Here is a 55,565-nt window from a genome sequence, read left to right as displayed (position 1 = left end):
ACGCCGGGGCCCGCGTCTTCAAGGTGCACCTCCAGGTCGGAGGGTTCGATCCGAACGACGACCGGATCGACGGCGTGTGGGGCAGCCTCGCGGACAGCGGCACTCCCGTCGTCGTCCACTGCGGCTCCGGGCCGACCCCGGGGAACTTCACCGGCCCCGGCCCCATGGGACGTCTCCTCGCCCGCCACCCCCGGCTGCGGGTGATCGTCGCGCACATGGGGATGCCCGAGTACGGCGAATTCCTCTCCCTGGCCGAGCGGTACGAGGGGGTCCACCTCGACACCACCATGGCGTTCACCGACTTCAGCGAGCGGCTCGCGCCCTTCCCCGAGGAGGAGCGTAAACGGCTGATCGACCTCGGCGACCGGATCCTCCTCGGCTCCGACTTCCCCAACATCCCCTATCCGTACGCCCATCAGCTCCACGCCCTCAAGCGGCTCGGGCTCGGGGACGACTGGCTCCGGAAGGTGCTGTATGAGAACGGCGCCGCGATGTTTCACGTGAAACCGGCTCGTTGAGCCACAGAGCGTGCTGTTTCACGTGAAACGGACCCCTGTGGGCGCCCGGCCGTCGGCGGCTGTTTCTCAGGGAATTCACAGGAAAGCGAAAGAGGCCTTTCAGCGGCGGCGGCCAGCCTGGGGTCCATGACCGTCACCCCGCACCGCACGAGCAACCGCCCCGGCACCCGCGCCGACATGCTCCGCGCCGACGGAACCGCCGTCCGGGTCCTCGTCGTCGATGACGAGGCCTCGCTCACCGAGCTGCTCTCCATGGCCCTGCGCTACGAGGGCTGGCAGGTCATGAGCGCTGGGGACGGGGCCGCCGCCCTGCGTTCCGCGCGCGAGTTCCGGCCCGATGCCGTGATCCTCGACATGATGCTGCCCGATGTCGACGGGCTGAGCCTGCTCGGCTCGATCCGGCGCGAACTGCCCGATGTACCGGTGCTCTTCCTGACGGCGAAGGACGCCGTGGAGGACCGGATCGCCGGGCTCACGGCGGGTGGCGACGACTACGTGACCAAGCCCTTCAGCCTGGAGGAGGTGGTGGCCCGGCTGCGCGGTCTCATCCGCAGGTCCGGGGCCGCCCAGGCGCGCAGCGAATCGCTGCTGACCGTCGGGGACCTGACCCTCGACGAGGACAGTCACGAGGTCACCCGGGGCGGCACCTCGATCCACCTCACGGCGACCGAGTTCGAGCTGCTGCGCTACCTCATGCGCAATCCGCGCCGGGTGCTCAGCAAGGCGCAGATCCTCGACCGGGTCTGGTCGTACGACTTCGGCGGCCAGGCCAATGTGGTCGAGCTCTACATCTCCTATCTGCGCCGGAAGATCGACGCGGGACGCTCCCCGATGATCCACACCCGGCGCGGGGCCGGCTACCTCATCAAGCCGGGGGAGTAGCCGCCGGTGACACGAGGCACGCCACCGGGCCGGGGCGCGCGGCGGCCCTGGTCGCTGCGCACCCGGCTCGTCGTGTCGGCGGTCGCGCTGATCGCGGTCGTCGCGGCCGTCATCGGCACGGTCACGACGATCGCGTTCCGCTCGTACCTGTACGACCAGGCCGACGAGCAGGTCCGGGGGCTCTCCCATCGGGCCGCCGGGCCACCGGTCGTGATGTCCGCGCCCGACCCCGGACGCGACCGGGAGCCGTTCGCCTTCCTCGGCGGACCGGGCGCCCCGATAGGGACCCTCGGCGCGGTCCTGACCGACGGGGAGATCACCTCCGCCGGATACTCGACGGAGGTGGCCGGGAACAGCGGTGCGGACGGACCGAGGTTCCCCGTCGAGGAGCTGGACGCGGAGCAGCGGGCCGCCCTCGCCGCCGTCCCGCGCGACGGCGAGCCGCACACCGTGGAGCTGCCCGGCGGCCTCGGCTCGTACCGGGTCGCGTACGCGGAGGGCAGCCGGGGCGCCTTCCTCACCGGCATCCCGCTCACCGAGGTCGACGGAGCCCTCTCCACCCTCGTCCTGGTGGAGCTGAGCGTCACCGGCGCCGGGCTCGTCGCGGCCTCGATCGCCGGGACCGTGCTCGTCCGGGTGGCCCTGCGCCCGCTGCGGCGGGTCGCCGCCACCGCGTCCCAGGTCGCCCGGCTCCCGCTGCACAGCGGCGAGGTGGCGCTCCACCAGCGGGTCCCGGAGACGGAGGCCGATCCGCGCACGGAGGTCGGCCAGGTCGGCGCGGCCCTCAACCGGATGCTCGACCACGTCCACTCGGCCCTCGACGCGCGCCAGCGGAGCGAGACCCGGGTCCGGCAGTTCGTCGCGGACGCCAGCCACGAACTGCGCACCCCGCTCGCCTCGATCCGGGGGTACGCGGAGCTGACCCGACGGGGCCGCGAGGAGTGCGGTCCCGACACCCGCCACGCGCTCGGCCGGATCGAGTCGGAGGCGACCCGGATGACGGGCCTGGTGGAGGACCTGCTGCTGCTCGCCCGGCTCGACGCCGGGCGCCCCCTCGCGGACGAGCCCGTCGACCTCGTCGCCCTCGTCCTGGACTCGGTGAGCGACGCCCGCGCCGCCGGGCCCGGCCACCACTGGAGCCTCGAACTCCCCGGGGAGGGGGCGGAGGTGCGGGGGGACGGCGCCCGGATCCGGCAGGTGCTCCTCAACCTCCTCGCCAACGCCCGTACCCATACCCCGCCCGGCACGAAGGTCACCGCCCGCGTCCGTGCGGAGGGGACGGACGCGCTCGTGGAGGTCGAGGACGACGGGCCCGGCATCCCGGAGGCGCTCCTGCCCTCCGTCTTCGAGCGGTTCGCGCGCGGCGACGCCTCCCGCTCCCGCACCGCCGGCTCCACCGGCCTCGGCCTCGCGATCGTCCGCGCGGTCGTCCTCGCCCACGGCGGCGAGGTGACGGTGGAGAGCGCCCCCGGCCGGACCGTCTTCGGCGTCCGGCTGCCCCTGGAGGGTGTCTCGCCGGGCTAGCGGTGTCCCGCACCGCTCCCTGATCCGGCCTGATCGACAAGACGCCCCCCTGGGACCCGTCCGGCGGATCAGCGTCGGACAGGCCCCGGACGACGGTCCGCGCGGAGACTCACAGGCGGGGCACAGGCACAGCACACAGCCGTGACAGCCGCCCCGGCGAGTGTCTGGGACATGCGAACCCCAACGATCGCGCGGCCCGTGCCCGGCGCCCTGCCCGCCCGGGAACACCTGCCCGTGGACGTCGCCGGACGGCCCGTCCTGGACGTGGTGATCCCCGTCTACAACGAGGAGAAGGACCTGGAGCCGTGCGTCCGCCGGCTCCACGCGCACCTCTCCCGGACCTTCCCGTACGGCTTCCGCATCACCGTCGCCGACAACGCCTCCACCGACACGACGCCCGCCGTCGCCGCGGCCCTCGCCCGCGAGGTGCCCGGGGTGCGCTCCGTGCGCCTCGAACAGAAGGGGCGCGGGCGGGCCCTGCGCGCGGTGTGGTCGGCGTCGGACGCGCCCGTCCTCGCCTACATGGACGTGGACCTGTCCACCGACCTGAACGCGCTGCTCCCGCTGGTCGCGCCGCTCATCTCCGGCCACTCGGACCTGGCGATCGGCTCCCGGCTCTCCCGCTCCTCGCGGGTGGTGCGCGGCCCGAAACGCGAGTTCATCTCCCGCGCGTACAACCTGATCCTGCGCTCCTCGCTCGCGGCCCGGTTCTCGGACGCGCAGTGCGGGTTCAAGGCCATACGGCGCGAGGTCGCCGAGCGGCTGCTCCCGATGGTCGAGGACACCGGCTGGTTCTTCGACACCGAGATGCTGGTCCTCGCCGAGCGGGCCGGCCTGCGCATCCACGAGGTGCCGGTCGACTGGGTCGACGACCCCGACTCGACCGTGCACATCGTGAGGACGGCGACGGACGACCTGAAGGGCGTCTGGCGGGTGGGGCGGGCCCTGGCGACCGGCTCGCTGCCGCTCGACCGGCTCGCCCGGCCCTTCGGGGACGACCCCCGGGACCGCGACCTCAGCGGCGTGCCGGGCGGTCTCGCCCGCCAGCTCGTCGGCTTCTGCGCGGTCGGGGTCCTGTCCACGCTCCTCTACCTGGCGCTGTACTCGGCCTTCCGGCTCGGCCTCGGCCCGCAGCTCGCCAACGCCGCCGCGCTCCTCGTCTCGGCCGTCGCCAACACGGCGGCCAACCGGCGCCTCACCTTCGGGGTGCGGGGCCGGGACCGGGCCGTCCGCCACCAGGCGCAGGGGCTCGTGGTCTTCGCCATCGGCCTGGCCCTGACCAGCGGTTCGCTCGCCGCCCTCGGCGCGGCGACCGGCGACCCCGCGCACTCCACCGAGCTCGCCGTCCTGATCGTCGCCAACCTCGCCGCGACCGTCCTGCGCTTCCTCCTCTTCCGGCTCTGGGTCTTCCCCGAGCGGGCCCCCGCGCCTACCGCGTCCACCGCAAGGAACGAACGATGACCACCCCGAACCCCGCGGCCCCCGCTCTCCCGGAGGGCGGCCGGTTCGCCCGGCTCCGGCGCGGACGCGCCGAGGACGCCCCCTGGGTCCGCCCCGCCTTCCTCGGCCTGCTGGCCCTGACCGGCGTGCTCTACCTGTGGAACCTGAGCGCCTCCGGCTACGCCAACTCCTTCTACTCCGCGGCCGTCCAGGCCGGCGGCGAGAGCTGGAAGGCCTTCTTCTTCGGCTCCCTCGACGCGGCCAACGCCATCACCGTCGACAAGCCGCCGGCCGCGCTCTGGCCGATGGCCCTCTCCGTCCGCCTCTTCGGCCTGGGCTCCTGGCAGATCCTCGTGCCCGAGGTGCTCATGGGCGTGGCCACGGTCGGCGTCCTGTACGGGGCCGTCCGGCGCCGGTTCGGCGCGGGCGCGGGTCTGATCGCGGGCCTGGTCCTCGCGCTGACCCCGGTCGCCGCCCTGATGTTCCGCTTCAACAACCCGGACGCGCTGCTCGCGCTGCTCATGACGGTCGCCGTGTACGGGGTGCTGCGCGCCCTGGAGGGCGGGCCGGGCGCGGCGAAGTGGCTGGTGGGGGCGGGAGCGGCCTTCGGCTTCGCGTTCCTGGCGAAGACCCTCCAGGCCTTCCTGATCCTGCCGCCGCTCGCGCTCGTGTACGCGGTGTGCGCGCCGGGCGGGATCGGGCGCCGGATCCGCGACCTGGCCCTCGCCGGGCTCGCGATGCTCGTCTCGGCGGGCTGGTGGGTGGCCCTGGTCGAACTGTGGCCTGCGTCCTCCCGTCCGTACGTCGGGGGCTCGCAGAACAACAGCTTCCTGGAGCTGACCTTCGGCTACAACGGCCTCGGCCGGATCAACGGCGACGAGACCGGCAGCGTGGGAGGCGGAGGCGGCCCCGGCGGCGGCATGGGCGGCGGTGGCCGGTGGGGCGAGACCGGGATCGGCCGGATGTTCAACGACTCGGTCGGCGGCCAGATCTCCTGGCTGCTCCCGGCCGCGCTGCTCCTGCTCGTCGCGGGGCTCGTCGTCACCCGGCGGGCACCCCGCACGGACACCGCGCGCTCGGCGTTCCTGGTGTGGGGCGGCGCGCTGCTGATGACCCTCGCGGTCTTCAGCTTCATGGCCGGCATCTTCCACGAGTACTACACGATTGCCCTGGCCCCGTACGTCGCGGCGCTCGTCGGCATGGGCGCCTCCGTGCTGTGGGAGGAGCGGACCCGGTTCGCGGCCTCGGCGGCGCTCGCGGTGACGGCGGCGGCGACGGCCTGGTGGGCCTGGACGCTGCTCGGCCGTACGCCGGACTGGCTGCCGTGGCTGCGCTGGGCGGTCCTGGTGGCGGGCCTCGCGGCGGCCCTCGGGCTGCTGTTGGCGGGCCGGGTCGACCGGCGCCTCGGGCTCACGGCGGCGGGCCTCGGCCTGGCGGCGGGCCTCGCGGGCCCCTTCGCGTACACCCTGGCGACGGTGGACACCGGCCACCAGGGCTCCATCGTGACGGCGGGCCCGGCGGGCGGCCGGGGCCCGGGCGGCTTCGGCGGACGCATGCCGGGCGGCCAGAACGGCCAGAACGGCCAGGGCGGGTTCGGCGGCCAGATGCCCGGCGGCCCCGGCGGACAGGGCCAGGGTCAGGGTCAGATGCCCGGCGGCACCCCGCCCCAGGGCATGCCGCAGGGAGCACCCCAGGGAGCACCCCAGGGCAACGTCCAGGGTGCGCGCGGCGAGCGCCCCGGCTTCGGCGGCGGTGGCGGCGGCATGGGCGGGCTCCTCAACGGCGCGAACGTCGGCGCGGAGGCCGAGGCGGCGCTCCTGAAGGACGCCGGCTCCTACACCTGGGTCGCGGCCACGGTCGGCGCGCAGAACGCGGCCAGCTACCAGCTCGCCACGGAGAAGCCGGTCATGGCGATCGGCGGCTTCAACGGCAGCGACCCGTCCCCGACCCTCGCGCAGTTCAAGCAGTACGTCGCCGAAGGGAAGATCCACTACTTCATCGGAAGCGGCGGCGAGGACACGGGCGAGAACGGCGGGCGCACCGGCGGCAGGGGCGGCATGGGAGGCGGCATGGGCGGCAACTCCGAGATCTCCACCTGGGTCTCGAAGACCTTCGAGAAGGTCACGGTCGGCGGTGCCACCTTCTACGACCTGACCAAGAAGACCTGACCAAGAAGACCTGACCAAGAAGACCTGACCAAGAAGACCTGACCAAGAAGACCTGACCAAGAAGAAGTGACCGGAAATCATGGCCGGAAATAACCGCTATACAGCGTAAGAGAGCCCTTGTACGGTGTACGAGCCCTGGTCCCGTACACCGTACAAGGAGTTCTGCCCATGACGGCGACGACCGCCGCGAACGAACCGTCCGCCACCACCGGCGGCCACCCGCAGCGCTGGCTGATCCTCGGCGTCATCTGCCTGGCCCAGCTCACCGTGCTGCTCGACAACACCGTGCTCGGCGTCGCCATCCCCTCGCTGACCTCGGAGCTCCACGCCTCCACCGCCGACATCCAGTGGATGATCAACGCGTACTCGCTCGTCCAGTCCGGCCTGCTCCTGACCGCCGGCAACGCCGCCGACCGCTACGGCCGCAAAAAACTCCTCGCCGCCGGACTCGCGCTCTTCGGCCTCGGCTCGCTCGCCGCCGGACTCGCCGGGTCCACCGCCCAGCTGATCGCCGCCCGCGCGGGCATGGGCGTCGGCGGCGCGCTGCTCATGACCACCACGCTCGCCGTCGTCATGCAGATCTTCGACGACTCCGAGCGGGTCAAGGCCATCGCGCTGTGGGCCACCGTCAGCTCGCTCGGCTTCGCCGCCGGGCCGCTGATCGGCGGCGCCATCCTCAACCACTTCTGGTGGGGCATGATCTTCCTGATCAACATCCCGGTCGCGCTCATCGGCCTGGTCGCCGTGGTCAAGCTGGTCCCCGAGTCCAAGAACCCCCAGGGCGAACGGCCCGACCTGGTCGGCGCGCTGCTCTCCACCGTGGGCATGACCGCCGCCGTGTACGCCATCATCACCGGCCCCGAGCACGGCTGGACCTCCGCCGAGGTGCTGGTCCCGGCGGCCGTCGGCGTCGCCGTCCTCGCCGCCTTCGCCCGGTGGGAGCTGCACGTCCCGTACCCGATGCTCGACATGCACTTCTTCCGCAACCAGAAGTTCGTCGGCGCGGTCGCGGGCGCGATCCTCGTCATGTTCGGCATGGGCGGCTCGCTCTTCCTGCTCACCCAGCACCTGCAGTTCGTCCTCGGCTACGAGCCGCTGGAGGCCGGTCTGCGGATGGCGCCGCTCGCCCTGACCGTGGTCGCGCTCAACCTGACCGGCGTCGGCCCGCGGATCGTGATGAAGCTCGGCACCGCGCCCACCGTGGCCGTCGGCATGACCCTCGTCGCGGCCGGTCTCGCCTCGATCGCCCTGATCGGCGGCGGGACGAACAGCAGTTACTGGGGGATGCTCCTGGGCCTGGTCCTGATGGGCGTCGGCCTCGCGGTCTCCAACCCGGCCATGGCCAACGCCATCATGAGCGCGATCCCGCCGGAGAAGGCCGGTGTGGGCGCGGGCGTCAACGGCACCCTCGCCGAGTTCGGCAACGGCCTGGGCGTCGCCGTCCTCGGAGCCGTGCTCAACGCGCGCTTCGCCGCCCTCGTCACCGTCACCGCGACCTCGCTGCCCGCGGCCCTCGCGGCGGCCGGCGACGACGCCGAACGGGCCCGGGTCTCCGACGCGTTCGCCTCCGGCCTCCAGACCAGCCAGCTCGTCGGCGCGATCGCCGTCCTCGCGGGCGGCCTGCTCGCCGCGGTCCTGCTCCAGCGGGCCGAACGGGCGGAGAAGGGCGCGGTCCCGGATCCGGCGGCGGCTGCCTAGCATGGTCACGGACCGCTGACAGACGGAGGAACGCGATGGTCAAGGCAGCCGATCGGGCCGGGAACCCGGCGCGTTCCAGCGTTTGGCTGGAGAAGCGGACCCCGCGCGCCGGGGGCGGTCCGGCCGGGCTCGACCGGGACCGGATCGTGGCCGCCGCGATCCGGATGCTCGACGAGGAGGGCCTCGGCGGCCTCTCGATGCGCAAGCTCGCGACCGAGCTCGGCGTCACGGCGATGTCGCTCTACTGGTACGTGGACACCAAGGACGACATCATCGAGTACGCCGTCGACTCCGCCTACGGGGAGGTCGACCTCGCCGCGGTCGACACCGCCGGCGACTGGCGGGGCCGGTTGCGGACGCTCGCCCTGGACTACCGGCGGATGCTGGTCCGCCACCCGTGGATGTCGCCGTGCGCCGGCCAGTACCTGAACATCGGGCCGCACGCGGTCGCCGTCGGCACCAAGATCCAGGAGGCGGTCGGGGACACCGGCCTGCCGATGCACCGCCTGCCGGGCGCGATGTCGGCGGTCTTCCAGTTCGTGTACGGCTACGGGACGATCGAGTCGCAGTTCCAGCGGCGTGCGGCGGAGGCCGGAATGTCGCAGGACGACTTCTACGGGGAGTCGATCAAGGCCTTCCGCGAGGACCCGCAGTTCGTGGAGGCGCTCGAACCGATGACGGAGCTCCTCGACGAGCGGGCCTCGCACGGCACCGTCAGCGAGATCTGGGACCGGGACTTCGCGTACGCCCTCGACGTCCTGGTCGCCGGCATCGAGGTGATGGTGGCCCGGGAGCGGGAATGAGAACGACGGAGCGGCGGGCCGTCCCCTGCCCGCCGCTCCGTACCCGACCCGGCCGCGCCTCCGCTCGAAGCGCGGCCGGGAGCCTTTCCTACCGGGCGTCCGCCGTCGCCCTGGCGTCCGCCGGGGCCTTCGCGGCGTCGACGCCGTCCGTCTTCTCGTCCGCCTTCGCCGTGCCGCTCTTGAGGGCGACCTCCTTGATGAACAGCGTCACCAGGAAGGCGAGCAGCGCGAACGGCGCCGAGTAGAGGAAGACGTCCGCGACGCCGTGGCCGTACGCGTCCTCCATGACCGTGCGGATCGGGGCCGGCAGCTTGTCCATGTCGGGGATGGCGCCGCCCGTGCCGCCCTGGCCCATCGCGGCCGCGGCCTTCGGGCCGAGCTCGGTCAGACCCTCCTTGACGTAGTCCGTGACCCGGTGGGCCATGACCGCGCCGAGCGCCGAGACGCCGACCGCACCGCCCAGGGAGCGGAAGAAGGTGACGACGGAGGAGGCGGCGCCGAGGTCGGCGGGGGCCACCTGGTTCTGGGTGCAGAGCACCAGGTTCTGCATCATCATGCCGAGGCCGAGGCCGAGCAGCGCCATGAAGAGCGCGATGTGCCAGTACTCCGTGTCGTAGCGGATCGTGCCGAGCAGGCCGAGGCCGCCGGCGGCCAGGGCGCCGCCGCTGACCAGCCACGCCTTCCAGCGGCCGGTCTTGGTGATGACCAGACCGGAGACCGTGGAGGAGACGAACAGGCCCGCGATCATCGGGATGGTGAGGACGCCGGACATCGTCGGCGACTCGTTGCGCGCCAGCTGGAAGTACTGGCTGAAGAAGACCGTGCCGGCGAACATCGCGACGCCCACGAAGAGCGAGGCGAGCGAGGCCAGGGTGATCGTGCGGTTGCGGAAGAGGCGGAGCGGGATGATCGGCTCGCTCGCCCTCGACTCGATCAGGACGAAGACCGCGCCGAGCGCGACGGCGCCGAGGACCATGGCGACCGTCTGCCAGGACATCCAGTCGTACTTGTCGCCCGCGAAGGTGACCCAGATGAGGAGCAGGGAGACGGCGGCGCTGATGAAGAGGGCGCCGGCCCAGTCGACCTTGACCTCGCGCTTCACGACGGGGAGCTTCAGGGTCTTCTGCAGGACGAGCAGGGCGATGATCGCGAAGGGCACGCCGACGTAGAAGCACCAGCGCCAGCCGAGCCAGTCGGTGTCGGTGATGACGCCGCCGAGCAGCGGGCCGCCGACGGTGGCGACGGCGAAGGTCGCGCCGAGGTAGCCGCTGTACCGGCCGCGCTCGCGCGGGGCGATCATGGCGGCCAGGATGATCTGGGAGAGGGCGGTCAGACCGCCGACGCCGACGCCCTGGACGACGCGGCAGACGATGAGCATGCCGGTGCTCTGCGAGAGGCCGGCGACGACCGAGCCCGCGACGTAGATGACCAGGGCTATCTGGACGAGCAGCTTCTTGGAGAAGAGGTCCGCGAGCTTGCCCCAGAGGGGGGTGGTCGCGGTCATCGCCAGGAGGGCCGCGGTCACGACCCAGGTGTAGGCGGACTGGCCGCCGCCCAGGTCGGTGATGATCTGCGGCAGGGCGTTGGAGACGATCGTCGAGGACAGGATGGCGACGAACATGCCGAGCAGCAGCCCGGAGAGCGCCTCCATGATCTGCTTGTGCGTCATCGGGGCGCCGCCGGAGGCGATGTCCCCCTCCTTCGCGCTCCCGCCGCGCACACCGGTCTCTGGTGTGGTGCTAGCCATGGACTTCCTTCGTTCTCAAGCGTGGTGGGCCCGGCAGTCCCCGAAGGAATCGCGGAGGCGGGCGAGCAGGGTGGTGAGCAGTTCGACGTCTTCGTCGGACCACTCCACGAGGGTGCGGGCGAGCATGTCGGTCAGCCGTCGGTCGAGGACGGCGAGCATGGACTCGCCCGCCGGGGTCAGGTGGAGGATGCGGGAGCGCCGGTCGGCGGGGTCGGGCAGGCGCTCGACCCATCCGCGGTCCACGGTGTGGGCCACGTGACGGCTGCTGACCGACACGTCGACGGCCATCAGCTCGGAGACGCGGCCCATCCGCATGTCCCCGTGGTGGTTCAGCAGTGCGAGGACGATCGCGGAGCCGCCGGGGCACTCGGCGGGCAGGGTCCGCGCGAGTCCGCGCTTCACCGCTCCGATGGCGCTCACCTGGCGGGCGAGGTTCTCGTACCGATTGCCTCTGTCCATTGCGTACTCCACCGCGTGTTCCACCGCGTGCTCCACATATCTTGTTGCTTAGGGCAACCATAGAGATGGATGGTTGCTCCAGGCAAACTAAATCGGTCAAACGGCGCTAAAGAATCGGCAAAGGGGGGCCCGGGGAACCGTGCGCGGCCCCTCGCGCGGGCCCCGGGACGGCCGGGGTTGGGCGGCCCGGCCGACTTCGCTAGGGTCCTGGCCCATGGCACACAACCCCCAAGCACCGTACGGCCAGGGCCAGGGCCCTGAGGGCTCCTACGACCCCGCCGGCAGCACCCAGATGTTCCGCGCCTTCGTCGACGAGGGCGCCCCGCAGCAGCAGCCGCAGGCCGTCGCCGCCGCCTCCTCCTCGGGCCCTCGGGTCGGCCTGATCGTGGGCGTGGTCGCGGCCGTCGTGATCCTGGCGGCCGTCGCCTGGCTCGCGCTCAGCTGACCGTTCCGTACGTCCCGCACGCCCAGGGTGGGCCGGTTCCGCACCGCGCGGACCGGCCCGCTCTTCTTTTTGCCGACCTGCCCCCACGGCGCCCTCTGCGACACCCTCTACGGCGTCCTCTGCGCCGTCACGGAGTCCAGCGACGGCGCGAGCACCTCGAAGGCCCGCTCGATCAGCGTGCCCGGATCCTCCGCGCCCTCGCCCCCGCTCCACCGGCGCAGCACGGCGTCGAAGGCGGCCAGCGCCATGCCCGCGGCGAGCCGGGGACAGAGGTCGGTCCCGGGATCGCGCCGGACCTGCTCGACGTGCGCCCGCTCGACCTCGCCGACCTCGACTCGGTGCGGGCCTTCGCCGGGCGGATGCGGGAGGAGCGCTCCCGCCCGGACGTGCTCGTCAACAACGCGGGCGTGATGGCCCCGCCCCGTACGGCTCGGCCCCCAGGGGGGTGTCTTGTCGACCTGCCGGCCGCCGGGCGGGGCCCCCGGGGGGTCACCGTCAGCTCGATCAACCGCCGCCGGGGCGGGACGCGCTTCGACGACCCGGACGGCGAGCGCGGCTACGCGCCCATGGCCTTCTGCAACCGGTCGAAGTTCGCGAACGCCGTCTTCGGGCGGGAGCTGCACCGGCGCCTGACGGAGGCGGGCAGCCCGGTCCGGAGCGTCCTCGCCCACCCCGGCCACACCGCCACGGGCCTCCAGACCAAGGCGTCCGGCCCGGCCAAGGTGGTCTTCGGGTACATCGGCAATCCGCTGTTCGCCCAGTGCCCAGTGCCCAGCGCCCGGAGCGCGGCGCGCTGTCCCAGCTGTACGCGGCGACCGATCCGGCGGTGGAGGGCGGCGGGTTCGTCGGCCCCGGCGGGCCGGCCGAACTGCGGCGCGGCGACCCGACCCGCGTACGGCTCTCCGACGCGGCGGCCGATCCGGAGACGGGCCGCCGGCTGTGGGAGCTCTCGGAGCGCCTGACCGGGGTGCGGTTCCCGGTGGCCGCGGCCGGACAGCGGTCGCCGCCGGACGGCGACCGGCCCCCTCGTCGGCACACCGCCGTCCGAGGGGGCCGGTCGACGGCCGTCCGAAGAGGTCGGGTCCGAGGGGGGCCGGTCGAGGGCCGTCCTGAGGGGGTCAGTCGGAGATGAGGCCGTCCCGGAGCTGGGCCAGGGTGCGGGTGAGCAGGCGCGAGACGTGCATCTGGGAGATGCCGACCTCCTCGCCGATCTGCGACTGGGTCATGTTGGCGAAGAAGCGCAGCATGATGATCTGCCGCTCGCGGGGCGGGAGCTTCGCGAGCAGCGGCTTGAGCGACTCGCGGTACTCGACGCCTTCGAGGGCGGTGTCCTCGTAGCCGAGGCGGTCCGCGAGGGAGCCCTCGCCGCCGTCGTCCTCGGGCGAGGGGGAGTCGAGCGAGGAGGCGGTGTACGCGTTGCCGACGGCGAGGCCGTCGACCACGTCCTCCTCCGACACCCCGAGCACGGCGGCGAGTTCGGGGACGGTGGGGGAGCGGTCGAGCTTCTGGGCGAGCTCGTCGCCGGCCTTGGTGAGGGCGAGGCGCAGCTCCTGGAGGCGGCGCGGGACCCGCACCGACCACGAGGTGTCGCGGAAGAAGCGCTTGATCTCGCCGACGACGGTCGGCATCGCGAACGTCGGGAACTCCACGCCCCGTTCGCAGTCGAAGCGGTCGATCGCCTTGATCAGGCCGATGGTGCCGACCTGGACGATGTCCTCCATGGGCTCGTTGCGGGAGCGGAAGCGGGCGGCCGCGTACCGGACGAGGGGGAGGTTGAGCTCGATGAGGGTGTCGCGGACGTAGGTCCGCTCCGGGCTGTCGGCCGCGGCGCCCTCCGTGTCCAGGGCGCGCAGCCGCAGGAAGAGGGAGCGGGAGAGGGTGCGGGTGTCGAGGGCGCCGGTCGTGACGGGCATCGGCGGCGGCGCGGGCTCCGTGCTCTCGGGCGCCGTCGGCGCCGTCGTCTGCATGGGCACGGGAACGACGGGAACGGGCGTGAGCGTGAGCACCTTGGAGCTGTCCAGTTCTGTGGACATGCCACCCCCTTGAGGTCGCGGACGGTCGCGGTGCCGCGACCATCTGAGGAACGCAGCCACCACCTGAATACCGGCGGCGGGGCTGCGGCAAACGCGGTTCCAGCAGAATGTCACATGTCGGCAACACGCTGTAGTGACTTGTCGACACAATGCCCGCGCGAATCCGCAGGAAACAAGGGGTGTTCGGCATGTGGTGCGTGCAGAACTGCTCCGGACCGGTCTACCCGTTCCGGTTACGCTTCGATCCTGTTTGCGGATCTCAATCGCGCGAAGCTGCGCGCGAGGAGCCTTGACACGTGCATCTGGGAGACGCCGAGTTCCTGGCTGATCTGAGACTGGGTCAAGTTGCTGTAGTAGCGCAGCATCAGGATCCGCTGTTCCCGTTCGGGCAGTTGTACGAGAAGGTGCCGGACCAGGTCCCGGTGTTCCACCCCGGCGAGTGCGGGGTCCTCGTAACCGAGCCGGTCGAGCAGCCCCGGCAGCCCGTCGCCCTCCTGCGCCGCCTCCAGGGAGGTGGCGTGGTACGAGCGTCCGGCCTCGATGCAGGCGAGCACCTCGTCCTCCCCGATCCGCAGCCGCTCGGCGATCTCGGCGGTGGTGGGGGAGCGCCCGTGAGCGGTCGTCAGGTCCTCCGTGGCGCCGTTGACCTGGACCCACAGCTCGTGCAGCCGGCGGGGCACGTGCACGGTCCGCACGTTGTCCCGGAAGTAGCGTTTGATCTCGCCGACGACGGTCGGCATCGCGAACGTCGGGAACTGCACGCCCCGGTCCGGGTCGAAGCGGTCGATGGCGTTGATCAGGCCGATGGTGCCGACCTGGACGACGTCCTCCATGGGCTCGTTGCGGGAGCGGAAGCGGGCGGCCGCGTAGCGGACGAGCGGCAGGTTGGCCTCGATGAGGGCCCCGCGCACCCGGTCGTGCTCGGGGGTGCCCGGCTCAAGGCCCTTGAGCTGCCCGAAGAGGACCTGGGTGAGGGCGCGGGTGTCGGCGCCGCGGGTGCTCTGGGGGCGCGTGCGCGGGGCCTCCGGGCCGCCTGCCTCGTGCTGGGGCGGTACTTGAGGTGCTGTACTGGCCGGCACGTTCACGCCACCTCTTTTGGCTGGTCCTGCTGGTCGACTGGTGTCAACTACGGTCAACTCATCCGTCAAAAGCGGTCATAGCATCACAAGACATGTCCACTGTGTGCAAGCACCCCATAACCACGTGTTGAGGGCGTGGAGGGAGGGAAGAGAGGGCCGGATGGGGGTCGGCGCGGAACCGGCGCGGTACGGGCGGGGGCGGGTGAGGGGCCGGAAAACGCCGAGGCCCCCCGCCGTGAGGGCGGGGGGCCTCGGCCGTGACCGGGGGTCAGAAGGCGTAGTCGGCGATCACCCAGGTGGCGAACTCCCGCCACTGGGCGACACCCGCCTGGTGGGCCGGGTGCTCCAGATAGCGCTGGAGGGCGTCGGTGTCCTCGACGGCCGAATTGATGGCGAAGTCGTACGCGATCGGCCGGTCCGTGATGTTCCAGTCGCACTCCCAGAACCGCAGCTCCGGAATCTGCTCGCCGAGCGCCCGGAAGGCCTCGGCACCCGCGACGACGCGCGGCTCGTCACGGGCGACGCCGTCATTGAGCTTGAACAGGACCAGATGGCGGATCACGGAGGGCTCCTAATTGATGAGTTCGGTCATGAACTCGCCGACACCCTGGGCGGCGCTGGAAATGCCCTCGAACCCTACCTGGACCAGATCCGCCGCCCTCGCCGGGGACGTGACGATCGTGTACAGCACAAAGACCACGACCGCGTACAGCGCGACCTTCTTCGCCTGCGCCATTTCCAGCCCTCCCCTGTTCCCCCGCCGTACGACCGCGCCACTCTAACCGAGCCTTTACGGACCAAGGGCCCGGAGAACGAGGACTTTTGCCGCCCGCCGGAAGGGTGCCGGGCGCGCAGTATGGATGTCGGGCCCGGAGGACCAGGCAGGAATCCGAGGGCCCCGGAACCGGCCCGCACTGCAGGGTCCGCGCCGCGAGGCTTCCCCCGACGGCGGCACGGACCGGAGGGCCCGGTTCTCACCGGGGGGAGCGGCTTGTCCCCCCGATGCCGCTCCCCCCGACCGACGTCACCCTGCCGGAAGGCCCCGGCCCGCGGACGAACGCGGGCCGGGGCCCTTCCCGTACGGGGAGCCCCCACGGGGCCCGCACATGCCGAAGGGCCCGGCGCTGATGCGCCGGGCCCTTCGATCGAAGCGGTAGCGGAGGGATTTGAACCCTCGGTGAGTTTCCCCACACTCGCTTTCGAGGCGAGCTCCTTCGGCCGCTCGGACACGCTACCGAGAGAGAGCTTAGCCGAAACTGGCGCTGCGATGAAATCCGTATCCCGGCGCAGGTCGGAGCGGGGCCGGCGGGGGTGTCGGCAGGGGCTTCAACAGGGCTTCAGCAGGCGCGTCAGCGGGTGCTTCAGCGGGTGCGGAAGAAGGCCGTGAGCCGCCGGGCGCACTCCTCGCCGAGCACGCCGTGGATCACCTCGGGGCGGTGGTTGAGCCGCCGGTCCCGCACGAGGTCCCAGAGCGAGCCCGCCGCGCCCGCCTTCTCGTCCGGGGCGCCGAACACCACCCGCTCCACCCGGGACTGGACCAGGGCGCCCGCGCACATCACGCACGGCTCCAGGGTCACGACCAGCGTGCAGCCCGTCAGGCGCCACTCCCCGGTCACCGCGGCCGCCCGCCGCAGGGCGAGCACCTCGGCGTGCGCGGTGGGGTCGCCGACCGCCTCCCGCTCGTTGTGCGCCCGCGAGAGGACCTTCCCGTCCGGGCCGAGCACGACCGCGCCGACCGGCACGTCGCCGGCCGGCCCGGCGGCCTCCGCCTCGTCGAGCGCGAGCAGCATGGCGTCCCGCCAGGGATCCCGCAGGGGATCCGGTGCGGGACCGGCCGTGGAGCCGGTCCCGGCGTCGGGAACAGGTGCCGCGGGAACCACTAGCGGACGGCCTCCAGGACCTCGCCCGCGCCCAGCGCGTCCGCGATCTCCGAGAGCGCGTCGGTCTCCAGGGCGAGCAGATCGGCCGGCGGCAGGCCGAGGTCCGCCAGGATCAGCCGGTCGCCCACCGGAGCGGCCGGGACGGCCTCGGCGGCCACGGAGCCCGCCTCGTCGTCCTCGTCCCCGTCGGCGTCGAGCGGTTCCCCGTCCTCCGTGCCGTCCAGGTCCAGCGACTCCAGCTCGTCGGCCAGGTCGTCCAGAGCGTCACCGAGGATCTCCCGGGTGAGCATCTCCCCGTACGAGGAACGGGCCGCGGCCGCCCCGTCCGAGACGTAGATGCGGGGGTCCTCCTCCCCTTCGATCCGGACGATCCCGAACCACGCGTCCTCCTGCTCGATGAAGACGATCACCGTGTCGTCGTCCGAGGCGTCGCGGGCCAGCTCGACCAGATCCGACAGGGTCTCCACGTCGTCGAGCTCCGTGTCGCTCGCTTCCCACCCGTCTTCGGTGCGCGCGAGCAGTGCGGCGAAGTACACCTGACTCTCTCCCACTGATCAGAGGTGTGACGTTCCGGTGGCGCGGTCCTGAGCCCCGCCCCCTCGGCATCGTGACAGAAACGGCGCCCGCAGGAGAGGTCTTCGGCTCTTGCGTCGTGCATCAGTCTGAACGTCCCCGCTATCGGGCGGGCGCGCGACCCCGGCGCACTCGGGGGGCGCGCGGCCGGTCCCGGCCGGTCGTCGCTGGTCCGGGCCCGTTTCCACCGGTCACACCGCGCCCGGCGGTACGCACGCGTTCCGGGGCTCCCCGCCGGCCGGGCGCGCCGGGACCCGCCCGTAACGCCCGTACCACCCGCACGGCCCGTACCGCCGCCGCTTCACCAGCGGAAGGTCCGCATCCGCATCGCCTGCCGCATCCGGGCCGCCCGGGCGCGCCGGGGCTGCACGCGTTCGCGCAGCGCCTTCGCCTCGTGCAGCTCGCGGAGGAACTGGGCACGGCGCCTGCGCCGCTCCGCGTCGGTCTCCGTCACCGGCGTCCGGGCCGCCCCCTCGGCGGGCCCCTCGGCCGGTCCTTCCAGGTCGGACATCTGCCACACCACCCCATCACCGGGTCCGTGTGCCCCCACCTTCCCCCAGTGGCGCGGATCGACGCCAGTGCGGGGCGGGCTACTGTTGAGGCATGCGTCTCCACGTCGTCGACCACCCCCTGGTCGCCCACAAGCTCACCACCCTGCGCGACAAGCGCACGGACTCCGCGACCTTCCGGCGTCTCGCCGACGAGCTGGTCACCCTGCTCGCCTACGAGGCCACCCGGGACGTGCGGACCGAGCAGGTCGACATCGAGACCCCGGTCACGACCACGACCGGTGTGAAGCTGTCGCACCCGCGCCCGCTGGTGGTGCCGATCCTGCGCGCCGGTCTCGGCATGCTCGACGGCATGGTCCGGCTGCTCCCGACCGCCGAGGTCGGCTTCCTGGGCATGATCCGCAACGAGGAGACGCTGGAGGCGTCGACCTACGCCACGCGGATGCCGGAGGACCTCTCGGGCCGCCAGGTGTACGTCCTGGACCCGATGCTGGCGACCGGCGGCACGCTGGTCGCGGCGATCCAGGAGCTGATCAAGCGCGGCGCGGACGACGTGACCGCGGTCGTGCTCCTCGCCGCCCCGGAGGGCGTCGAGATCATGGAGCGCGAGCTCGCGGGCACCCCCGTCACCGTCGTGACGGCCTCGGTCGACGAGCGCCTCAACGAGAACGGCTACATCGTCCCGGGCCTCGGCGACGCGGGCGACCGCATGTACGGCTCGGCCGAATAGGCCTCCTGGCCGTAAGGGCCGTAAGGGTTGTAGGAGCTGTAGGGGCTGTAGGGGCCCGTACGGGCCCCCGGGCCGGTCACGGCGGTCCTCAGCACTTCCCGGTCGGAGCGGGCGCGGGCTTGGTCAGGGCGACCAGGGCCGCGTCCGCCGTCGTTTTCGGGGACAGGTTCTTGAAGGCGGTCCCGATGATCAGGTCCACGTCCGCCGTGGCCCGGGTGTCCGTCCTGGTCGTGGCGCCCGCGAGCTGGGTGCCGAGGACCGGGAAGGCTCCCTTGGCGGCGGCGGGCGCGCCGAGGAGCAGTCCGGCGCCCGGGACCTTCTTGTCGTAGGCGGCGGGCGCGTTCCCGACCTTGCCGACCTTGAAGCCGCGCTTCTTGAGCTCGTCGGCCGTCGTCTTGGCGAGTCCGCTGCGCGGGGTCGCGTTGTAGACGTTGACCGTGATCTGCGCGGGCTTGGGCAGGGCTGCGGCCGGTGCGGCGGTCGGCGTGGGCGCGGGCTTGCAGTCGGCCGTCTTTCCGGCCACCGTCTTCGCGCCCGCGTCGCCGGAGAACACGTCGACGAGCTGGAGCGTGCCCCAGCCGGCCGCGCCGAGCACGACCACGGCGGCGGTGGCCGCGAGGACGATCCTGCGCCGACGGTGGGGGCGGCGCATGCGCGGGTAGACATCCCCCGTGATGCGGTACTTTCCGCCCATGCCGGGGGGAGTGAGCATGCTCATGAGCGCAGCGTAATGCCGCTCGTGGGCGATGCCTACTTGATGATCATGTGATCGCGTCCGGATGGGGTGGAACTGACCCCGAAAGGGTCAGCGGCCACCCTTCCGGGCGACCGTCAGTCCAGTTCGAGGACGCGGGCGTGCAGCACCTGGCGCTGCTGGAGCGCCGCGCGGACGGCCCGGTGCAGTCCGTCCTCGAGGTAGAGGTCGCCCTGCCACTTCACGACGTGCGCGAAGAGGTCGCCGTAGAAGGTGGAGTCCTCCGCGAGCAGGGTCTCCAGGTCCAGCTGGCCCTTGGTGGTGACCAGCTGGTCGAGGCGGACCGGGCGCGGGGCGACGTCCGCCCACTGCCGGGTGCTTTCCCGGCCGTGGTCGGGATACGGCTTTCCGTTTCCGATGCGCTTGAAGATCACACGGAAAGCCTACCGGGCGAGCGGCTCCCGGCGCAGCCACGCCCGCCCGCTGGGATGCCGGTGCAAACCGGGACGAACCGGGATCCGGGTGCCGTCACGCGCGCGAGCGGGCCGTCACCGCCCCGGGACGAGGGGCCCGGAGGACCCGGAACGGAGGGCCCGCACCCGCTCCCGGCCCTCCGCTCCGGGCCCCGCTCCCGGGCGGCGCCCGTCACCCGGACGAGCGGCCGGGAACGGGCCAGGGGCTCCCCTCCGGCGGCGGTCCGCCGGAGGGGAGCCCCTACGGGCCGACCCGTCGGTGCTTGCTGGGCTTACTCGGTGACCTCGTGGTGGTCGTCGTGCAGGCCGCCGCCGCTGCCCGCGTCACCGGTGGTCGGGACGGAGACGACCGGCTTGCGGAGCGAGGAGATGTCGTGGGCGTAGGTGCCCACGGCGTTGGCGATGACGTCGATGTTGACGTCGAACGCCTTCAGGTTGACGTTGCTGAGGTTGTCGCCCTTGGCGTGGTAGTTCACGTCGTACGCGACGCCCGCCTGGCCGCCGAACTTGGCCGCCTGGCCCGCGGTCTTGATGCCCTCGGCGCCGGTGAAGGTGCCGCCGGAGGGGATGCCGACCTCGATGAACGGGCCGTAGTCGGAGCGGCCGGTGAAGTCGGTGCCCTCGTGCGGGTGCCCGTTCTTGTCGAGGAACTCGTTGATGTCGCGCTCCAGCTGGGCCGAGCCCGCGGGGCCCGCGCCGGCGCCGACGCCGTCCGAGTCGTCGCCGTCGTACACGAACAGGCCGTAGTTCGGCGAGGCGATCATGTCGAAGTTGAGGTAGAGCTTGATCTCCTTCTTGTCGAGCGCCGTGAGGTTCTGCACGTAGTGCTCGGAGCCGAGGAGGCCGTTCTCCTCCGCCGACCACCAGGCGAAGCGGACCTTGTTGCGGACCTTGTCCTTCGACTCGGCCAGCTTCAGGGCGGCCTGGAGGAGGCCCGCGGAGCCGGAGCCGTTGTCGTTGATGCCGGGGCCCGCGGTGACGGAGTCGAGGTGGGAGCCGAGCACCACGGTGTTGGCGGCGTTGCCGGCCTTGGTCTCCGCGATGACGTTGTTGGTGGAACGTATCTGCTGGAGCTGGCGGATCTCCACGGAGAGGGTGACCGGGCCCTTGGCGAGGTCGGCGGCGAGCGCCGTTCCCTCGGCCAGGGTGATGCCGCCGGTGGGGATCTTCCCGGAGGCCGCGTCCCCGAGGGTGCCGGAGAGGACGCCGTCGGCGTTGTTGTAGATGACGGCGGCGACGGCGCCGGCGTCGGCGGCGTTCTGCTGCTTCACCGCGAAGGCGCAGCCGCCGCGCTTGATGAGCGCGATCTTGCCGGTGAAGGCGCCGGCGGCGAAGTCGCCCGGCTCGCAGCCGGTGGTGGCGTCGGCGTCGACCGGCACGGCCACGAGCTCGGCCTTGACGCCGCCGACCGGGGTGGACTTGGTGTAGGTCATGGCCTTGATGTCGAACGCGCGGGGCGCGGGGGTGACGACGGAGGCCTTCTCGGCGAGCGTCTCCGTGTACTCGAAGTCGAACTTCTGGTACCAGACGTTGTAGCCGGCCTTCTTGAGCTGCGTGTACACGTACGCGGCCGAGGCGTCGTGCCCGAGCGAACCGGCCGCGCGGTGGCCGCCGGCCGAGTCGGCTATCGCCTGGAACTTCTGCAGGTGCTTGTAGGCGTCCTTGGCGGTGGTGTCGCGGACCAGCTTCTTCGCCAGCTTGGCGGCATCACGGGCGGGTGCGGCCGTGGGGTCCTGTCCCGCGGTGGCGGGGGATGAGAGGACCAGCGGGGCGGCGAGGGCGGCGGCGGCGAGGATGGCCGCGGCTCGGCGCTGGGATGCGTTCACAGAAGTCCTTCCCGGTACGGACGAGGTTGAGGGGAAGTTAGCGATCTCGGAGGCCTTCTGTGAACAGATTCGCCACAATTCCTGCCGGGTCGAACAGGATTGAAATCTGGAATTCTCAATTCCCTTACAGATTCCGACCGTTCAGGGCTTTTGTCGGATACGTTCCCGGCGGGTTCCGGTCACGTCCTCGCGAAGCGGTCGAGGGCCGAGAGCACCAGTCGCCCGGTCTCCTCGCCGCCCAGGTGTCCGGCCCGCTCGACCACGTGCAGCTCGGCGTCCGGCCAGGCGCGGAGCAGCTCCCAGGCGGTGGTGAGCGGCCCGCCCAGGTCGAGCCGGCCGTGGACCAGGACGCCCGGGATCCCGGCGAGCCGGTGCGCGTCGCGGATCAGGGCGCCCTCCTCCAGCCAGGCGCCGTGCGCGAAGTAGTGCGAGCAGATCCGGACGAAGCCGAGCCGGGCGTCGTCGACGCGGTCGGTGTACGGGGTGCCCATGCCCTCCATCGAGAGGACGGCGTCCTCCCAGGCGCACCAGTCGGCCGCGGCCCTCTCCCGTACGGCCCGGTCGGGGTGGTTCATCAGGGCGGCGTACGCCCCGACGAGCTCTTCCGCCCCGGCCCCGTCGGCGGCCCCGGCCCCGGCCCGGAAGCGCTCGTGGGCCTCGGGGAAGAAGCGCCCGACGCCCTCGTACAGCCAGGCGGTCTCGGAGCGGCGGGTGGTGGTGACGGAGGCGATCACGATCTCGGTGACGCGCTCGGGGTGGGCCTCCGCGTACGCCAGGATCAGGGTGGAGCCCCAGGAACCCCCGTGGAGCAGCCACTTCTCGACCCCGAGGTGTTCGCGCAGCCGCTCCATGTCCGCGACCAGGTGCGCGGTGGTGTTGACGGAGAGGTCGGCGGCCGGGTCGCTCGCGTGCGGGACGGAGCGGCCGCAGCCGCGCTGGTCGAAGAGGACGACCCGGTACACCTCCGGGTCGAAGAGGCGCCGGGAGCGCGGGGAGGAGCCGGAGCCCGGCCCGCCGTGGACGACGAGCGCGGGCTTGCCCTCCGGGTTCCCGGAGACCTCCCAGTGGACGCGGTTGCCGTCGCCCACGTCGAGCAGGCCCTGGTCGTACGGTGCGGTCTCCGGGTGCATCCGGCCGACCCTACGGGGACCGCGGTGGCCCCGTCCGGGATTTCCGGCAGCCCTTACGGGATCTCGGGCCCTTGAGGGACTTCGCCGGTCCCTACGGGATCTCGGGCCCCTGAGGGACTTCGCCAGCCCCTACGGGATCTCGGGCCCCTGAGGGGCTTCACCGGCCCCTACGGGACCTCGGCGCCCTACCGGCCCCGCACCCGCACCGACGGGTCCTCGCACCACTCCAGGACCGAGGGCCAGTCCCCGTACCCGTTGGCCGGGTTGAGGTGCTCGCCGCCCGGTACGTGGTCGAGGTCGAGGCCGAGCGGACGGCCGTAGTGCAGGTCGGCGCCCTCGGGGCAGTACGGGTCGCCGTCCCCGTACACGAGGCGCGCCGCGAGGCCCGTCTCCGCGAGGTCGAGGCCGTCGGCGAAGGCGGCGATCTCGGGGATCGAGGCGGTCACCGGCGGCGAGGGCGGGGCGACGAGCAGCACCCGGTCGGCGTCCGGCCTGCGGGCCCCGGCCCGCAGCCACAGCAGGACGGACAGGCTGTGCGCGAGGACCACGAACTCGCCCCGGGCGGGCCGCTTCCCGTGCTCCTCCAGGGCGTCGAGCCACTCCGCGAGCACGGGCGCGTCCGGCGAGGGGAGCTGCGGATAGCGGACCTCGTGCCCGCGCTCCCGCAGCCGCCCGGCGAGCCAGTGCTGCCAGTGGCCGACCGGCCGGTGGTTCTGGAATCCGTGCAGGATCAGGAAGGTCTTGGCGGTGGCGTCGTTCTCGGTCGTCATGGCGTGATCGTGCGGTCCGGGGGGCCCGGAGGTCCAGACGGCTTCCGGGGTGTGGACACGGCGGTCGTGCGGAGGACGCGTACCGGTCTCGACCCCGTGGAGGACGGGCCCCGGGACCTCAGGGGCCTTCCCGCAGGGTGAGGAGCTCCCGTACGCCCGCCTTGAGGCGCTCGCCCGAGAGTTCCTGTTCGACGGCCAGGTGGTGCATGACGTCGGGGGAGAAGGGCGCGAGCAGCAGGTGGGCGAGGAGCGCGCCGTCCGATCCCGGCCTGAGCCGTCCGACGAGCAGGGCGACGTGCGTGTGCATCACCCGGTACGCGCCGCTGTGGTACCGGGCGCGGGGCGCGGCGGAGTGCGCGGCGAGCAGGATCTCGCGCTGCTCGGCGACCCGGTCGACGAGCGCGTCGAGGAAGGCGTCGAGCCGTTCGGCGGTCGGGGCGCCGGGGCCGAGCGGCGGCGGGCCGCTCATGTACGCCTCCTGGAACTGGCGCTCGCGGTCGTCGAGGAGCGCCCACAGGAGCTGGGAGACGTCGCCGAAGCGGCGGTAGACGGTGCCGACGCCGATGCCGCTGGCGTGGGCGACCTGGTTCATGGTGACGGCGTCGGGGCCCTGCTCGGCGACGATCCGGGCGGCCGCGTCGAGGATCCTGCGCCGGTTGCGGGCCGCGTCGGCGCGCTCGGGGGCGGGGGCGTCGAGCGTCGGGAGCAGGCCGAACGCGGGCGCCGCCGCCCGCTCGCCGTCCCGCGGGTTCTCGGTGCTCATCTCTGCGGACTCCTGCCCTTCTGTCCTGCGTCCCTGCCCCTCGGATCGAGCATACCCGCCCCCCTTGCAAAACGGATAGAGATCCGCTTAGCTTCGATCAGGAAAGCGGATAGCAATCCACTTCTGCGGGTCGATCCGGCCCCGATCGCGAAGGCATCGTCGCGAAGACATCGAGGAGAGTTCGTCATGTCCGTCAAGGTCGCCGTCATTTACTACTCGGCCACGGGTAGCGTCCACCACCTCGCCCGGGCCGTCGCCGAGGGCGCGGAGAAGGCGGGTGCCGAGGTGCGCCTGCGCCGGGTGCCCGAGCTCGCCCCGGACGCCGCGATCGACGCGAACCCGGCCTGGCGCGCCCACGTGGACGCCACCGGTGACGTGGAGGTCGCCGCCCTCGACGACCTGGAGTGGGCGGACGCGTACGCCTTCGGCTCCCCGACCCGCTTCGGGAACGTGGCCGCGCAGCTCAAGCAGTACATCGACACGTCGGGCGGCCTGTGGCAGCGCGGCGTCATGGCGGACAAGCCCGCGACCGCCTTCACCAGCGCCCACAACGTCCACGGCGGCAACGAGTCGACGCTGCTCGCCCTCTACAACACCTTCCACCACTGGGGCTCGGTCATCGTCTCGCCCGGCTTCACCGACCCGTCGGTGTACGCGGCGGGCGGCAACCCCTACGGGACCGCCCACCCGGGCGCCCACGGCGTCCCCGGCGAGGACGTCCTGGCCGCCGCCCGCTACCAGGGCGAGCGCCTCACCCGGATCGCGAAGCGCCTGAAGGGCCTCGCGGACGCCTGAGGCCCCGCGGCGCCCCGCCGTCGGTCACGCCAGGGACAGGAACAGCTTCTCCAGGCGGGCCCGCATGGCGTCGCGGTCCTCGCCGTCCTTGCGGCCGTCCTCGATGTCGGTCAGACACTGCTGGAGCCCGGTCGCGATGATCGCGAAGCCGGCCCGGTCGAGGGCGCGGGAGGCGGCGGCGAGCTGGGTCACGACCTCCTCGCAGTCCCGGCCCTCCTCGATCATCCGGATCACCCCGGAGATCTGGCCCTGCGCCCGGCGCAGCCGGTTCAGTACGGCCTTGAGCTCCGCGCCCGCGAGATCGAGTTCCACAACGTCTCCTCCACAGATACCCCAGGGGGTAATTTACTCCCCGGCCCGGGGCTCCGTCGTAGTCCAAGGATGACACCTGGACGGACACCTGGAGAGGACGCCGACGGGTGGCGGCCGACGGCCGGGAGCGGGAGCGGGAGCCGGAGCGGGCTTCCGGCCGGCCGACCGGCCGACCGGCCGACCGGTCCCGGGACGCTCAGCCGGTGCCGGCCCGGAACGCTCGGCCCGTTCCGCCCGTCGAGCAGGATCTCCACGTGCAGGCCGGCCAGATGGCCCGGCCCGGGTTCAGTCACGTGACCCGGCCCGACCTCGGCCAGGCGGCCCGGCCCGGGTCCGGTCCGGGCTCACCCCAGGTCCGGACCCGCCTCGTCCACCGGCCGGACGACCACCGGGTACACCGGGGAACCGGCCGGGGCCGGGCAGCGGGCCACCCGGGCGGCGATTTCGGTCACGCGCTCCAGGGAGGCGCACTCCAGGAGCCAGTAGCCGGCGACGACCCCCTCGGCCGCCGCGTACGGGTCGTCCGTGACGACCGCGTTCCCGTCGTCGTCCACCGTCACGAAGCGGGCCGTGGACGGGGCGGCGAGGCCCTGGGCGTCGAGCAGCTCGCCGTTCGCGGCGAGTTCTTCGTTGACCGCGTTCATGTGGTCGAACATCGCCTGCATCCCCGCCCGGTCCCAGGCGGGACTGCCGGCGGAGCCGCGCCCCGCCATCGCCTCGTAGTCGGCCTGCGATCCCTGGACCGTCACCAGGTACTTCATGGCGCTCTCCTTCTTGCCCGGCGCGCACGCGCCCGTCCCCCGCAGCACAGCCGGAGCCGGGCCGCCGTGCCCGACACCGCGCGGACGCGAACCCGAAAAACGGGATAAATCACTCGGCCGCCCCATGATGCAGACGTGAACGCATTCACCTTCTCCGCCGCCTTCATCACCTTCTTCTCCGTCGTCGGCCCGCCGAAGGTGCTCCTCTCCTTCGCCGGCCTCGCCCAGGTCCACCCCGCCAAGCAACTGCGGACCATCGCCCTCATCTCCTCGGGCGCGGCCGTCCTCGTGGGCCTCCTCGCCGGCATCACGGCCCCCTGGCTGCTCGACCTCTTCCACATCAGCACCCCCGCCCTCCAGCTCGCGGGCGGCGCCATCTTCTTCCTCTACGCCGTCGGCCTCGTCCTCGGCATGCACCTCGGCTCCGACCGCGCCCACCAGGACGCCCCGGACCTGGTCAGCGGGGTGCGCGAACTGCTGATGCCGTACGTGGTGAGTCCGCTGGCCCTGACGGCGGTCCTCATCGAGGCGGCGGCCCGCTCCGGCTTCAGCTGGCGCTCGACGGTCGTCGGGGCGTACGTGGCGGTCATCGCCCTCGACCTGGTCTGCGTCCTGCTCCTCACCCGGGTCCTGCTCCACACCCACCACGCCACGATCGAACTCCTCGGCCGCCTCCTGGGCCTCCTGCTCGCCGCCGTCGGCGTCGACCTGATCCTCGACGGCCTCTCCGACCTGGGGGTACCGGGCCTGGACGCACGGAAGTAGACGGCCGGGAGGCGGGGCACCGGAGCCGCGGGCGGGGACTCCCCTAGGGGTTGAGGAGCTGATCGGCGACGGAGGTGCGGGCGTAGAGGACGGAGCGTCCGCTGCGGTGGGCGGTGACGAGGCCGGCGTTCCGCAGGGCGATGAGGTGCTGGGAGACGCCGGCGGCGGAGAGCCCGGAGTGGGTGGCGAGCTGGGTGGTGGAGGCCGGGGTGTCGAGCGAGGTGAGGAGCAGGGTCCGGGAACGGCCGAGGACGGCGGCGACGGCGTCCGTGGAGGCGGTGGTACGGGGTTCCCATACGGCCCCGAACCCGCGCGCCGGATAGGCGAGTTGGGGCGGGTCGGGGTGGACGGAGCGGGTGAGGACCCGGGGCCAGACGAAGACGGAGGGCACGAGCAGCAGCCCGGAGCCGGTCTGTTCGCGGGTGAGCGCGCAGTGACGCCGTACGAGGCGCAGGGTGCCGTCGTCCCACCGTACGGTCTCGTGGAGTTCGCTCAGGACGCGGGCGGAACCGTGCTCGGCGACCTGCCGGGCCCGGTGGAAGACGTCGGCCTCCAGGACCTTCTGGATGCGGGCCCAGTAGGGGGCGAGGGCGAGTTCCCAGTAGGTCTCGATCTCGTCGGCGACCTTCGGCAGGACGGCCTCGGGGTCGTCGTGCAGGGACTGGAGCCGCCCGCCGTCACCCCCTTCCACGACCAGCTTCCGCAGGTCCTCGCGCACCTGCCCGGCGGGGGTGCGGCGGACGGCGTCGAGCTCGGCGCCGAGGGTGGGGAAGGGTCCGTCGGGGGTGGGGTTGAGGAAGTCCGCGAGGTACCCGTGGGCGGGCACGAGGGCGGCGAGCCGTCCGCGGTCGAGCCCGGCGCGGACGATCCGGGGCCGTACCTGGGCGGCCCAGCGCTGGTGAGGGGCGGAGTCGGACCGCTGGGCGAGGACCCGGAAGCTGGTGACGACCTCCCAGAGGGGGGAGACGGCGAACCGGGTCTGGGCGAGGTCGGCGGCGGAGAAACTGAGCTCGGATTCCATGCGTGCGTGCTCCCGGAGCGACGAAGTGGCGACCGAACCCCGAATGGATTCGCTCCCACCTTAATCATTGGAGGCCCCACCGAAGGAAGAAGCAATCTCCCTCCATGCCCTCCATGCCCTCGGCCTTCCGCGACCTCCCGCCCGTCGTCTGGACGCTCTTCGCCGGAACGATCGTCAACCGCCTCGGTTACCTCGTCACCCCGTTCCTGGTCTTCTTCCTCGCGTCGCGGGGAGTGACCGGCTCCGACACCTCGTACGTCCTCGGCGCCCTGGGGGCGGGCCACCTCCTCGGCCCCGTCGTCGGCGGCGTCCTCGCCGACCGCATCGGCCGCCGCCCCACCATGCTGATCGGCCTGATCGGCGCGTCGGCGGCGCAGGGGGCCCTGTTCCTCGCCCCCGGCGTCTGGACGATGGCGGCGGCCGCGCTGCTGATCAGCGCGGCGGGCAGCACCGTCTCGCCGGCCGTGTACGCGCTCCTCGCGGACGCGGTCGACAGCGAACGGCGCCGGCGCGCGTACGCCCTCTTCGGCTGGGGCGTGAACATCGGGACGGCGGTCGGGGGAGTGCTGGGCGGCTACCTCGCGGCCCACGGCTACTGGCTGCTGTTCGCGGTGGACGCGGGCTCGATGCTCCTGTACGCGCTGGTGGTGACGTTCCGCCTGAAGGAGCCGAAGCGCCCCACGAGGAACGACCGGAAGGCGGAGGACGGAATCGGCTACGGAGTGGTCCTCCGGGACCGCCTGGCCCTCCTGACCCTCCCCCTCTTCGGCATCCAGCTCTTCGTCTACTCGCTCACCGAGGTCGCGCTGCCGCTCGCGATCCGCGACAGCGGTCTCTCCCCGGTGGTGTACGGGGCGATGGCGGCGGTCAACGCGGTCCTGGTGGTGGCGCTCCAGCCGTTCGTGACGGCGTGGCTGGCGAGGCTTCCGCAGCTGGCGGTGCAGAGCGCGGGCAGCGCGCTGATCGCGGTGGGCGTGGCGCTCACCGGCCTCGCGGACGGGGTGGCCGGCTACACGGTGTCGGTCGCGGTCTGGTCGCTCGGCGAGGTGGTGGTGGCCGGCATCGCGGCGAGCGTCGTCGCGAACCTGGCCCCGGCGCACGCCCGCGGCCGCTACCAGGGCGCCTTCGGCTGGACGTGGGGCACGGCCCGCTTCGCGGCCCTGACCCTGGGCGTCACCGTGTACACGACCCTGGGCCCGGCGGTGCTGTGGTGGACGGCCCTGGTGGCGGGCACGGCCGCGGCGGCGGGGACCCTGGCCCTGGCGAAGAGGATCGAACGCCGCACGACGCACGCGCTGGCGGCGTGAGTCCCTACCCCTTGGCGGAGGCCCGGACATGGGCCACGAGCGCGTTGGCGTGCCCGTGGCCCAGGCCGTGCTCGGCCTTCAGCCAGGAGACCAGCTCCATGTGCTTGTCGAGCGGCGAGGAGCGGACGATCTCCAACCACTCGCCGATCGGCCGCCCGTACTTCTTCTCGATGGAGGGGAAGTAGCTGGCGGGACCCTTGACGACGTTCTCGGCCACGGTGATCTCCTGTACTGGCTCGGGCGGTTGCCACAGAGAAGACCGCCGTCCCGCCGGAAACTCATCGCTCCCTTCCCGGTCAATCCCGCCGGATGTGCTCGGGATCGATGTGCCGCCGCACCATGGGCACGGAGGCGAGCGCGGCCGCGAGCACGACGCCGAGCGCGCAGGCGAAGAGCAGGGGAAGCCCCTCCCAGTCCCAGTGCACCGCGCCGCCCCCGGTGATCAGATAACTGGACTCGGCAAGCCACCCGGCCACGATCGCCGCCCCCAGCCCCACGACCAACGGCAGCACCACCTGCACGACCTGCACCACCCGCAACGTCCCGGCCCGCGCCCCCAACAACGCGAGCGCGGTCACCTGCCCCCGCCGCTCCATGGCCCGATCGGCCACGGACACGACGAACGCGGCCACCCCGATGACCAGCCCGAGCACCATCCCGACGACGAGCAGACTCCGAATCACGGTCAACTGCGCGAGCGAGTCGATCACGATGCCGACGGGTTCCACGGATGCGGTGGGGGCGATGGCTCCGATGCCGTCCAGGACGGAGCGGATGGTGGCGGGGTCGGAAGAGCTGACCAGTACGAGACGGGAGTTTTCGATATGGGTACCTCGGAGGAACAGTGAGGGTGGGATGAGGAGACTTGGACCGTTGACTTCGGAAGGGTCGTAAAATTGGGCGATGATGGTAGTTTTAGGTACTGAGATTTCTTTCTTTTTCCCATCGCTCAACAGAAACGGGAAAATTTTTCCAGGTTGAGCATCCTCGTCGAAGAGGTAATTCGGGTCCTTGAGGGTCATTACTTTATTGTCGACGCATCCATGAATGGACTTACCGAAAGCAGCCAGCTGGGCGCACGTGGCGACAACTCCCCCTACGCGAGGTCGGTCCTCTTCGAGGTTCCCTTCCCATGAATTCACAGCCAATGCGTGAGAATCCACGCCATCCAGCTTGATCATTTGAGATCGCTGTTGGGTATTAAGCTCGGAAAGGGGAATGCTGTACTCCTGTACGGGAGCCGTGCGGCGGCTTACCTGATCCAGCTCGATGAGAATGCCCTGGGTGAGCGAGGCGCCGAATACGAGTAGTACGAGCCCCGTGACCACTCGCAGCGAACTTCCCGGGTCAACTTCTGTTCGGCGCATGGCCAGCGTCAACGTAAGGGATTTCGACGTTGAGGCAAGGCGTTGTGAGAGCCATGCCGTGATCGGCGCCAGACCGAGTGCGAGACCTGTTCCAGTCAGCAGGACAGCGCCAGGAACCAGCACGGCGCTGGCAGAGCCACCCGACGGATCTCGCCCCATCGCACTGAGGGCGCAGTAGCCACCGATGACCCCGAGCCCTGGCACCAGCAACAACGTCCCGTACTTCTTAGGAGGTTTGCGCTCCCCGGTCCGCCGCACACTGATGGGCGACAGCGCAGCCTGCCGTGCACCGATTCGGCTCACGATCGCAGCGAGGGCCGGACAACCCAACAGGCAGGCGATCAATGTGGTCGTCTCGGGTCGTCCGTCCGCCGGGTACCAGCGCAGCCCAGGCAGACCGATGCGCGCCATGACTTCGTTCACGCCGAGGTACCCCAGAAGCCCCAGGACAGACCCGAAGAAAACTGCCGCCACACTCTCGCCGGCGTTGACTCGCAGTGTGTCCTTCACGCTGAGGCCGACAAGCCGGAGGGCGGCGAGTCGGCGTGCACGGGACTCGCCGGACAGGCGTGCGCAGACGGACAAGAAGATGATGAGGGGAAGCAGCACGATGCACCCGAGGGTGAATCGCAGGATGTCGACGGTCGAGGGGTCGATGAGTTCGTGCTGTGTGTATGTGGACCCGAAGTAGCCCAGCGGTCTTGCTTCGCTGAGTTCGGCGGGAGGCACACCGACGTAGGCGTACAGGTCGTCGGGCCCACTCAGCCCTGCCGGCGCGATGGTGCCGATCACACGCCCGGGCACAAGCCCCGCGGCGCGAGGGTTGGCCGCCAAGACCTCTGCCAACTTTGGGGAGATGACCGCTTCGCCCGTGTGAGGGAGTTCCTTCACACCGGGAGGAGTGGGCACGGGGCCGGTTCCCGTGCGCCCGATGAAAACCCGGTGCAGGCGCTGCGAGCCGTACGGGTCCAGGAACTCTTGGTAGACGGCGTTCTTGTTGTTTCCCGGATACACCGCTCGACTTGTCACACGGGCGTCATTGGCAGCGATGATCGTAGGAATGGTGAGGGTGGCGGCAAGACAAGCCACCCCGAGCGCCGACCCAAGCGACATCAACAGAAAACGGATCCGCCCCCTGCGCCCACTGCCCCACAGCAGGCGCATCCCAAGGAGGAACGGGTTCACACCGCCACCCGCTGCGCCAGAACGCCGTCCGTCATCGTGTACTGCGTATCGGCCTTCGCCGCGACGTCCGCATCGTGGGTGACGATGACCACCGCAGTCTTCTGCCGCCGCGCAAGCTGAAGAAACTCGTCCAGCACGGCAGCCGCGTTGACGCTGTCGAGCGCCCCAGTCGGCTCATCCGCGAACACCACGTCCGGCCGGTGCACCAGAGCCCGGGCAACCGCCACGCGCTGACTCTGGCCACCCGACAGCTTCGAGGTCCTGCGACGCGCCAGGTCACTCATACCAAGCCGCTTCAACACCTGGCCGGCCATGACGTGGGCATGGTCCTTGCTGATTCCGGCGAGCCGGAGCGGAAGCGCCGCGTTCTCCTCGACGGTCAGCTCCGGCAGTAACTCCCCGTACTGGAAGACGAAGCCCAACCGTGTACGCCGCAGCGCGCTGAGCTCCCCGTCGGGAAGGCAGGACAGCCGCTCCCCGTCGAAGGTCACCGCCCCGTTGGTGGGCGGCAGAACCCCGGCGAGGCAGTACAGCAGGGACGACTTGCCCGACCCACTGCTGCCCATGATGGCGGCCACCTCGCCGCGCTTGAGGGTGAAGTCGACACCGAAGACGGCCTGCTGGGTGCCGTAGAAGAGGTCTACGCCTTCGGCGCGAAGGATGACATCCATCGTTATGCGTACTCCTATGGAGGTGGGAGCTGCTGGAATGCAGCTCCCATAGAGGCCAGTTGACTTCTCAGGGACGTTCGAAAGGCCTAGTGAAGGAGCAGTTGTCAGGACGGAGAGAGCCACGGTTCTGGCACACGCGAACTTCTGCGGTCCTCGTGTAACGAGTGGCTCCGTCGTAGACGATCTTGTCGATCCAGACGCTCTTCTTCTGGGTGCCGTTGAAGCGGTTCCAGCCGTACCCGTGGACCTTTACCTGCAGATAGACGTTGTGGCTGTCCCTGAAGCCGATGTCGGAAAGCTGTCCCTTGATGTGGAACGCGCCGTGCATCTGCCCCGGGGCCTCCCACTTGTACTTTGCCTCTTCGAATCGGGCTCCACCCGTCTTGAAGTCCTCCGTGCGGTGCCATGCGGAGTCGGCTACTGCCGCCCCCACTCCTCCGAAGAAAAGCCCTGTAGTGATCACCGCTGCGGTAAACTTCCTCATGAATAACCCCTGTTAGTCGTGTGCCGACCGGTCGTCACAGAACGTAGCGGACTGACTGCATAGCGAATGCCGCAGGAACGTCCCTTCCGGTCACGACCCCTCGATCCAGTGAATGGGGACTTCCGGCTACTGCTCACCCCTTAAGGGGATGGCTGATAGGTCTGAGCGCGGGAGAGCGGGAGTTTTCCAGCAGGCGGAGGGTCGGGGTTGACGGGTTTCAGGTCAACACGGTGCCGTCCTGGCGGCCGGGCGGTGCCTCGGGTGCCATGGGCTTGCGGCCAGGGTCAGTGGTCCCGCAACGCCGAAGGGCCCCACCGCGAACGGTGGGGCCCTTCGACATCGTGCCCGGTGAGGCACTGGCGGAGGATACGAGATTCGAACTCGTGAGGGGTTGCCCCCAACACGCTTTCCAAGCGTGCGCCCTAGGCCTCTAGGCGAATCCTCCGCCGGGAACATTACATGACCGAGGGGGGTGCTCGCGAACTCGATCGCAGGTGGGGTCGGCGGGAGGTCCCGGACGGGAGGTGTGGGGTCCGATGCCGTCGGCATCGGGTAGTCTGGGCGGAGCCCCTCACGCGGCGCTATCTGACTGAACTCCCCCAGGGCCGGAAGGCAGCAAGGGTAGGTCGGCTCTGGCGGGTGCGTGGGGGGCGCTTGCGTTCCCAGGGCCAGGGTCAGTCAGGGGTCACCAGGGGCCAGGGGAGCCAGTGGAGCAAGGGTCAGAGGGCATGGGCCGGACCGCCAGGGCCAGGAGCCGGGGCCGGGGCCGGCAAGGCCCGTCGGCCGGGCCCCGCAGGCCCGAGCCCCCGCACCCCGCGATTTTCCCGAGTTGTCGGTGCGCGCCTATAACCTCGTACACGTGTCGTCTCTCGCGCTCTACCGCCGCTATCGCCCCGAGTCCTTCGCCGAGGTCATCGGTCAGGAGCATGTCACCGACCCGCTGCAGCAGGCCCTGCGGAACAACCGGGTCAATCACGCGTACCTGTTCAGCGGACCCCGCGGCTGCGGCAAGACGACCAGCGCGCGCATCCTCGCCCGCTGCCTGAACTGCGAGCAGGGTCCGACGCCCACGCCCTGCGGCGAGTGCCAGTCCTGTCAGGACCTCGCGCGGAACGGGCCGGGGTCGATCGACGTCATCGAGATCGACGCCGCCTCGCACGGCGGCGTGGACGACGCCCGCGACCTGCGCGAGAAGGCCTTCTTCGGGCCCGCCTCCAGCCGGTACAAGATCTACATCATCGACGAGGCCCACATGGTCACCTCGGCGGGCTTCAACGCCCTCCTGAAGGTGGTCGAGGAGCCCCCGGAGCACCTGAAGTTCATCTTCGCCACCACGGAGCCCGAGAAGGTCATCGGGACCATCCGCTCGCGGACCCACCACTACCCCTTCCGGCTCGTGCCGCCCGGCACCCTCCGGGACTACCTGGGCGACGTCTGCGGACGCGAGGGCATCCCCGTCGCGGACGGCGTGCTGCCCCTCGTCGTGCGCGCCGGCGCCGGTTCCGTGCGTGACTCGATGTCCGTCATGGACCAGCTCCTCGCCGGCGCCGCCGACGCCGGTGTGACCTACGCCATGGCCACCTCGCTCCTCGGCTACACGGACGGTTCGCTGCTCGACTCCGTCGTCGACGCCTTCGCCGCCGGCGACGGCGCCGCCGCCTTCGAGGTCGTCGACCGGGTCATCGAGGGCGGCAACGACCCCCGCCGCTTCGTCGCCGACCTCCTGGAGCGGCTGCGCGACCTGGTGATCCTGGCCGCCGTGCCGGACGCCGCCGAGAAGGGGCTCATCGACGCCCCGGTCGACGTCGTCGAGCGCATGCAGGCGCAGGCGTCCGTCTTCGGGGCCGCCGAGCTCAGCCGGGCCGCCGACCTGGTGAACACCGGCCTCACCGAGATGCGCGGCGCCACCTCCCCCCGGCTCCAGCTGGAGCTGATCTGCGCGCGCGTCCTGCTGCCCGCCGCCTACGACGACGAGCGCTCCGTCCAGGCGCGCCTGGACCGGCTGGAGCGCGGCGCCACGACCGCCGCCGCGTCCGCCCCCGCGCCCGTCTTCACCCCCGGGCCCCCCGTGTCCCCCGCGTCCGCCGCGCCCGCCATGGGGTACGTCCCCGGGCCCGACGCCCACACCCCCATGGCCCCGCCCCCGCCTCCGCCCGCACCCGTGCAAGCGCCGTCGCAGCCGCAGGCCCCCGCGCCCGCCGCGTCAGCCGGGCCCCGGCCCGGTGCCTGGCCCGGAGCAGCCGCGCCCGGCGGCAGCACCCCCGGCGGCAGCGCCCCCGGCGCCTGGCCCGGAGCCTCCGCCCCGGCCCCGCAGGTCCCCGCACCCGCCGCTCCGCCCGCGCCTGCGCCCGCCTCCGCCCCCACCGGCGGCGACACCGCCCAGGTGCGGAACCTGTGGCCGCAGATCCTCGACGCCGTCAAGAACCGGCGCCGTTTCACGTGGATCCTGCTCAGCCAGAACGCGCAGGTCGCCGGGTTCGACGGCACCACCCTCCAGCTCGGCTTCCTCAACGCCGGCGCCCGGGACAACTTCGCGAGCAGCGGCAGCGAGGACGTCCTGAAGCAGGCCCTCGCCGAGCAGTTCAACGTGAACTGGAAGATCGAGGCGATCGTCGACCCCTCGGGCGGTGCCGCGCCGCCGCCCGCCGCCGCCAACTTCGGCGGCCGTCCGGCGGCACCTGCCCCGGCTCCCGCCCCGGCGCCCTCCTTCCAGCAGGCCCCGCCGCCCCCGCCCGTACAGGCGGCCCCCGCTCCCGCCCGGACGCAGCAGCTCGCGCCCGCCAAGGACCCGTCCCCGCCCGCGTACACCCCGCCCGCGCCGCAGCCCGTGGCGCCGGAGGACGACGTTCCGGAGGAGGACGATCCCGACCTCGTCGACTCGGCCCTCTCCGGGCACGACCTGATCGTGCGCGAGCTCGGCGCCACGGTCGTGGAGGAATACACGAACGAGTAGGGGCGTCTCGCTCGGTGGCCCGTACGAAGGGCATCCCGTCCCGCGGGCTACCCTGGCTGGCGTGAAGGTCCTCGTCATCGGCGGCGGCGCCCGCGAACACGCCCTGTGCCGCTCTCTCTCCCTCGATCCCGACGTCACCGCTCTGCACTGCGCGCCCGGCAACGCCGGAATCGCGGAGCTCGCCGAGCTGCACGCCGTCGACCAGCTGGACGGCGACGCCGTCGCGCGCCTCGCCACCGAGCTCGGCGCCGGTCTCGTCGTCGTCGGCCCGGAGGCCCCGCTCGTCGCCGGCGTCGCCGACGCCGTGCGTGCGGCCGGCATCCCCGTCTTCGGCCCCTCGCGGGAGGCGGCGGAGCTGGAGGGCTCCAAGGCCTTCGCCAAGGACGTCATGGCCGGCGCCGGCGTGCCCACCGCCCGCAGCTACGTCTGCACCACCCCCGAGGAGATCGACGAGGCGCTCGACGCCTTCGGCGCCCCGTACGTGGTGAAGGACGACGGCCTCGCCGCCGGCAAGGGCGTCGTCGTCACCGACGACCTCGAACAGGCCCGGGCCCACGCGCTCGCGTGCGACCGCGTGGTCATCGAGGAGTACCTCGACGGCCCCGAGGTCTCCCTCTTCGCCATCACCGACGGCACCACCGTCCTGCCGCTCCAGCCCGCGCAGGACTTCAAGCGCGCGCTCGACGGCGACGAGGGCCCGAACACCGGCGGCATGGGCGCCTACTCCCCGCTGCCCTGGGCCGACCCGAAGCTGGTCGACGAGGTCCTGGAGACGGTCCTCCAGCCGACCGTGGACGAGCTGCGCCGCCGCGGCACCCCCTTCTCCGGCCTGCTGTACGCCGGCCTGGCGATCACGAGCCGCGGCGTCCGGGTCATCGAGTTCAACGCCCGCTTCGGCGACCCCGAGACCCAGGTCGTCCTGGCCCGGCTCGCCACCCCGCTCGCCGGCGTCCTGCTGAACGCCGCCAACGGCACGCTCGCCGACCAGGCGCCGCTCCGCTGGCGGGACGACGCCGCCGTCACCGTGGTCGTCGCCTCCCACAACTACCCGGACACCCCGCGCACCGGCGACCGGATCACGGGCCTGGAGGAGATCGCGGAGCTGGACGCCCCGCACGCGTACGTGCTGCACGCCGGTACGAAGCGGGACGGCGACGCCGTGGTGAGCGCGGGCGGCCGCGTCCTCTCGGTCACCGCCACCGGAACGGACCTGGCGCGGGCCCGCGAGCGCGCCTACGCGGCGGTCGGCCGCATCCGGCTCGACGGTTCCCAGCACCGTACGGACATCGCGCGCAAGGCCGCCGAGGCCTGATTCCCGCATGACCGCTTCGTGCGGCCGTGCGGCGCACCGCACGGCCGCACGAGCGCCATCACCTTTGCCCAAAGCCATTCCATCGAGTGACGGATGAGCCATCCGGATGACGCCCGCCACCGCCCCAACTAGGGTGCGGCGCAGGCGTTCCGGCACTTGGCCCACCGGCATTGCGATGTCAGTGGCGGGTGCCACAGTGGGGGAGTGACCAACACCGCCACAGGCAGTCCCGACCAGGGCAGGAGGGGATGATGAGCGGCGTGTCCGGCACCGGTTCCGCCGTCGGCGAGGAGTGGGGTGCGCGCGCCGCGCGCTCCCGGGCCCTCGCCGTCCTCCGCGTCCGCGGCAGGGCGCTGGGCCTCGCGGTGCTCCCCGCCGCGGTGGCCGTCGTGCTGTACGCGGGCGAGGTCACCGGCCACTTCTCGGGTACGGGGTGGGGCACGGCCCGCTGGATCGTGACCGTCCTCGCGGTCGTCGTCCTCCTTGCCGCCACGGCGGTCGCCCTCGTCGTCGCCCGGGCCCGCCCGGCCGCCACGCCGACGGTGGAGCTGGCCGAGACCGCCGCTCCCGACCTGTACCGGCTCGTGCGGGACCTGGCCGACCGGCTCGGCGTCCCGGCGCCCGCAGCGATAGCCCTGACCCCGGACTGCGACAGCTGGCTGGAGGACCGTACGCACCGGGCCCACCGGACGCACCGCGCGGGCGGCGGAACCGGTGCCGCTCCCGTTCTGGTCATAGGCTCGCCCTTCCTCTGGTGGATGCGCGTCGGCGAACTGCGGGCGGTCCTCGCCCCCGTCGTCGCCGGTACGGGGCCGGCCGCCCATCCCGACATAGCCGCCGCCCGCCGCTTCGTCCGCGGCCTGGACGCCGCGATCGCCGTGCCCCGGGACCCCGGCCTCGACCCGGTCCGCCGCCTCGGCGCCCACGGCGTCGGGCAGGTCGCCCGCGTCCTGCTGCGCGCCTGTCGCGGGCACGCCGCCGAGATGGAGCGCGGGGTCGCCGCCGCGGGCTCGGAGCGCGCCCAGGAGGTCGACTACGGCGTACGGATCGTGGCGCAGGAGCAGGTCGGCCTGGCCTACGCGGGCTGGGACCGGCTCCTGACCCGGGTCGCGCTGCCCGCCTGGCGGATGGGCCGCTGGCCCGCCAAGCTCGACGCGGGCGTGGTCTCCGCCCTGACCGAGCTGTCCCGCCGCGACCGGCTCGCGGACGGCTTCTCCTCCCGGCTCGGCGAGCGCCCGGCCTGCGACCTCCTGGAGGAGCCGGGCGCGGTCGACGAGGCCGCCTCGCTGCTCGCCGCCCGCCTCTTCCACGGCGGCCCGGCCGAGCCAGGCCCCGACTGGTCGCCGGTGGAGTGGAGCCAGTATCCGGAAGAGGTCGTCGACCGGAAGTGGCGTACGGACGCGGCCCGTCTCCACCGGGTCCTCGACGGCATCGACGCGGCCGCCGCCACCCCCGGTGCCCCGCCCCCGGCCGACGGCCCGACCCTGACCCGCGTGATCGACCGCCTGACGACGACGGCGGTTACGGCCACGGCCACGGCGCCCGAATCGGTCCCGGGAGCGCATACCGAGACCGTCATCGAAGTCGCCCCCGAAACCGCCCCCGAAGCCTCCGCCGGCCCGGACGCCCGCGGCGGTCGCGACAGCCGCGACGACCTCGCCGACCTCACCGATCTCGACGGTCTCGACGACCTCGACGACGACCCCCCGGTCAATCCCGCCGCCGACGCGCTCGCCGGGGCCCTCAGCGCCCTGCTCGCCCGTGAGGAGGCCGCGCGGGAGGCCCGGTTCGCCGCCGAGAGCGCCCGGGGCCGGACGGCGGGCGCCACCGCCCCGGCGGCGGACCGGGCCACCGCGTACGAGGGCGTCAGCGGCCCCGACGGCCCCCTGCCGCTCTTCCCGCTCCAGCCGCCCCGCAGCGGCCGCGACCTGCTCGCCGACCACGTCACCGCGATGGTCTGCTGCGCGGCCGTGGACACCGCCGAGGCGACCCCCGGGCTCGACTGGCTCGACGGGCCCGCCCTGCTCCTCGACGGCGAGCGGACGACGGACCTCGGCCCCCGTGTCCTCTCCCTCGTCGAGGACGGCGATCCCGAGCCCCTGCGGGACTGGCTGGCGCGCACCGGCGTACGTCCCGAGAAGCCCGTACGGCTCGTCTGACCCACCGTCGGCCCCGCGCCCGTCCGACTCCGCTACCCGACTCCGCTGCTCGATTCCGCCGCCCGACCCACCGTCGGCCCCGCCCGCCCGGCTCCGCCGTCCGACCCGCCGTCGCCTCCGTGGTCCGGAGCGCCCCGGACAGGGACCCGTCGTGGGCCCCCGGCATAGACCGGCGGCACATGCGGAACCTCGTCTTCCACTCTCGTCAATTCACGACGAACGGTGACGGAGTGCGTGCGTTATGTGATGTGCTGGAGGCCATCACTGACAGAAGCACGAATCCACGGGCACTGACCGGCCGACCGGGGGAGTCGAGGGAGGGGCGCAGCATGGGGGCGGATCAGATCAGGCGGTGGGAGTCGGGTGCGCTCGCGCACGCCGTCTCCGATCCCTTCGGCCAGGGCCCGCTGCCCTGGCTGCGCGGCTCGGACAACTACTTCGACGACACCGGCCAGATGGTGCCCTGGTACGCGGACGAGGTGCTGGCCCGGGGCGGCACCGGCGGCCCCCGCACGGCCGACGACGTCCGGCGCCAGATCAAGGGCTTCGCGTCCGGCGGCGCCGTCGCGCCGGGCGATTCGATCGACTTCCACATCACCGTGGACCCGCCGCAGCAGTTCTCGGTCGACATCTATCGGATCGGTCACTACGGCGGTCACGGCGCGGCGAAGATCATCACCAGCCCGCGCCTCTCCGGGATCGTCCAGCCCGCCCCGCTCATCGTCGACCGCACGGTCTCCTGCCACCACTGGTGGCAGTCCTGGCGGCTCCAGGTCCCCAGCTACTGGGCGATCGGCGCGTACGTTGCCGTCCTCACCACCGCCGACGGGCACCGTTCCCACATCCCCTTCACGGTCCGCGACGACCACCCGGCGGACCTGCTCCTCGTCCTCCCGGACGTGACCTGGCAGGCGTACAACCTCTATCCGGAGGACGGACACACCGGCGCCAGCCTCTACCACGCCTGGGACGAGGACGGCCGGCTGCTCGGCGAGGAGGACGCGGCCGTCACCGTCTCCTTCGACCGCCCCTACGCGGGCGCGGGGCTGCCGCTGCACGTCGGGCACGCCTACGACTTCATCCGCTGGGCCGAGCGCTACGGCTACGACCTGGCGTACGCCGAGACCCGCGACCTGCACGCGGGCCGCGTCGACCCGGGCCGCTACCGGGGCCTGGTCTTCCCCGGCCACGACGAGTACTGGTCGGCGCCGATGCGCCAGGCCGCCGAACGCGCCCGCGACCAGGGCACCTCGCTCGTCTTCCTCTCCGCCAACACCATGTACTGGCAGGTGGAGCTGGGCCCCTCGGCCTCCGGCGCGCCCGACCGCCTCCTCACCTGCCGCAAGCGCCAGGGCCCCGGCCGCCCCGCGCTCTGGCGCGAGGTCGACCGACCCGAGCAGCAGCTCCTCGGCATCCAGTACGCGGGCCGGGTACCCGAACCGCACCCGCTGATCGTGCGGAACGCCGAGCACTGGCTCTGGGAGGCCACCGGCGCCGGGGACGGCGACGAGATCCCCGGTCTGGTCGCGGGCGAGGCCGACCGGTACTTCCCGCGCACCGCGCTCCCCGAGCACGAGAGCCGCATCCTGCTCGCCCACTCGCCCTACCGGGACGGCGACGGGGTGCTGCGCCACCAGGAGACCTCGCTCTACCGGGCCCCGTCCGGCGCCTGGGTCTTCGCCTCCGGCACCTTCGCCTGGTCGCCCGCCCTCGACCGGCCCGGCCACGTCGACTCCAGGATCCAGCGCGCCACGGCGAACCTCCTCGACCGCATCTGCAAGAGGGACTGACCGGGTACGGGGAGAGACCGGGAGGTCCGTACGGAGAGGCCGCCCACCGGTGGTCCACGTGGGTGCGAGAGAATCGAAGCGCTCCTGGATCAACCTACGCGGAGGAACCGTGTCCGGATTCGTAGAAAAGCCCGAGCCCGTCCAGGTCCCGGGCCTCACCCATCTCCACACGGGCAAGGTGCGCGACCTGTACCGGAACGAGGCCGGTGACCTCGTGATGGTGGCGAGCGACCGCATGTCCGCGTACGACTGGGTCCTGCCCACCGAGATTCCCGACAAGGGCCGGGTCCTCACCCAGCTCTCCCTGTGGTGGTTCGACCGGCTCTCCGACCTGGTCCCGCACCACGTCCTCTCCACCGAGCTGCCCGCCGGCGCCCCCGCCGACTGGGCGGGCCGCACCCTGGTCTGCAAGTCCCTGAACATGGTCCCGGTCGAGTGCGTCGCCCGCGGCTACCTCACCGGCTCCGGTCTCGTCGAGTACGACGCGTCCCGCACGGTCTGCGGCCTCGCGCTCCCCGAGGGCCTGAGCGACGGCTCCGAGCTGCCCGCCCCGATCTTCACCCCGGCCACCAAGGCCGCCGTGGGCGACCACGACGAGAACGTGTCGTACGAGGAGGTCGCCCGCCAGGTCGGCGCCGAGACGGCCGCGCTGCTGCGCCAGACGACCCTCGCCGTGTACTCCCGGGCCCGGGACATCGCCCGCGAGCGCGGGATCATCCTGGCCGACACCAAGTTCGAGTTCGGCTTCGAGAGCACCCCGGACGGCGACCGGCTCGTCATCGCCGACGAGGTCCTCACCCCGGACTCCTCGCGCTTCTGGCCGGCCGACCAGTGGCAGCCGGGTCGCGCCCAGCCCTCGTACGACAAGCAGTTCGTGCGCGACTGGCTGACCTCCCCGGCCTCCGGCTGGGACCGCAAGAGCGAGCAGCCCCCGCCGGCCCTCCCGCAGGAGGTCGTGGACGCGACCCGCGCCAAGTACATCGAGGCGTACGAGCTCCTCACCGGCAACGCCTGGAGCTAGCACGGGAACGAGAAAGCCCCCGGTCGGATCGACCGGGGGCTTCTTCGTGGAGCGGACGACGAGATTCGAACTCGCGACCCTCACCTTGGCAAGGTGATGCTCTACCAACTGAGCCACGTCCGCATGCGCCGTAGCGCGCAGCCCACTATACCCAACCTTTCGCCCGCGCGAGACGCACCGCCGTGTGACGGTTCTCGGCACCGAGCTTCGCGGCGGCCGAGGAGAGGTAGTTCCGGACGGTCCCGGGGGAGAGCGAGGCGCGCCGGGCGATCTCCGTGACGGGCGCTCCGTCGGCGGCGAGTTCGAGCACCTCGGCCTCCCGGACGGTCAGCGGCGAGTCCCCCGACGCTATGGCGTCGGCCGCCAACTCCGGGTCCACGTACCGGTTTCCGGCGTGCACGGTACGGACGATCTCGGCGAGCCGCTGGGCGCTGACGGTCTTCGGGGCGAAGCCGCGGACGCCCGCGGCGAGGGCCCGCTTCAGGTGCCCGGGGCGCCCGTGGCTCGTCACGATCATGGCGCGGCAGTCGGGGAGTTCGTCCCGCAGGGCAGTGGCGACCATCACACCGTCCATGCCCGGCATCTGCAGGTCGAGCACGGCGACGTCGGGGCGGTGGGCGCGGGCCATGGCGAGCGCCTCGGGTCCGGTCGCGGCCTCGGCGACGACCACGAGGTCGTCCTCCAGGGCGAGCAGGGCGGCGAGCGCCCCCCGGATCAGGTGCTCGTCGTCGGCGAGCAGTACGCGTACGGTCACGCGACCGTCTCCTCCTTCTCGTGTCTGCCGTGCTTCCCGTGTCCCCCGTGTCCCCCGTACTCCTCGTTCTTCCCCCGTACGGCCCGTGCCGGGGCCGCGGGCGTCCGCGCGGAACCGTCCCGCCCCGTGCGGGGCAGCGGGACGCGGGCGGTCACGCGGAACGAGTGCGGCACCGCCGGGCCCGCGTCCAGGGTGCCGTCCACCGCGCCGAGCCGCTCCCGCAGCCCGGCGAGCCCGGACCCGTGCCCCGCCCTGCTCAAGGCGTCGGCCGACCCCGCTCCCTTCCCGTCTCCGGCGCCCGCCTCCTCCGCCCCGTCGTTCTCGACGGTGAGCAGCACCGCCCCCGGCTCGGTCCGGAGCACGATCGCGCACCGGCGCGCGTCCCCGTGGCGCAGGACGTTCGTCGTGGTCTCCCGGACCACCCAGCCCAGGGCCGACTGCACCTCGGGCGGCAGGTCGAGCGCCGGGGCGTCCACGGCGCAGTCGATCCCGGCGGCCCCGAGCACTCCGCGCGCGCCCTCCAGCTCGACCCGCAGGTCGGCCTCGCGGTAGCCGCGCACGACCTCGCGCACCTCCCGCTGCGACTCCTGCGCGATCCGCTGCACCTCGACCATCTGGTCCACGGCCTCCGGGCGCCCGCGCCGGGAGAGCTGCACCGCGAGCTCGCTCTTGAGCGCGATCACCGACAGGTTCCGGCCCATGACGTCGTGCAGGTCCCGTCCGAAGCGGAGCCGCTCCTCGGCGACGGCCAGCCGGGCCTTGAGGTCCCGGGAGCGCTCCAGCTCCTGCACGATCCGGAGCAGCCAGGAGGAGAAGCCGCTGGTCATGGAGATGAAGACGCCGCCGATGAGGATGCCGACCGCCGAACCGGCCGCCATGTCAAGGCCGTTGCCGACCGCCGCCATCGGGGCTCCGGTGGCGACGGCGGTGCCGAGCACCGCGTACACCACGTGCCGCACCGGGCCCAGGCAGAGGACGAGCGCGCAGAGCGTGAAGATCGAGGTCCCCGCGAGGATGCCCACGTTCACCGCCGGCTCGGGCAGCGCTCCGCCCGCCCACAGGAGGTTCAGGGCGAGGTCGACGGCGAGGGTGACGCCGGCCACCGTGACGGCGAGCCGGACCGGTCGCTCCCGCTTCCCGGTCGTGTGGTCCAGGGCGCGGGAGGCGAGGAAGGCGCAGAGCACGGCGTGGACGCCGATCCACAGGAGCAGTCCGACCGCGGCCTCCGTGGGGAGCGGGCTCTCCACGTCGCGGTTGAACGGGGTGCCGCCGAGCACGAACAGCTCGATCGGCACGAAGAGGTGGAAGGTCCACCGCGTGTACAGCTCCACCTTCTCGGCGCTGCTGCGCCGGGACCACCATCCCGTCAGCCTGGACATCAGGCCGCCCCCTCCCGAGATCTAGCGTCGCGGTTCCCAGCGGAACCACCGGTGGACCGCCCACGCCGTCAGGACGCCCCAGGCCACTGTATTGAGCCCGGCGCCCACCAGGCTCTCCGCCTGTGCGGTGCCGAGCCAGCCCGCCCGCACGAACTCCATCACGCCGCTGAGCGGCAGCAGTCCACAGAGGTCGGCGGCGAGCGGGGGCAGGGCGTCGCGGGGCACGAAGAGGCCGGAGCCGAAGCAGGAGACGAGGAAGAGCGGCAGGGTCGTCAGACCGGCGCTCTCGACGGTGCGGGTGATCACGGTGGTGAGCGCGGCGAGCCCGGCGAGCAGGACGATCGCGGCGACAACGCCGAGCAGCAGCAGGTCGGGCCGGGCGGGGGCGGACACGTCGAGGACGGCGATCCCGCCGGCCGTGAGGACGGCGCACTGCGCGAGCGTGATGGCGGTGGCGGGCAGGGCGCAGCCGGTGAGTATCTCCGCGTCGCTCGCCTCGCCGGTCCGCAGCCGCTTGAGGACCAGTTCCTCACGGCGGGCGACGAGCGCGGAGACGAGGCTCATGTAGGCGACGAGGAGCAGCACCATGCCGGTGCCGCCGATGAGGGTGGCCGCCCCGGCGCCCATCGGCAGTGTCTCCGCGTCGAGCTGGCTGAGCGAGGAGCGCAGCAGGAAGACCATCAGCAGCGGCATGAGCAGCGCGATGAAGAGGTTGTTCCGGTTGCGCACGAGGAGGGTCAGCTCGGCCCGGCCGAGAGCGGTGAGCCGGCTGCGGACGGTGGAGGCGGGCCCGGCGGCCGGGGGCGTGGTCGTGGCGGTGCTCATCGGGCGTCGGCCTCCTGCCGGTCGGTGCGGGCTGTGGTGTCGTGCGGCGGGACGCCCTGCGAGCGGCCGTCCCGCGGGCCGCCCTGCGCCGGGTCGTCCAGGTCGTCCCGCGCGGACCCTTCGCGCGATGCGATGTCGAGGAACGCCTCTTCCAGGGAGGCGGAGCGGGCGTCGAGCCCGTCGAGCCGTATCCCGCCGTCGCCGGCCCAGGCGAGGAGGACGGAGAGGTCCTCCTGGAGGTCGTGGGTGCGGATCTCCACGCGGCCACTGCTCTCGGCGGCCCGCAGGCGCAGCGGGAGGTGCGCGGCCAGGACGCCCTCGGGGAGGGTGAAGCGGATCCGGGCGGGACGGGCCGCGGTGACCTCGGCCGGTGTGCCGGAGAGCACGATCTCGCCCCGGTTCATGATCGCGAGGCGGTCGGCGAGGGCTTCGACCTCCTCCAGGTAGTGCGTGGTGAGCAGCACGGTGGTGCCGCCGTCCCGCAACTGCCGGACGAGGTCCCAGGTGTCGCGGCGGCCCTCGGCGTCGAGACCGGTGGTGGGCTCGTCGAGGAAGAGCACCTCGGGGCGGCCGAGCAGGGCGAGCGCCAGGTCGAGCCTGCGCCGCTCACCGCCGGAGAGCTGCTTGATCCGGACGCGCTCGCGCCCGGCGAGGCCGGTGGCGGCGAGCGCCTCCCCGACGGGGCGGGCACCGCTGGTGCAGCCCGCCCACATCCGTACGGTCTCGGCCACGGTGAGGTCGGAGGGGAAGCCGCCCTCCTGCAGCATGATGCCGATCCGGGGGCGGACGGCGGACCGCTCGCGGTACGGGTCGTGGCCGAGGACGCGGGCGGTGCCGGCGCTGGGTGCGGCGAGGCCCTCCAGGAGTTCGACGGTGGAGGTCTTGCCGGCGCCGTTGGTCCCCAGGAGGGCGAAGACCTCGCCCCGGGGGACGGCGAAGGAGATCCCGCGCACGGCCTCGAAGCCGCCGCCGGATCCCCGGCCGGATCCCTCGGCATACGTACGGCGCAGGTCGGTCGCCTCGATCGCAGCTGTCATGTGTCCAGACTCCCGGCGTCCGTACGTCCCCGGCAGTGCGCACTGTCATGACCCCTGCTGACAAATGTCATGAGGACGACGGCGAAGAAGAGGGAAACACGTCGAAGGCCCCGGTTCCTGAGAACCGGGGCCTTCGCACTCTGAGCGGACGACGAGATTCGAACTCGCGACCCTCACCTTGGCAAGGTGATGCTCTACCAACTGAGCCACGTCCGCATTGCTCCCGACCGGCTTTCACCGGGCGGTGCGAGCACCACTGTACCTGATCCACAAGAGTGGCCGGTAATGCGATGCAGAGCGGGTGACAGGAATTGCACACTGCGCCTTCCCCCTGGAAGGGGGCTGTTCTGCTACTGAACTACACCCGCACGCTGCTTGGAGTGGGGCCTTCCGGCCTCGCCCCTCGGCGTGATCCAGACTCTAGCCGATCACCCGGGGTGCAATGCAAATCGGCTCGGCCTGCGGTGACGGACGGGTTCGCCCGGGCGGACCCCTTTCCCGGCGGCCGCCCGCCTCGACCCGGGTGGGCGGCCTGGTTCGGCCCGGGTGGGCGACCTGGTCCGGTCCCGGGTGGGCGACCTGGTCCGGTCCCGGTGGGCCGCCCCGCTTCAACTCCGTCGGACGCGCCCCGGTTCAGCCCCGGTGGGCCGCCCCGATGGGCCGCCCCGCTTCAGGCCGCCCCGCCTCAGACCGCCCGCCTCAGACCGCGCCCCGCCTCAGCTCGCCTCGCGGAAGGCCTCGTAGACCCGCTTGGGGATCCGGCCCCGGGCGGGCACGTCCATCTTGTTGGACTGGGCCCAGGCGCGGACCGCCGCCGGATCGGGGGCGAGGTCGGTGTGCGTGTACGCCGCGGTCGTGGTCCTGCTCCGGCCGCCGGCGGCACCCGAACCGGCCCCGGCACCTGCGCCGATCCGCGCGGGGATCTTGCGGCCGGCCGCGAGGTAGGGCGCGAGGGCCTTGCGGAGTTTCTTTGCATTGGCAGCATTCAGGTCGATCTCGTACATCTTCCCGTCGAGGCCGAACGCGACCGTTTCAGCTGCTTCTCCGCCCTCGATGTCATCGGAGAGGGTGACCACCACACGCTGAGCCACGGATATCGGTCCTTTCCTGCGGCCGCCGAGGTCGTAGGGAGCGCTTGTGGCGCTCCTGACGTGCGACGATGCCGACCGTTCGGCTGTGCCGGAACAATGCTGCTTTCTTCTTGAAACCTTTCTACAGCGGCAGGTGTCGCATTGTGAAGCCCTGTCAATTGTTTCAGCGTGTCCCGGCGCAATGCGGTCCGCAATATTTCACGTGAATTTTGCCGTGGGGGATCGGGCGGGGCATGGCCCGAGAGGCCCTCGGGAACCCGCCTTTTGTAGGATCCTTCAGATCTCTACCCGCGTAGAATTTGGAGGCAGGTACGCTGAAGGAACCGCCCACGCAACACACCACCGGGAGTGCCAGTGGCACGCGTCGTAGTCGACGTCATGCTCAAGCCGGAGATCCTCGACCCCCAGGGGCAGGCGGTGCAGCGTGCACTGCCCCGCCTGGGATTCGCCGGAATCGCCGACGTCCGTCAGGGGAAGCGCTTCGAGCTGGAGGTGGAGGGGCCGGTCGACGACGCCGCCCTCGCCCGCATCCACGAGATGGCCGAAACCTTCCTCGCCAACACCGTGATCGAGGACTTCACCGTGAAGGTGGAGTCCACGGAGACCGCCGGGGCCTCGTCGTGACCGCACGCATCGGCGTCGTCACGTTCCCCGGAACGCTCGACGACCAGGACGCGCTGCGCGCCGCCCGCCTGGCGGGCGCCGAGCCCGTCTCGCTCTGGCACCGCGACAAGGACCTCAAGCAGGTCGACGCCGTGGTCCTCGCCGGCGGCTTCTCCTACGGCGACTACCTGCGGGCCGGAGCCATCTCCCGCTTCTCGCCGGTGATGGAGACGGTCATCGAGCAGGCGAAGGCGGGCATGCCCGTCCTCGGCATCTGCAACGGCTTCCAGATCCTCACCGAGGCCCACCTGCTGCCGGGCGCGATGCTGCGCAACAACCACCTCCACTTCATCTGCCGCGACCAGAAGCTGCGGGTGGAGAACGCGGAGACCGCCTGGACCTCGGACTACACCGAGGGCCAGGAGATCGAGGTCCCGCTCAAGAACATGGACGGCCGGTACGTCGCCGACGAGCGCGTGCTCGACGAGCTGGAGGCCGAGGGGCGGGTGGCCTTCCGCTACCTGGACGTCAACCCCAACGGCTCGCTGCGCGACATCGCGGGCATCACCAACGCCGCCGGCAATGTGGTCGGCCTCATGCCGCACCCCGAGCACGCCGTCGAGCCGCTGATCGGCACCGGAAAGACGGACGGTCTCGGTTTCTTCACCTCGATCCTCAAGAAGCTGGTCAACGCCTGATGAGCCTCGACACCGTCAAGCACGCGAGCGGGACGCCGGACAGCGAGCAGCCCTGGAAGGAGCTCGGCCTCAAGGAGGACGAGTACGCGCGCATCCGCGAGATCCTCGGCCGCCGTCCTACCGGCGCCGAGCTCGCCATGTACTCCGTCATGTGGTCGGAGCACTGTTCGTACAAGAGCAGCAAGGTCCACCTGAAGCAGTTCGGCGAGAAGGTCCCCGACAACGACGCCATGCTCGTCGGCATCGGCGAGAACGCGGGCGTCGTCGACGTCGGCCAGGGGTACGCGGTCACCTTCAAGGTCGAGTCGCACAACCACCCCTCGTACATCGAGCCCTACCAGGGCGCGGCCACCGGCGTGGGCGGCATCGTCCGCGACATCCTCGCCATGGGCGCCCGCCCGGTCGCGGTCGTCGACCCGCTGCGCTTCGGCGCGGCCGACCACCCCGACACCAAGCGCGTGCTGCCCGGTGTCGTCGCCGGCATCGGCGGCTACGGCAACTGCCTGGGCCTGCCCAACATCGGCGGCGAGGTCGTCTTCGACTCCTGCTACCAGGGCAACCCGCTGGTCAACGCCGGCTGCATCGGCGTGATGAAGCACGAGGACATCCACCTCGCCAAGGCCTCCGGCGCCGGCAACAAGGTGATCCTGTACGGCGCCCGCACGGGCGGCGACGGCATCGGCGGCGTCTCGGTCCTCGCGTCCGAGACCTTCGACGACACCAAGCCGACCAAGCGTCCCGCCGTCCAGGTCGGCGACCCGTTCCAGGAGAAGCTCCTCATCGAGTGCACCCTGGAGATCTTCGCGGAGAAGCTGGTCGCGGGCATCCAGGACCTCGGCGGCGCCGGGCTCTCCTGCGCCACCTCCGAGCTGGCCTCCGCCGGTTCCGGCGGCATGCGGGTCGACCTCGACCGCGTACACCTGCGCGACGCGACGCTCTCGCCCGAGGAGATCCTCATGAGCGAGTCGCAGGAGCGCATGTGCGCGATCGTCGAGCCCGGCAAGGTCGACCGCTTCCTGGAGATCTGCGAGAAGTGGGACGTCATCGCCACCGTCATCGGTGAGGTGACCGAGGGCGAGCGCCTTGAGATCTTCTGGCACGGCGAGCAGATCGTGGACGTGCCGCCGCGCACGGTCGCCCACGAGGGCCCGGTCTACCAGCGTCCGTTCGCCCGTCCGGAGTGGCAGGACGCGCTCCAGGCCGACGACGCCGGCAAGCTGCCCCGGCCCGCGAACGGCGAGGAGCTGAAGGACCAGGTCCTCAGGCTCGTCTCCTCCCCGAACCAGGCCTCGAAGTCCTGGATCACGGACCAGTACGACCGGTTCGTGCAGGGCAACACGGTCCTGGCGCAGCCCGAGGACGCGGGCATGGTCCGCATCGACGAGGAGACCAACCTCGGCGTGGCCATGGCGACCGACGGCAACGGCCGGTACGCGAAGCTCGACCCGTACGCGGGCGCGCAGCTCGCGCTCGCGGAGTCGTACCGCAACGTCGCCGCCTCCGGTGCCAAGCCGCTGGCGATCTCCAACTGCCTGAACTTCGGCTCGCCCGAGGACCCGGACGTGATGTGGCAGTTCGCCGAGGCCACCCGTGGTCTCGCGGACGGCTGCTTCCAGCTCGGCACCCCGGTGACCGGCGGAAACGTCTCGCTCTACAACCAGACCGGTGACGTGGCGATCCACCCGACGCCCGTCGTGGCCGTCCTCGGCGTGATCGACGACGTCAACCGCCGCACCCCGATCGCCTTCGCGGAAGAGGGCCAGCTCCTCTACCTGCTCGGCGACACCAAGGAGGAGTTCGGCGGTTCGGCCTGGTCCGAGGTGATCCACCAGCACCTCGGCGGTCTGCCGCCGGCCGTGGACCTCGACCGGGAGAAGCTGCTCGGCGAGATCCTGATCTCGGCCTCCCGCGACGGCATGATCGACGCGGCGCACGACCTGTCCGACGGCGGTCTCGTGCAGGCGGTCGTCGAGTCCTGCCTGCGCGGTGGCAAGGGCGCCCGTCTGGTCGTCCCGGAGGGCCTGGACGCCTTCACCTTCCTCTTCAGCGAGTCGGCGGGCCGCGCGGTCGTCGCCGTCCCGCGCAGCGAGGAGCTCCGCTTCACCGACATGTGCGGTGCGCGGGGTCTGCCGGCGACCCGGATCGGTGTCGTCGACGGGGACGCGGTCGACGTGCAGGGCGAGTTCGCGCTCTCCCTGGAGGAGCTGCGCACGGCCCACGAGGCGACGATCCCGGGCCTGCTGGCCTGATCGCCTCCTCGCAGGAGGAGCAGTACGTACGGGAGCCCCCGTCCGGACCTTCGGGTCCGGGCGGGGGCTTCGTCGTCCCCTTCCGCGTTCTCTTCCAAGTCGCCTCCCTCTTCCAAGTCGCCTCCGGTTCACCCTTGCACGGAGTTACGTAGTTACGTAATCTGTACGCATGGAGCTGGAAGAGCGGTTCACCGAGCTGGAGCGGCGCATCGCGGCGCTGGAGGGCATGGAGGCCCCCGAGCGCCCCGGAAGCGCCGGAGGGCACCTCTGGGCCCTGGAGGGGTTCAAGGCCGAACTGGCGGAGGCGGGCCCGCGGGGCGCCGACGGCGGAGTGCTGTTCACGGGTTCGGTCCGACTGCCCACAGAGGAGCGGTACGAGTGGCAGTTCGGCGCGTTCACCGAGCGACTGCTCGACGAGGACTGGGCCGAGACCGCGGAGTCCTTCGCCGCCCTCGGCCATCCCGTACGGCTCCGGCTCCTGCGGGAGATACTCGGCGGCTGCCACACCGCCGCCGAGCTGGCCGAGCTCCCGGAGACGGGCACGACCGGCCAGATCTACCACCACCTGCGCCAACTGACCGGCGCGGGCTGGCTCCACACGACCGGACGCGGCCGCTACGAGGTTCCGGCGGCCCGGGTCGTCCCGCTCCTGGTGGCCTTCACGGCGGCCCACTCGTAGCCCTTCGACCACAGCAGTCGGTCCTTCGACCACAGTCGTCGACCACGATCGTTCAGGGGGAACGCTCATGTTCACGCGCAAGTCCGCGGTGCTGCTCCACCGCACGCTCTGGTTACTGTTCTTCGTCCAAGTGATCGTCTCGTTCACCGTCGGACTGCCCTACTCGTACGCGGTGAGCTGGCTGCCGCTGGTCGCCGCCATGGTGGTGGGGATCGGCCTCGCCCGGCACACCGGCAAGCAGGTCGAGGCGGCGGCGCGGCCCCCGGTCGAGGTGGACCCGCCGGTCGCAGGCCGCTGGTCGGCGCTCAACAGCCCGGCGGACCGGACGCCCAGCCACGGCACCCACCAGTACGGCCAGACGTACGCCATCGACATCCTGGCGGAGGCGGAAGACGGGGAGCGGCCCCGGCCCTCCTTCGCGTGGCTGTGGCCGGTGGCCCGCCGGAGCGAGGACTTCCCGGCCTTCGGCGCCCCGCTGTTCGCGGTCGCCGACGCGACCGTCGTGCACGCCGAGGACGGCCAGCGCGACCACCTCAGCCGCAACTCGCTGCCCGCCTTCCTCTATCTGCTGGTCTTCGAGGGCATCGCCCGCGTCCTCGCGGGCGCCCGGCGGATCGTCGGGAACCACCTGATACTCGACCTCGGGAACGGCACCTACGCGGTGTACGCCCACCTCCGGCGGGGTTCGCTCACCGTCCGGGCGGGCGACCGGGTGACGGCCGGCCAGCGGCTCGCCCAGTGCGGAAACTCCGGCAACTCCACCGAACCGCACCTGCACTTCCACCTCATGAACGGCCCCGACCTGGACACGGCCAGGGGCGTGCCCTTCACCTGGCGCGGTGTCGGCGTGCCGAAGAACAAGGAGACGTTCGAGGCGATACCGGGCCCGGCCCGCCCGGTGGTCTGACCTCCGCCCGCCGGCCCGCCCCATCCCTCGGGCCTCCGTCCCCGACGCGCCCGCCGCCGACCGTCCCCGCCGCCGACCGTCCCCGTCGCCGACTACCCTCGCCCCATGCCACCGGCCAAGAAGCGCACCCGCAGTTACGACTCCGCCAAGACCCGGGCCGCGGTCCACGCCCAGTTCCGGCACGTACGGGTGGCCGTCGAGGCGTTCACGCCGGTCCAGCTCGACGGGCCGACCCGGCTCGGGGAGTGGACTGTGCGGGACCTGGCGGCGCACCTCGCGCGGATGGTCGACTCCGTGTCCCGGCTGCTCGCCGCACCCGCGCCGGCCGCGAGGGAACTGGCCCTGCTCGACTGGCCGTCCAGGACCGCGTCGGCCGCCGAACGGATCGACGCGGACACGCGCGGGACCGACGCCTCCGATCTGCACGGGCTCTACGCGCGCGTACAGGACGATTACGAGGAGGCGGTGGCGGGCGCGTCCGACGAGCGGCTCCTGCCGGTGAGCTTCGGGGCCATGACGCTCGGGGACTTCCTCGTCACCCGGACCGTCGAACTGATCGTCCACACCGACGACCTGAACGAGGCGACCGGCGCCGGCATCCCGTACGACCGGCAGGCGCTCGCCGCCTGCACCCGTCTCCTCGCCGACGTCCTCGCGGTGCGGGCCCCCGGCGGGGCGGTCGAGGTGCGGGTCCCGCCGTACGCCGTCGTCCAGTGCGTGGAGGGGCCCCGGCACACCCGGGGCACCCCGCCCAACGTGGTCGAGACGGACCCCCTGACCTGGATCCGGCTCGCGACCGGGCGCGTGGAGTGGGCGACGGAGCTGGACGCGGCCCTGGTGAGCGCGAGCGGCGAGCGCGCCGATCTGGCGGACCTGCTGCCGCTGATGGGCTGACGGCCGGTCGCCGCAGGTCCGCAGGGGTCGGCGGGGCCGGTGGAACCGACTCGTCCGTTCGTCCGTCCCATTTCCATGTCGAAGCCACGAGCACTCGTCGTCCTGGTCCCGCTCCTCCCGGCCCTCCTGCTCACCGCGTGCGGCACGGAGGGAGGTCAAGGCTCCGGGTCCGGGGCGGGCACCGTCTCCCCGGACCTTCCGCTCACCGGCACGCACTGGACCGTCGACGAAGTCACCGTCGACGGAAGCGCGTCCGACGCCCCGCGCGACGCCCGCGTGACGTTCGGGAAGGACGGCCGCGTCACGGGCAGCGGAGGTTGCAACACCTTCAACGCCACCGTCGCCGTGAAGGGCGACACCCTCACCGCCTCCCCGGGGCCGATGACCGAGATCGCCTGTTCCGAGGACCGGATGCGGTTCGAGAAGGAGCTGGTCGAGGCGTTCTCCGGGGAGCTGAAGGGCACGCTGAAGAACGACACGCTCACCCTGACCTCGTCCGACGGGCGGAACGTCCTCGCGCTCACCGCCGAGCGCCCCGCCCCGCTGCGCGGCACCGCGTGGAAGGTCGACGGCCTGCTCTCCGGGAAGACCGCGTCCTCCCTGCCCGCCGGCAGCGAGGGCAAGGCGCGGATCGTCCTGGGCGAGGACGGCAAGGTCACCGGGAACCTGGGCTGCAACAACTTCTCCGCGACCGCCAAAACCGACGCCACGACCCTCACCGTCGAGGGCCCGGCGGCCACCACCCGGATGATGTGCACGGGCCCGCAGATGAAGCTGGAGACCAAGCTGTACGAGCTCCTCGACGGTCCGCTCACCTACCGGGTCGACCACCGGACCCTGACGCTCACCGACGCCTCGGGCGAGGGCCTCACCGCCACCGCCGAACCGGCCGGACGCGCGTAGCGTCCGGGGTTCGAATCCGCTCCGATTGCGAACTCCGTCACATCGCGGGACGGCTCCGGGGACGGCACGAGCGTCCGCTTTCCACGGCCCCGGAGCCGGAATCCCTTCCCCCGCCTGGTTTGTAGCCCTCTCCAAGCGCGAGATGATCATTTCGTGCGATCGCACGAGTGCGGCCGACCCCGCTTTTCCTCAATTCGGACCAGTGGTCGAGCCCGTCTACACTCGGAAACGTGCCACGTGGTGACGGTCGACTCAATCACGACCTGCTTCCCGGTGAGAAGGGCCCCCAGGACGCTTGCGGCGTCTTCGGGGTCTGGGCTCCGGGTGAAGAGGTCGCAAAGCTCACGTACTTCGGGCTCTACGCCCTCCAGCATCGGGGCCAGGAATCCGCGGGAATCGCGGTCAGCAACGGCTCCCAGATCCTCGTCTTCAAGGACATGGGCCTCGTGTCCCAGGTCTTCGACGAGACCTCTCTCGGTTCCCTCCAAGGTCACATCGCGGTCGGTCACGCCCGCTACTCGACCACCGGTGCCTCCGTGTGGGAGAACGCGCAGCCGACGTTCCGGGCGACCGCCCAGGGCTCGATCGCGCTCGGCCACAACGGCAACCTGGTGAACACGGCGCAGCTCGCCGAGATGGTCGCGGACCTGCCCAAGAAGGAAGGGCGCGCGACCCGGGTCGCCGCCACCAACGACACCGACCTGGTCACCGCGCTCCTCGCGGGCCAGGTGGACGAGGACGGCGCGCCGCTCACCATCGAGCAGGCCGCCGCGAAGGTCCTCCCCGAGGTCCGGGGCGCCTTCTCCCTCGTCTTCATGGACGAACACACGCTCTACGCGGCCCGCGACCCGCAGGGCATCCGCCCGCTGGTCCTCGGCCGCCTGGAGCGCGGCTGGGTGGTCGCCTCCGAGTCCGCCGCGCTCGACATCTGCGGCGCCAGCTACGTCCGCGAGGTCGAGCCGGGCGAGATGATCGCGATCGACGAGAACGGCATCCGCACCTCTCGATTCGCGGAAGCGAAGCCCAAGGGCTGTGTCTTCGAGTACGTGTACCTGGCCCGCCCGGACACCGACATCGCCGGCCGGAACGTGTACCTCTCCCGCGTGGAGATGGGCCGCCGCCTCGCGAAGGAGGCGCCCGTCGAGGCCGACCTGGTGATAGCGACCCCGGAGTCCGGCACCCCGGCCGCCATCGGCTACGCCGAGGCCTCGGGCATCCCCTTCGGCGCCGGCCTGGTGAAGAACGCCTACGTCGGGCGCACCTTCATCCAGCCCTCCCAGACCATCCGCCAGCTGGGCATCCGGCTGAAGCTGAACCCCCTCAAGGAAGTCATCAAGGGGAAGAAGCTCGTGGTCGTCGACGACTCGATCGTCCGCGGCAACACCCAGCGGGCCCTGGTCCGGATGCTCCGCGAGGCCGGTGCGGCCGAGGTCCACATCCGGATCTCCTCCCCGCCGGTCAAGTGGCCCTGCTTCTTCGGCATCGACTTCGCGACCCGC

Annotated in this window: 54 protein-coding genes, 5 tRNA genes and 1 other RNA gene (2 of these 60 cut by a window edge); 27 read left to right on the top strand and 33 right to left on the bottom strand. The window is 72.0% G+C overall.

The window, feature by feature from the left end; all coding sequences use genetic code 11:
• The 7 genes from ACWGSR_RS03075 to ACWGSR_RS03045 all read left to right on the top strand — a co-directional run.
• On the top strand, positions 1 to 518 hold the 3' portion of the coding sequence (locus ACWGSR_RS03075) for an amidohydrolase family protein (RefSeq protein WP_453563194.1). Its footprint begins 394 nt before the window's first position; only the last 518 of its 912 coding nucleotides appear in the window; the start codon falls outside the window, past its left edge; its stop codon occupies positions 516 to 518.
• Positions 519 to 644: 126 nt separating this feature from the next.
• Positions 645 to 1,400, top strand: coding sequence for a response regulator transcription factor (locus ACWGSR_RS03070; RefSeq protein WP_366373118.1), 756 nt, complete (start codon positions 645 to 647; stop codon positions 1,398 to 1,400).
• A gap of 6 nt (positions 1,401 to 1,406) precedes the next feature.
• The gene (locus ACWGSR_RS03065) at positions 1,407 to 2,924 is read left to right on the top strand and encodes a sensor histidine kinase (protein ID WP_453563193.1); all 1,518 of its coding nucleotides are present in this window, start codon (positions 1,407 to 1,409) and stop codon (positions 2,922 to 2,924) included.
• A gap of 171 nt (positions 2,925 to 3,095) precedes the next feature.
• Positions 3,096 to 4,385, top strand: coding sequence for a glycosyltransferase (locus ACWGSR_RS03060; RefSeq protein ID WP_453563191.1), 1,290 nt, complete (start codon positions 3,096 to 3,098; stop codon positions 4,383 to 4,385).
• Entirely contained in the window at positions 4,382 to 6,532 is a 2,151-nt protein-coding gene (locus ACWGSR_RS03055) for an ArnT family glycosyltransferase (RefSeq protein WP_453563189.1), read from the top strand. The genes ACWGSR_RS03060 and ACWGSR_RS03055 overlap by 4 nt, the downstream gene beginning before the upstream one ends.
• Before the next feature lie 168 nt (positions 6,533 to 6,700).
• Positions 6,701 to 8,230 carry an MFS transporter gene (locus tag ACWGSR_RS03050; protein WP_376231014.1) on the top strand — a complete coding sequence of 510 codons (1,530 nt, stop codon included), beginning with the start codon at positions 6,701 to 6,703 and terminating at the stop codon, positions 8,228 to 8,230.
• Between the two features lie 35 nt (positions 8,231 to 8,265).
• A complete protein-coding gene (locus tag ACWGSR_RS03045) occupies positions 8,266 to 9,033 on the top strand; it encodes a TetR/AcrR family transcriptional regulator (RefSeq protein WP_376231015.1) in 768 nt (255 codons plus the stop codon).
• Between the two features lie 88 nt (positions 9,034 to 9,121).
• On the opposite strand, the gene ACWGSR_RS03040 is transcribed toward ACWGSR_RS03045, so the two are convergent.
• Both ACWGSR_RS03040 and ACWGSR_RS03035 read right to left on the bottom strand, forming a co-directional pair.
• Complete coding sequence (locus tag ACWGSR_RS03040) at positions 9,122 to 10,780, bottom strand: DHA2 family efflux MFS transporter permease subunit (RefSeq protein ID WP_376231016.1); 1,659 nt, start codon at positions 10,778 to 10,780, stop codon at positions 9,122 to 9,124.
• A 15-nt stretch (positions 10,781 to 10,795) separates the two neighbouring features.
• The gene (locus tag ACWGSR_RS03035; RefSeq protein WP_366373111.1) at positions 10,796 to 11,239 is read right to left on the bottom strand and encodes a MarR family winged helix-turn-helix transcriptional regulator; all 444 of its coding nucleotides are present in this window, start codon (positions 11,237 to 11,239) and stop codon (positions 10,796 to 10,798) included.
• 214 nt (positions 11,240 to 11,453) lie between these two features.
• Between ACWGSR_RS03035 and ACWGSR_RS03030 the strand changes: the two genes are divergently transcribed.
• Positions 11,454 to 11,684: a hypothetical protein gene (locus ACWGSR_RS03030; RefSeq protein ID WP_453563187.1), complete on the top strand. Its 231-nt coding sequence runs from the start codon at positions 11,454 to 11,456 to the stop codon at positions 11,682 to 11,684.
• A gap of 107 nt (positions 11,685 to 11,791) precedes the next feature.
• Here ACWGSR_RS03030 and ACWGSR_RS03025 read toward each other — a convergent pair whose 3' ends face one another.
• Positions 11,792 to 11,932: a hypothetical protein gene (locus tag ACWGSR_RS03025; protein ID WP_453563185.1), complete on the bottom strand. Its 141-nt coding sequence runs from the start codon at positions 11,930 to 11,932 to the stop codon at positions 11,792 to 11,794.
• A gap of 57 nt (positions 11,933 to 11,989) precedes the next feature.
• Between ACWGSR_RS03025 and ACWGSR_RS03020 the strand changes: the two genes are divergently transcribed.
• Positions 11,990 to 12,646, top strand: coding sequence for a hypothetical protein (locus tag ACWGSR_RS03020; protein ID WP_453563183.1), 657 nt, complete (start codon positions 11,990 to 11,992; stop codon positions 12,644 to 12,646).
• A 156-nt stretch (positions 12,647 to 12,802) separates the two neighbouring features.
• Here the strand turns inward: ACWGSR_RS03020 and ACWGSR_RS03015 are convergent, their stop codons facing one another.
• From ACWGSR_RS03015 to ACWGSR_RS02980, 8 genes are all read right to left on the bottom strand, one after another.
• Positions 12,803 to 13,717 (bottom strand): RNA polymerase sigma factor SigF, encoded by a 915-nt coding sequence (locus ACWGSR_RS03015; protein ID WP_376231019.1) that lies wholly within the window; start codon positions 13,715 to 13,717, stop codon positions 12,803 to 12,805.
• A 233-nt stretch (positions 13,718 to 13,950) separates the two neighbouring features.
• Positions 13,951 to 14,796 (bottom strand): RNA polymerase sigma factor SigF, encoded by an 846-nt coding sequence (locus tag ACWGSR_RS03010; RefSeq protein WP_376231020.1) that lies wholly within the window; start codon positions 14,794 to 14,796, stop codon positions 13,951 to 13,953.
• A gap of 268 nt (positions 14,797 to 15,064) precedes the next feature.
• Positions 15,065 to 15,358 carry a Dabb family protein gene (locus tag ACWGSR_RS03005; protein ID WP_376231021.1) on the bottom strand — a complete coding sequence of 98 codons (294 nt, stop codon included), beginning with the start codon at positions 15,356 to 15,358 and terminating at the stop codon, positions 15,065 to 15,067.
• A 9-nt stretch (positions 15,359 to 15,367) separates the two neighbouring features.
• Positions 15,368 to 15,532, bottom strand: a complete 165-nt coding sequence (locus ACWGSR_RS03000; protein WP_163013800.1) for a hypothetical protein — start codon at positions 15,530 to 15,532, stop codon at positions 15,368 to 15,370.
• Positions 15,533 to 15,947: 415 nt separating this feature from the next.
• A tRNA-Ser gene (locus ACWGSR_RS02995) sits at positions 15,948 to 16,032 on the bottom strand.
• Positions 16,033 to 16,157: 125 nt separating this feature from the next.
• Positions 16,158 to 16,586, bottom strand: coding sequence for a tRNA adenosine(34) deaminase TadA (gene tadA / locus ACWGSR_RS02990; protein ID WP_453563632.1), 429 nt, complete (start codon positions 16,584 to 16,586; stop codon positions 16,158 to 16,160).
• Positions 16,587 to 16,675: 89 nt separating this feature from the next.
• Positions 16,676 to 17,212 carry a tRNA adenosine deaminase-associated protein gene (locus ACWGSR_RS02985; protein WP_453563181.1) on the bottom strand — a complete coding sequence of 179 codons (537 nt, stop codon included), beginning with the start codon at positions 17,210 to 17,212 and terminating at the stop codon, positions 16,676 to 16,678.
• A gap of 338 nt (positions 17,213 to 17,550) precedes the next feature.
• On the bottom strand, positions 17,551 to 17,760 hold the full coding sequence (locus tag ACWGSR_RS02980) for a hypothetical protein (protein ID WP_376231023.1): 210 nt from the start codon (positions 17,758 to 17,760) through the stop codon (positions 17,551 to 17,553).
• A gap of 92 nt (positions 17,761 to 17,852) precedes the next feature.
• Here ACWGSR_RS02980 and upp point away from each other — a divergent pair, with 92 nt between their 5' ends.
• Entirely contained in the window at positions 17,853 to 18,488 is a 636-nt protein-coding gene (gene upp, locus ACWGSR_RS02975) for a uracil phosphoribosyltransferase (RefSeq protein WP_366373101.1), read from the top strand.
• A gap of 88 nt (positions 18,489 to 18,576) precedes the next feature.
• Here upp and ACWGSR_RS02970 read toward each other — a convergent pair whose 3' ends face one another.
• The 6 genes from ACWGSR_RS02970 to ACWGSR_RS02945 all read right to left on the bottom strand — a co-directional run bounded on the left by ACWGSR_RS02970 (position 18,577) and on the right by ACWGSR_RS02945 (position 24,144).
• Positions 18,577 to 19,206 (bottom strand): LytR C-terminal domain-containing protein, encoded by a 630-nt coding sequence (locus tag ACWGSR_RS02970; protein ID WP_376231024.1) that lies wholly within the window; start codon positions 19,204 to 19,206, stop codon positions 18,577 to 18,579.
• 113 nt (positions 19,207 to 19,319) lie between these two features.
• On the bottom strand, positions 19,320 to 19,616 hold the full coding sequence (locus tag ACWGSR_RS02965) for a type II toxin-antitoxin system VapB family antitoxin (RefSeq protein WP_030209440.1): 297 nt from the start codon (positions 19,614 to 19,616) through the stop codon (positions 19,320 to 19,322).
• Positions 19,617 to 19,927: 311 nt separating this feature from the next.
• On the bottom strand, positions 19,928 to 21,481 hold the full coding sequence (locus tag ACWGSR_RS02960) for a M28 family metallopeptidase (protein WP_453563178.1): 1,554 nt from the start codon (positions 21,479 to 21,481) through the stop codon (positions 19,928 to 19,930).
• Between the two features lie 179 nt (positions 21,482 to 21,660).
• The gene (gene pip, locus ACWGSR_RS02955; RefSeq protein WP_453563177.1) at positions 21,661 to 22,611 is read right to left on the bottom strand and encodes a prolyl aminopeptidase; all 951 of its coding nucleotides are present in this window, start codon (positions 22,609 to 22,611) and stop codon (positions 21,661 to 21,663) included.
• A gap of 185 nt (positions 22,612 to 22,796) precedes the next feature.
• Positions 22,797 to 23,381 carry an RBBP9/YdeN family alpha/beta hydrolase gene (locus tag ACWGSR_RS02950; RefSeq protein ID WP_453563175.1) on the bottom strand — a complete coding sequence of 195 codons (585 nt, stop codon included), beginning with the start codon at positions 23,379 to 23,381 and terminating at the stop codon, positions 22,797 to 22,799.
• A gap of 118 nt (positions 23,382 to 23,499) precedes the next feature.
• Entirely contained in the window at positions 23,500 to 24,144 is a 645-nt protein-coding gene (locus ACWGSR_RS02945) for a TetR/AcrR family transcriptional regulator (protein WP_376231028.1), read from the bottom strand.
• A 186-nt stretch (positions 24,145 to 24,330) separates the two neighbouring features.
• Here ACWGSR_RS02945 and wrbA point away from each other — a divergent pair, with 186 nt between their 5' ends.
• Positions 24,331 to 24,939, top strand: coding sequence for an NAD(P)H:quinone oxidoreductase (gene wrbA, locus ACWGSR_RS02940; RefSeq protein ID WP_453563174.1), 609 nt, complete (start codon positions 24,331 to 24,333; stop codon positions 24,937 to 24,939).
• A 24-nt stretch (positions 24,940 to 24,963) separates the two neighbouring features.
• Here wrbA and ACWGSR_RS02935 read toward each other — a convergent pair whose 3' ends face one another.
• Entirely contained in the window at positions 24,964 to 25,251 is a 288-nt protein-coding gene (locus ACWGSR_RS02935) for a metal-sensitive transcriptional regulator (protein ID WP_366373094.1), read from the bottom strand.
• A 344-nt stretch (positions 25,252 to 25,595) separates the two neighbouring features.
• A complete protein-coding gene (locus tag ACWGSR_RS02930) occupies positions 25,596 to 26,012 on the bottom strand; it encodes a YciI family protein (protein ID WP_376231030.1) in 417 nt (138 codons plus the stop codon).
• Positions 26,013 to 26,147: 135 nt separating this feature from the next.
• On the opposite strand from ACWGSR_RS02930, the gene ACWGSR_RS02925 reads away from it, so the two are divergent.
• On the top strand, positions 26,148 to 26,777 hold the full coding sequence (locus ACWGSR_RS02925; protein ID WP_376231031.1) for a MarC family protein: 630 nt from the start codon (positions 26,148 to 26,150) through the stop codon (positions 26,775 to 26,777).
• A 43-nt stretch (positions 26,778 to 26,820) separates the two neighbouring features.
• Here ACWGSR_RS02925 and ACWGSR_RS02920 read toward each other — a convergent pair whose 3' ends face one another.
• On the bottom strand, positions 26,821 to 27,798 hold the full coding sequence (locus ACWGSR_RS02920; protein ID WP_453563173.1) for a DUF5937 family protein: 978 nt from the start codon (positions 27,796 to 27,798) through the stop codon (positions 26,821 to 26,823).
• Positions 27,799 to 27,902: 104 nt separating this feature from the next.
• Between ACWGSR_RS02920 and ACWGSR_RS02915 the strand changes: the two genes are divergently transcribed.
• Positions 27,903 to 29,105, top strand: a complete 1,203-nt coding sequence (locus tag ACWGSR_RS02915; RefSeq protein WP_453563172.1) for an MFS transporter — start codon at positions 27,903 to 27,905, stop codon at positions 29,103 to 29,105.
• 4 nt (positions 29,106 to 29,109) lie between these two features.
• Here ACWGSR_RS02915 and ACWGSR_RS02910 read toward each other — a convergent pair whose 3' ends face one another.
• From ACWGSR_RS02910 to ACWGSR_RS02890, 5 genes are all read right to left on the bottom strand, one after another.
• Entirely contained in the window at positions 29,110 to 29,322 is a 213-nt protein-coding gene (locus ACWGSR_RS02910) for a DUF4287 domain-containing protein (RefSeq protein ID WP_376231034.1), read from the bottom strand.
• A gap of 79 nt (positions 29,323 to 29,401) precedes the next feature.
• On the bottom strand, positions 29,402 to 31,657 hold the full coding sequence (locus ACWGSR_RS02905) for an FtsX-like permease family protein (protein WP_453563170.1): 2,256 nt from the start codon (positions 31,655 to 31,657) through the stop codon (positions 29,402 to 29,404).
• Positions 31,654 to 32,328 (bottom strand): ABC transporter ATP-binding protein, encoded by a 675-nt coding sequence (locus tag ACWGSR_RS02900; protein WP_376231036.1) that lies wholly within the window; start codon positions 32,326 to 32,328, stop codon positions 31,654 to 31,656. Before ACWGSR_RS02900 ends, ACWGSR_RS02905 begins: the two co-directional genes overlap by 4 nt.
• Before the next feature lie 67 nt (positions 32,329 to 32,395).
• Entirely contained in the window at positions 32,396 to 32,812 is a 417-nt protein-coding gene (locus ACWGSR_RS02895) for a hypothetical protein (protein WP_453563168.1), read from the bottom strand.
• A 357-nt stretch (positions 32,813 to 33,169) separates the two neighbouring features.
• Positions 33,170 to 33,257 (bottom strand) — tRNA-Ser (locus ACWGSR_RS02890).
• A 117-nt stretch (positions 33,258 to 33,374) separates the two neighbouring features.
• Between ACWGSR_RS02890 and ffs the strand changes: the two genes are divergently transcribed.
• The 6 genes from ffs (at position 33,375) to ACWGSR_RS02860 (ending at position 42,047) form a co-directional block, all read left to right on the top strand.
• Positions 33,375 to 33,473: signal recognition particle sRNA small type (ffs, locus tag ACWGSR_RS02885), an RNA gene on the top strand.
• Positions 33,474 to 33,671: 198 nt separating this feature from the next.
• Positions 33,672 to 35,765, top strand: a complete 2,094-nt coding sequence (locus ACWGSR_RS02880) for a DNA polymerase III subunit gamma and tau (protein ID WP_453563166.1) — start codon at positions 33,672 to 33,674, stop codon at positions 35,763 to 35,765.
• A gap of 61 nt (positions 35,766 to 35,826) precedes the next feature.
• The gene (gene purD / locus ACWGSR_RS02875) at positions 35,827 to 37,077 is read left to right on the top strand and encodes a phosphoribosylamine--glycine ligase (protein ID WP_453563164.1); all 1,251 of its coding nucleotides are present in this window, start codon (positions 35,827 to 35,829) and stop codon (positions 37,075 to 37,077) included.
• A gap of 251 nt (positions 37,078 to 37,328) precedes the next feature.
• Positions 37,329 to 39,236: a hypothetical protein gene (locus tag ACWGSR_RS02870; RefSeq protein WP_453563163.1), complete on the top strand. Its 1,908-nt coding sequence runs from the start codon at positions 37,329 to 37,331 to the stop codon at positions 39,234 to 39,236.
• Positions 39,237 to 39,565: 329 nt separating this feature from the next.
• A complete protein-coding gene (locus ACWGSR_RS02865) occupies positions 39,566 to 41,026 on the top strand; it encodes a N,N-dimethylformamidase beta subunit family domain-containing protein (RefSeq protein WP_453563162.1) in 1,461 nt (486 codons plus the stop codon).
• A gap of 109 nt (positions 41,027 to 41,135) precedes the next feature.
• Positions 41,136 to 42,047, top strand: a complete 912-nt coding sequence (locus ACWGSR_RS02860) for a phosphoribosylaminoimidazolesuccinocarboxamide synthase (RefSeq protein ID WP_453563160.1) — start codon at positions 41,136 to 41,138, stop codon at positions 42,045 to 42,047.
• 47 nt (positions 42,048 to 42,094) lie between these two features.
• Here ACWGSR_RS02860 and ACWGSR_RS02855 read toward each other — a convergent pair.
• From ACWGSR_RS02855 to ACWGSR_RS02820, 8 genes are all read right to left on the bottom strand, one after another.
• A tRNA-Gly gene (locus ACWGSR_RS02855) sits at positions 42,095 to 42,170 on the bottom strand.
• Between the two features lie 22 nt (positions 42,171 to 42,192).
• Positions 42,193 to 42,801 carry a response regulator transcription factor gene (locus ACWGSR_RS02850; protein WP_366373080.1) on the bottom strand — a complete coding sequence of 203 codons (609 nt, stop codon included), beginning with the start codon at positions 42,799 to 42,801 and terminating at the stop codon, positions 42,193 to 42,195.
• Complete coding sequence (locus ACWGSR_RS02845; protein WP_453563159.1) at positions 42,798 to 44,180, bottom strand: sensor histidine kinase; 1,383 nt, start codon at positions 44,178 to 44,180, stop codon at positions 42,798 to 42,800. The genes ACWGSR_RS02850 and ACWGSR_RS02845 overlap by 4 nt, the downstream gene beginning before the upstream one ends.
• A 21-nt stretch (positions 44,181 to 44,201) precedes the next feature.
• Positions 44,202 to 45,005 (bottom strand): ABC transporter permease, encoded by an 804-nt coding sequence (locus tag ACWGSR_RS02840; protein WP_376231043.1) that lies wholly within the window; start codon positions 45,003 to 45,005, stop codon positions 44,202 to 44,204.
• On the bottom strand, positions 45,002 to 46,042 hold the full coding sequence (locus tag ACWGSR_RS02835) for an ABC transporter ATP-binding protein (protein WP_453563158.1): 1,041 nt from the start codon (positions 46,040 to 46,042) through the stop codon (positions 45,002 to 45,004). Before ACWGSR_RS02835 ends, ACWGSR_RS02840 begins: the two co-directional genes overlap by 4 nt.
• 143 nt (positions 46,043 to 46,185) lie before the next feature.
• Positions 46,186 to 46,258 (bottom strand) — tRNA-Gly (locus ACWGSR_RS02830).
• Positions 46,259 to 46,338: 80 nt separating this feature from the next.
• Positions 46,339 to 46,410 (bottom strand) — tRNA-Gly (locus tag ACWGSR_RS02825).
• Positions 46,411 to 46,758: 348 nt separating this feature from the next.
• Positions 46,759 to 47,133: a histone-like nucleoid-structuring protein Lsr2 gene (locus tag ACWGSR_RS02820; RefSeq protein ID WP_453563156.1), complete on the bottom strand. Its 375-nt coding sequence runs from the start codon at positions 47,131 to 47,133 to the stop codon at positions 46,759 to 46,761.
• A 348-nt stretch (positions 47,134 to 47,481) separates the two neighbouring features.
• Between ACWGSR_RS02820 and purS the strand changes: the two genes are divergently transcribed.
• The 8 genes from purS to purF all read left to right on the top strand — a co-directional run.
• Positions 47,482 to 47,757, top strand: coding sequence for a phosphoribosylformylglycinamidine synthase subunit PurS (gene purS / locus ACWGSR_RS02815; protein WP_078489458.1), 276 nt, complete (start codon positions 47,482 to 47,484; stop codon positions 47,755 to 47,757).
• Entirely contained in the window at positions 47,754 to 48,434 is a 681-nt protein-coding gene (gene purQ / locus ACWGSR_RS02810; protein ID WP_366373075.1) for a phosphoribosylformylglycinamidine synthase subunit PurQ, read from the top strand. Before purS ends, purQ begins: the two co-directional genes overlap by 4 nt.
• Entirely contained in the window at positions 48,434 to 50,683 is a 2,250-nt protein-coding gene (purL, locus tag ACWGSR_RS02805; protein WP_453563154.1) for a phosphoribosylformylglycinamidine synthase subunit PurL, read from the top strand. The genes purQ and purL overlap by 1 nt, the downstream gene beginning before the upstream one ends.
• 169 nt (positions 50,684 to 50,852) lie before the next feature.
• Entirely contained in the window at positions 50,853 to 51,362 is a 510-nt protein-coding gene (locus tag ACWGSR_RS02800) for an ArsR/SmtB family transcription factor (RefSeq protein WP_383361186.1), read from the top strand.
• A 67-nt stretch (positions 51,363 to 51,429) separates the two neighbouring features.
• Complete coding sequence (locus ACWGSR_RS02795; RefSeq protein WP_453563152.1) at positions 51,430 to 52,269, top strand: M23 family metallopeptidase; 840 nt, start codon at positions 51,430 to 51,432, stop codon at positions 52,267 to 52,269.
• A 105-nt stretch (positions 52,270 to 52,374) separates the two neighbouring features.
• The gene (locus ACWGSR_RS02790) at positions 52,375 to 53,163 is read left to right on the top strand and encodes a sterol carrier family protein (protein WP_453563151.1); all 789 of its coding nucleotides are present in this window, start codon (positions 52,375 to 52,377) and stop codon (positions 53,161 to 53,163) included.
• Between the two features lie 75 nt (positions 53,164 to 53,238).
• Positions 53,239 to 54,066 carry an META domain-containing protein gene (locus tag ACWGSR_RS02785; RefSeq protein WP_376231049.1) on the top strand — a complete coding sequence of 276 codons (828 nt, stop codon included), beginning with the start codon at positions 53,239 to 53,241 and terminating at the stop codon, positions 54,064 to 54,066.
• A 230-nt stretch (positions 54,067 to 54,296) separates the two neighbouring features.
• Positions 54,297 to 55,565: the 5' portion of an amidophosphoribosyltransferase gene (purF, locus tag ACWGSR_RS02780; protein ID WP_366373069.1), read on the top strand. It continues 258 nt past the right edge of the window; only the first 1,269 of its 1,527 coding nucleotides appear in the window; the start codon lies at positions 54,297 to 54,299; its stop codon lies beyond the right edge, outside the window.

The sequence above is a fragment of the Streptomyces sp. NPDC055632 genome (genome assembly GCF_053618675.1).
Note: the sequence above shows the minus strand (reverse complement) of the source record. Positions and strands in the feature narration are given on the sequence as shown.

Coding starts and splice junctions, on each gene's coding strand:
- tadA (WP_453563632.1), bottom strand. CDS start 16,586: ATGCTGCTCGCGCTCGACGAGGCGGAGGCCGCCGGGCCGGCCGGCGAC.
- purL (WP_453563154.1), top strand. CDS start 48,434: ATGAGCCTCGACACCGTCAAGCACGCGAGCGGGACGCCGGACAGCGAG.
- ACWGSR_RS03055 (WP_453563189.1), top strand. CDS start 4,382: ATGACCACCCCGAACCCCGCGGCCCCCGCTCTCCCGGAGGGCGGCCGG.
- ACWGSR_RS02915 (WP_453563172.1), top strand. CDS start 27,903: ATGCCCTCCATGCCCTCGGCCTTCCGCGACCTCCCGCCCGTCGTCTGG.
- ACWGSR_RS02930 (WP_376231030.1), bottom strand. CDS start 26,012: ATGAAGTACCTGGTGACGGTCCAGGGATCGCAGGCCGACTACGAGGCG.
- ACWGSR_RS03030 (WP_453563187.1), top strand. CDS start 11,454: ATGGCACACAACCCCCAAGCACCGTACGGCCAGGGCCAGGGCCCTGAG.
- ACWGSR_RS02980 (WP_376231023.1), bottom strand. CDS start 17,760: ATGTCCGACCTGGAAGGACCGGCCGAGGGGCCCGCCGAGGGGGCGGCC.
- ACWGSR_RS02950 (WP_453563175.1), bottom strand. CDS start 23,381: ATGACGACCGAGAACGACGCCACCGCCAAGACCTTCCTGATCCTGCAC.
- ACWGSR_RS02945 (WP_376231028.1), bottom strand. CDS start 24,144: ATGAGCACCGAGAACCCGCGGGACGGCGAGCGGGCGGCGGCGCCCGCG.
- ACWGSR_RS03070 (WP_366373118.1), top strand. CDS start 645: ATGACCGTCACCCCGCACCGCACGAGCAACCGCCCCGGCACCCGCGCC.
- ACWGSR_RS03040 (WP_376231016.1), bottom strand. CDS start 10,780: ATGGCTAGCACCACACCAGAGACCGGTGTGCGCGGCGGGAGCGCGAAG.
- ACWGSR_RS02835 (WP_453563158.1), bottom strand. CDS start 46,042: ATGACAGCTGCGATCGAGGCGACCGACCTGCGCCGTACGTATGCCGAG.
- ACWGSR_RS02895 (WP_453563168.1), bottom strand. CDS start 32,812: ATGAGGAAGTTTACCGCAGCGGTGATCACTACAGGGCTTTTCTTCGGA.
- ACWGSR_RS03025 (WP_453563185.1), bottom strand. CDS start 11,932: ATGGCGCTGGCCGCCTTCGACGCCGTGCTGCGCCGGTGGAGCGGGGGC.
- ACWGSR_RS03015 (WP_376231019.1), bottom strand. CDS start 13,717: ATGTCCACAGAACTGGACAGCTCCAAGGTGCTCACGCTCACGCCCGTT.
- ACWGSR_RS03050 (WP_376231014.1), top strand. CDS start 6,701: ATGACGGCGACGACCGCCGCGAACGAACCGTCCGCCACCACCGGCGGC.
- upp (WP_366373101.1), top strand. CDS start 17,853: ATGCGTCTCCACGTCGTCGACCACCCCCTGGTCGCCCACAAGCTCACC.
- ACWGSR_RS03035 (WP_366373111.1), bottom strand. CDS start 11,239: ATGGACAGAGGCAATCGGTACGAGAACCTCGCCCGCCAGGTGAGCGCC.
- ACWGSR_RS03045 (WP_376231015.1), top strand. CDS start 8,266: ATGGTCAAGGCAGCCGATCGGGCCGGGAACCCGGCGCGTTCCAGCGTT.
- pip (WP_453563177.1), bottom strand. CDS start 22,611: ATGCACCCGGAGACCGCACCGTACGACCAGGGCCTGCTCGACGTGGGC.
- ACWGSR_RS02920 (WP_453563173.1), bottom strand. CDS start 27,798: ATGGAATCCGAGCTCAGTTTCTCCGCCGCCGACCTCGCCCAGACCCGG.
- ACWGSR_RS02790 (WP_453563151.1), top strand. CDS start 52,375: ATGCCACCGGCCAAGAAGCGCACCCGCAGTTACGACTCCGCCAAGACC.
- ACWGSR_RS02865 (WP_453563162.1), top strand. CDS start 39,566: ATGGGGGCGGATCAGATCAGGCGGTGGGAGTCGGGTGCGCTCGCGCAC.
- ACWGSR_RS02785 (WP_376231049.1), top strand. CDS start 53,239: ATGTCGAAGCCACGAGCACTCGTCGTCCTGGTCCCGCTCCTCCCGGCC.
- ACWGSR_RS03060 (WP_453563191.1), top strand. CDS start 3,096: ATGCGAACCCCAACGATCGCGCGGCCCGTGCCCGGCGCCCTGCCCGCC.
- ACWGSR_RS02800 (WP_383361186.1), top strand. CDS start 50,853: ATGGAGCTGGAAGAGCGGTTCACCGAGCTGGAGCGGCGCATCGCGGCG.
- ACWGSR_RS02970 (WP_376231024.1), bottom strand. CDS start 19,206: ATGAGCATGCTCACTCCCCCCGGCATGGGCGGAAAGTACCGCATCACG.
- ACWGSR_RS02840 (WP_376231043.1), bottom strand. CDS start 45,005: ATGAGCACCGCCACGACCACGCCCCCGGCCGCCGGGCCCGCCTCCACC.
- ACWGSR_RS02900 (WP_376231036.1), bottom strand. CDS start 32,328: ATGGATGTCATCCTTCGCGCCGAAGGCGTAGACCTCTTCTACGGCACC.
- ACWGSR_RS03000 (WP_163013800.1), bottom strand. CDS start 15,532: ATGGCGCAGGCGAAGAAGGTCGCGCTGTACGCGGTCGTGGTCTTTGTG.
- wrbA (WP_453563174.1), top strand. CDS start 24,331: ATGTCCGTCAAGGTCGCCGTCATTTACTACTCGGCCACGGGTAGCGTC.
- ACWGSR_RS02795 (WP_453563152.1), top strand. CDS start 51,430: ATGTTCACGCGCAAGTCCGCGGTGCTGCTCCACCGCACGCTCTGGTTA.
- ACWGSR_RS02845 (WP_453563159.1), bottom strand. CDS start 44,180: ATGTCCAGGCTGACGGGATGGTGGTCCCGGCGCAGCAGCGCCGAGAAG.
- ACWGSR_RS02870 (WP_453563163.1), top strand. CDS start 37,329: ATGAGCGGCGTGTCCGGCACCGGTTCCGCCGTCGGCGAGGAGTGGGGT.